51 protein-coding genes, 1 riboswitch and 1 other annotated feature (1 of these 53 cut by a window edge) are annotated in these 57,671 nt (G+C 30.3%); of the genes, 41 read left to right on the top strand and 10 right to left on the bottom strand.

Annotation, left to right across the window (positions count from 1 at the left end):
* Positions 1–214: 214 nt before the first annotated feature.
* Positions 215–640 (bottom strand): hypothetical protein, encoded by a 426-nt coding sequence (locus tag KPL44_RS10110; RefSeq protein ID WP_216249368.1) that lies wholly within the window; start codon positions 638–640, stop codon positions 215–217.
* A 349-nt stretch (positions 641–989) separates the two neighbouring features.
* Between KPL44_RS10110 and clcA the strand changes: the two genes are divergently transcribed.
* From clcA to nhaA, 3 genes are all read left to right on the top strand, one after another.
* Positions 990–2,576 (top strand): H(+)/Cl(-) exchange transporter ClcA, encoded by a 1,587-nt coding sequence (gene clcA, locus KPL44_RS10105; RefSeq protein ID WP_216249367.1) that lies wholly within the window; start codon positions 990–992, stop codon positions 2,574–2,576.
* A gap of 20 nt (positions 2,577–2,596) precedes the next feature.
* Positions 2,597–3,217 carry a GGDEF domain-containing protein gene (locus tag KPL44_RS10100; protein WP_216249364.1) on the top strand — a complete coding sequence of 207 codons (621 nt, stop codon included), beginning with the start codon at positions 2,597–2,599 and terminating at the stop codon, positions 3,215–3,217.
* A 33-nt stretch (positions 3,218–3,250) separates the two neighbouring features.
* Positions 3,251–3,309 (top strand) — a sequence feature (sodium ion sensor (DUF1646 type); this cis-regulatory element may regulate processes involved in with the transportation of sodium ions).
* Positions 3,310–3,507: 198 nt separating this feature from the next.
* The gene (nhaA, locus tag KPL44_RS10095; RefSeq protein ID WP_216249362.1) at positions 3,508–4,701 is read left to right on the top strand and encodes a Na+/H+ antiporter NhaA; all 1,194 of its coding nucleotides are present in this window, start codon (positions 3,508–3,510) and stop codon (positions 4,699–4,701) included.
* Between the two features lie 175 nt (positions 4,702–4,876).
* Here nhaA and KPL44_RS26195 read toward each other — a convergent pair whose 3' ends face one another.
* Positions 4,877–5,041, bottom strand: a complete 165-nt coding sequence (locus KPL44_RS26195; RefSeq protein WP_216249360.1) for a helix-turn-helix domain-containing protein — start codon at positions 5,039–5,041, stop codon at positions 4,877–4,879.
* Here KPL44_RS26195 and KPL44_RS10085 point away from each other — a divergent pair.
* From KPL44_RS10085 to KPL44_RS10055, 7 genes are all read left to right on the top strand, one after another.
* Complete coding sequence (locus KPL44_RS10085) at positions 5,040–5,213, top strand: SulP family inorganic anion transporter (protein WP_216249358.1); 174 nt, start codon at positions 5,040–5,042, stop codon at positions 5,211–5,213. The two genes, KPL44_RS26195 and KPL44_RS10085, sit on opposite strands and share 2 nt — an antisense overlap.
* 160 nt (positions 5,214–5,373) lie before the next feature.
* Entirely contained in the window at positions 5,374–5,649 is a 276-nt protein-coding gene (locus tag KPL44_RS10080) for a multicopper oxidase domain-containing protein (RefSeq protein WP_216249356.1), read from the top strand.
* A gap of 40 nt (positions 5,650–5,689) precedes the next feature.
* On the top strand, positions 5,690–5,869 hold the full coding sequence (locus tag KPL44_RS10075; protein WP_331702042.1) for a YetF domain-containing protein: 180 nt from the start codon (positions 5,690–5,692) through the stop codon (positions 5,867–5,869).
* 240 nt (positions 5,870–6,109) lie between these two features.
* Positions 6,110–6,694, top strand: coding sequence for a hypothetical protein (locus KPL44_RS10070; protein WP_216249353.1), 585 nt, complete (start codon positions 6,110–6,112; stop codon positions 6,692–6,694).
* A 227-nt stretch (positions 6,695–6,921) separates the two neighbouring features.
* Positions 6,922–7,398, top strand: coding sequence for an NADH-quinone oxidoreductase subunit NuoE family protein (locus KPL44_RS10065; RefSeq protein WP_216249351.1), 477 nt, complete (start codon positions 6,922–6,924; stop codon positions 7,396–7,398).
* Between the two features lies 1 nt (position 7,399).
* Positions 7,400–9,274, top strand: coding sequence for an NADH-quinone oxidoreductase subunit NuoF (gene nuoF, locus KPL44_RS10060; RefSeq protein WP_216249348.1), 1,875 nt, complete (start codon positions 7,400–7,402; stop codon positions 9,272–9,274).
* Between the two features lie 4 nt (positions 9,275–9,278).
* On the top strand, positions 9,279–10,958 hold the full coding sequence (locus KPL44_RS10055) for a [FeFe] hydrogenase, group A (RefSeq protein ID WP_407935002.1): 1,680 nt from the start codon (positions 9,279–9,281) through the stop codon (positions 10,956–10,958).
* A gap of 108 nt (positions 10,959–11,066) precedes the next feature.
* On the opposite strand, the gene KPL44_RS10050 is transcribed toward KPL44_RS10055, so the two are convergent.
* Complete coding sequence (locus KPL44_RS10050) at positions 11,067–11,645, bottom strand: NUDIX hydrolase (RefSeq protein ID WP_216249342.1); 579 nt, start codon at positions 11,643–11,645, stop codon at positions 11,067–11,069.
* A gap of 281 nt (positions 11,646–11,926) precedes the next feature.
* Here KPL44_RS10050 and KPL44_RS10045 point away from each other — a divergent pair, with 281 nt between their 5' ends.
* The 4 genes from KPL44_RS10045 (at position 11,927) to KPL44_RS10030 (ending at position 20,078) form a co-directional block, all read left to right on the top strand.
* Positions 11,927–12,319, top strand: a complete 393-nt coding sequence (locus tag KPL44_RS10045; protein ID WP_216249340.1) for a hypothetical protein — start codon at positions 11,927–11,929, stop codon at positions 12,317–12,319.
* A 112-nt stretch (positions 12,320–12,431) separates the two neighbouring features.
* Entirely contained in the window at positions 12,432–13,349 is a 918-nt protein-coding gene (locus KPL44_RS10040) for a vgrg protein (RefSeq protein ID WP_216249337.1), read from the top strand.
* Positions 13,350–13,596: 247 nt separating this feature from the next.
* Positions 13,597–16,734, top strand: a complete 3,138-nt coding sequence (locus tag KPL44_RS10035; protein ID WP_216249336.1) for an insulinase family protein — start codon at positions 13,597–13,599, stop codon at positions 16,732–16,734.
* 92 nt (positions 16,735–16,826) lie between these two features.
* Positions 16,827–20,078: a DEAD/DEAH box helicase gene (locus KPL44_RS10030; protein ID WP_216249333.1), complete on the top strand. Its 3,252-nt coding sequence runs from the start codon at positions 16,827–16,829 to the stop codon at positions 20,076–20,078.
* A 125-nt stretch (positions 20,079–20,203) separates the two neighbouring features.
* Here the strand turns inward: KPL44_RS10030 and KPL44_RS10025 are convergent, their stop codons facing one another.
* Both KPL44_RS10025 and namA read right to left on the bottom strand, forming a co-directional pair.
* Complete coding sequence (locus tag KPL44_RS10025) at positions 20,204–20,911, bottom strand: tetratricopeptide repeat protein (protein ID WP_216249331.1); 708 nt, start codon at positions 20,909–20,911, stop codon at positions 20,204–20,206.
* Between the two features lie 171 nt (positions 20,912–21,082).
* On the bottom strand, positions 21,083–22,126 hold the full coding sequence (gene namA / locus KPL44_RS10020; protein ID WP_216249329.1) for an NADPH dehydrogenase NamA: 1,044 nt from the start codon (positions 22,124–22,126) through the stop codon (positions 21,083–21,085).
* A gap of 257 nt (positions 22,127–22,383) precedes the next feature.
* Between namA and KPL44_RS10015 the strand changes: the two genes are divergently transcribed.
* Positions 22,384–23,490, top strand: a complete 1,107-nt coding sequence (locus KPL44_RS10015) for a DEAD/DEAH box helicase (protein ID WP_216249327.1) — start codon at positions 22,384–22,386, stop codon at positions 23,488–23,490.
* A 72-nt stretch (positions 23,491–23,562) separates the two neighbouring features.
* Here the strand turns inward: KPL44_RS10015 and KPL44_RS10010 are convergent, their stop codons facing one another.
* On the bottom strand, positions 23,563–24,807 hold the full coding sequence (locus KPL44_RS10010; protein ID WP_216249326.1) for an HlyC/CorC family transporter: 1,245 nt from the start codon (positions 24,805–24,807) through the stop codon (positions 23,563–23,565).
* 340 nt (positions 24,808–25,147) lie between these two features.
* Here KPL44_RS10010 and KPL44_RS10005 point away from each other — a divergent pair, with 340 nt between their 5' ends.
* The 3 genes from KPL44_RS10005 (at position 25,148) to KPL44_RS09995 (ending at position 28,123) form a co-directional block, all read left to right on the top strand.
* Positions 25,148–26,056, top strand: a complete 909-nt coding sequence (locus KPL44_RS10005; RefSeq protein ID WP_216249513.1) for a DUF2156 domain-containing protein — start codon at positions 25,148–25,150, stop codon at positions 26,054–26,056.
* Positions 26,057–26,170: 114 nt separating this feature from the next.
* A complete protein-coding gene (locus KPL44_RS10000) occupies positions 26,171–26,713 on the top strand; it encodes a GNAT family N-acetyltransferase (protein WP_216249324.1) in 543 nt (180 codons plus the stop codon).
* Between the two features lie 69 nt (positions 26,714–26,782).
* Entirely contained in the window at positions 26,783–28,123 is a 1,341-nt protein-coding gene (locus tag KPL44_RS09995; RefSeq protein WP_216249321.1) for a GH1 family beta-glucosidase, read from the top strand.
* Between the two features lie 50 nt (positions 28,124–28,173).
* On the opposite strand, the gene KPL44_RS09990 is transcribed toward KPL44_RS09995, so the two are convergent.
* Positions 28,174–28,341 (bottom strand): hypothetical protein, encoded by a 168-nt coding sequence (locus KPL44_RS09990; protein WP_216249317.1) that lies wholly within the window; start codon positions 28,339–28,341, stop codon positions 28,174–28,176.
* A 253-nt stretch (positions 28,342–28,594) separates the two neighbouring features.
* On the opposite strand from KPL44_RS09990, the gene KPL44_RS09985 reads away from it, so the two are divergent.
* Both KPL44_RS09985 and KPL44_RS09980 read left to right on the top strand, forming a co-directional pair.
* Positions 28,595–29,011 (top strand): mannose/fructose/sorbose PTS transporter subunit IIA, encoded by a 417-nt coding sequence (locus KPL44_RS09985; protein WP_216249315.1) that lies wholly within the window; start codon positions 28,595–28,597, stop codon positions 29,009–29,011.
* Positions 29,012–29,146: 135 nt separating this feature from the next.
* On the top strand, positions 29,147–30,589 hold the full coding sequence (locus KPL44_RS09980) for an MDR family MFS transporter (protein WP_216249313.1): 1,443 nt from the start codon (positions 29,147–29,149) through the stop codon (positions 30,587–30,589).
* Positions 30,590–30,652: 63 nt separating this feature from the next.
* Here KPL44_RS09980 and KPL44_RS09975 read toward each other — a convergent pair whose 3' ends face one another.
* Complete coding sequence (locus tag KPL44_RS09975) at positions 30,653–31,747, bottom strand: AI-2E family transporter (protein ID WP_216249311.1); 1,095 nt, start codon at positions 31,745–31,747, stop codon at positions 30,653–30,655.
* A gap of 521 nt (positions 31,748–32,268) precedes the next feature.
* Here KPL44_RS09975 and KPL44_RS09970 point away from each other — a divergent pair.
* Together KPL44_RS09970 and KPL44_RS09965 are read left to right on the top strand one after the other, a co-directional pair.
* Positions 32,269–32,886: a 50S ribosomal protein L25 gene (locus tag KPL44_RS09970; protein WP_216249309.1), complete on the top strand. Its 618-nt coding sequence runs from the start codon at positions 32,269–32,271 to the stop codon at positions 32,884–32,886.
* Between the two features lie 126 nt (positions 32,887–33,012).
* A complete protein-coding gene (locus tag KPL44_RS09965; protein WP_216249307.1) occupies positions 33,013–33,300 on the top strand; it encodes a hypothetical protein in 288 nt (95 codons plus the stop codon).
* A gap of 117 nt (positions 33,301–33,417) precedes the next feature.
* Here the strand turns inward: KPL44_RS09965 and KPL44_RS09960 are convergent, their stop codons facing one another.
* Positions 33,418–33,861, bottom strand: coding sequence for a hypothetical protein (locus tag KPL44_RS09960; RefSeq protein ID WP_253201707.1), 444 nt, complete (start codon positions 33,859–33,861; stop codon positions 33,418–33,420).
* A gap of 401 nt (positions 33,862–34,262) precedes the next feature.
* Here KPL44_RS09960 and glpK point away from each other — a divergent pair, with 401 nt between their 5' ends.
* From glpK to KPL44_RS09925, 7 genes are all read left to right on the top strand, one after another.
* Entirely contained in the window at positions 34,263–35,753 is a 1,491-nt protein-coding gene (gene glpK / locus KPL44_RS09955) for a glycerol kinase GlpK (protein ID WP_216249305.1), read from the top strand.
* Between the two features lie 61 nt (positions 35,754–35,814).
* Positions 35,815–35,925: riboswitch (TPP riboswitch) on the top strand.
* 141 nt (positions 35,926–36,066) lie between these two features.
* On the top strand, positions 36,067–36,561 hold the full coding sequence (thiW, locus tag KPL44_RS09950) for an energy coupling factor transporter S component ThiW (protein ID WP_216249303.1): 495 nt from the start codon (positions 36,067–36,069) through the stop codon (positions 36,559–36,561).
* 26 nt (positions 36,562–36,587) lie between these two features.
* Positions 36,588–37,412 carry a bifunctional hydroxymethylpyrimidine kinase/phosphomethylpyrimidine kinase gene (gene thiD, locus KPL44_RS09945; protein WP_216249301.1) on the top strand — a complete coding sequence of 275 codons (825 nt, stop codon included), beginning with the start codon at positions 36,588–36,590 and terminating at the stop codon, positions 37,410–37,412.
* Positions 37,405–38,616, top strand: coding sequence for a putative hydroxymethylpyrimidine transporter CytX (gene cytX, locus KPL44_RS09940; RefSeq protein WP_216249299.1), 1,212 nt, complete (start codon positions 37,405–37,407; stop codon positions 38,614–38,616). Before thiD ends, cytX begins: the two co-directional genes overlap by 8 nt.
* The gene (gene thiM / locus KPL44_RS09935) at positions 38,598–39,434 is read left to right on the top strand and encodes a hydroxyethylthiazole kinase (protein ID WP_216249297.1); all 837 of its coding nucleotides are present in this window, start codon (positions 38,598–38,600) and stop codon (positions 39,432–39,434) included. The genes cytX and thiM overlap by 19 nt, the downstream gene beginning before the upstream one ends.
* Positions 39,424–40,047 (top strand): thiamine phosphate synthase, encoded by a 624-nt coding sequence (gene thiE, locus KPL44_RS09930; protein WP_216249295.1) that lies wholly within the window; start codon positions 39,424–39,426, stop codon positions 40,045–40,047. Before thiM ends, thiE begins: the two co-directional genes overlap by 11 nt.
* A 232-nt stretch (positions 40,048–40,279) precedes the next feature.
* The gene (locus tag KPL44_RS09925) at positions 40,280–41,503 is read left to right on the top strand and encodes a 6-phosphofructokinase (protein WP_216249293.1); all 1,224 of its coding nucleotides are present in this window, start codon (positions 40,280–40,282) and stop codon (positions 41,501–41,503) included.
* A gap of 106 nt (positions 41,504–41,609) precedes the next feature.
* Here KPL44_RS09925 and KPL44_RS09920 read toward each other — a convergent pair whose 3' ends face one another.
* Complete coding sequence (locus KPL44_RS09920) at positions 41,610–42,827, bottom strand: alanyl-tRNA editing protein (protein WP_216249291.1); 1,218 nt, start codon at positions 42,825–42,827, stop codon at positions 41,610–41,612.
* Between the two features lie 287 nt (positions 42,828–43,114).
* Between KPL44_RS09920 and KPL44_RS09915 the strand changes: the two genes are divergently transcribed.
* The 12 genes from KPL44_RS09915 to KPL44_RS09860 form a co-directional block, all read left to right on the top strand.
* Complete coding sequence (locus KPL44_RS09915) at positions 43,115–44,332, top strand: NAD(P)/FAD-dependent oxidoreductase (protein ID WP_216249285.1); 1,218 nt, start codon at positions 43,115–43,117, stop codon at positions 44,330–44,332.
* Between the two features lie 197 nt (positions 44,333–44,529).
* On the top strand, positions 44,530–46,452 hold the full coding sequence (locus KPL44_RS09910) for a PrkA family serine protein kinase (protein WP_216249282.1): 1,923 nt from the start codon (positions 44,530–44,532) through the stop codon (positions 46,450–46,452).
* Between the two features lie 4 nt (positions 46,453–46,456).
* Positions 46,457–47,629: a sporulation protein YhbH gene (gene yhbH, locus KPL44_RS09905; protein WP_216249279.1), complete on the top strand. Its 1,173-nt coding sequence runs from the start codon at positions 46,457–46,459 to the stop codon at positions 47,627–47,629.
* Positions 47,630–47,631: 2 nt separating this feature from the next.
* Positions 47,632–49,002 carry a SpoVR family protein gene (locus KPL44_RS09900; protein ID WP_216249276.1) on the top strand — a complete coding sequence of 457 codons (1,371 nt, stop codon included), beginning with the start codon at positions 47,632–47,634 and terminating at the stop codon, positions 49,000–49,002.
* A gap of 198 nt (positions 49,003–49,200) precedes the next feature.
* Positions 49,201–50,211: a CPBP family intramembrane glutamic endopeptidase gene (locus KPL44_RS09895; RefSeq protein ID WP_216249273.1), complete on the top strand. Its 1,011-nt coding sequence runs from the start codon at positions 49,201–49,203 to the stop codon at positions 50,209–50,211.
* A 21-nt stretch (positions 50,212–50,232) separates the two neighbouring features.
* Positions 50,233–51,225 (top strand): adenosine deaminase, encoded by a 993-nt coding sequence (add, locus tag KPL44_RS09890; RefSeq protein WP_216249272.1) that lies wholly within the window; start codon positions 50,233–50,235, stop codon positions 51,223–51,225.
* 23 nt (positions 51,226–51,248) lie between these two features.
* Positions 51,249–51,824 carry a rhomboid family intramembrane serine protease gene (locus KPL44_RS09885; protein WP_216249269.1) on the top strand — a complete coding sequence of 192 codons (576 nt, stop codon included), beginning with the start codon at positions 51,249–51,251 and terminating at the stop codon, positions 51,822–51,824.
* A gap of 272 nt (positions 51,825–52,096) precedes the next feature.
* Complete coding sequence (gene uxaC / locus KPL44_RS09880; RefSeq protein WP_216249266.1) at positions 52,097–53,503, top strand: glucuronate isomerase; 1,407 nt, start codon at positions 52,097–52,099, stop codon at positions 53,501–53,503.
* A 197-nt stretch (positions 53,504–53,700) separates the two neighbouring features.
* Positions 53,701–54,702, top strand: coding sequence for a LacI family DNA-binding transcriptional regulator (locus KPL44_RS09875; protein ID WP_216249261.1), 1,002 nt, complete (start codon positions 53,701–53,703; stop codon positions 54,700–54,702).
* Between the two features lie 97 nt (positions 54,703–54,799).
* Complete coding sequence (locus tag KPL44_RS09870; RefSeq protein WP_216249258.1) at positions 54,800–56,416, top strand: mannitol dehydrogenase family protein; 1,617 nt, start codon at positions 54,800–54,802, stop codon at positions 56,414–56,416.
* Between the two features lie 188 nt (positions 56,417–56,604).
* Complete coding sequence (locus tag KPL44_RS09865; protein ID WP_071612067.1) at positions 56,605–57,249, top strand: bifunctional 4-hydroxy-2-oxoglutarate aldolase/2-dehydro-3-deoxy-phosphogluconate aldolase; 645 nt, start codon at positions 56,605–56,607, stop codon at positions 57,247–57,249.
* 107 nt (positions 57,250–57,356) lie between these two features.
* Positions 57,357–57,671, top strand: the beginning of a protein-coding gene (locus tag KPL44_RS09860) for a sugar kinase (RefSeq protein WP_216249256.1). It continues 708 nt past the right edge of the window; 315 of the gene's 1,023 nt are visible here — the first part of the coding sequence; it begins with the start codon at positions 57,357–57,359; its stop codon lies beyond the right edge, outside the window.

Below are 57,671 nucleotides of genomic sequence, written 5' to 3'. Positions count from 1 at the left end.
AAAAAGATCAGTGATTAAAAAAGATAGAAATAAATTTGAAGAAAAGCAAATGAAAATTCAAGAAATATGATATAACAAGTTAAAATAACAATAATAAGGTTATTGATATCTTTTTAAATGATATTCGTTCATAGAAATGAATAAATATTTGGGCATGCTTTTAATAATGATAAAAGGATTATTTCATCATATTAATACGTATAATAAAAATGAATTACAGCTTTATATATGATTTTGTTAAATAGTTGTATTGGGTTCTATTTGTTTTAGTATGATTATCAGATTCTTCATCAATATTTTGTTGATTAAATTCAATTAAAAATTTGTAAAACTTACGTAAAGCTACCTTTTTATATGTTATGGTGTTTTTTTTATACATTTTTATGTATTGCAAATAAAATTCATATTGATTAAAGCTATCTTTACTTAAAATGGAAAACGTGGACATACTTTTTAAAAAATACCAATTAATATATTGTTCCACATCTTTAATATATGCATCAATTGTAAATTTCCTTTTGTATTTTTCTCTTAAAAAGCACTTAAAGTAATAAATAATTAAATAACAATCAGATTTGTTTTGAAAGGAGTCTTTCTCAATTGCATTTAAAATTTTAGTAACATTATACTTAGCAAACATTGAATGTACTTCACCTCTCTTTTTATATTTGTTCTGTCTTATTTTTTTTATTAAAATAGTGATTAGAAAAGAGTGAATAGAACGTAATAAAATTACTCATTAAGAAACAGTGATTTCGACATAAGTTTCTACATGAATGGCTAGTAGCTATATATTCCTAATTAATTACAAATCAGATTAGTACTACAATTGCCATAGCATATATATATATAACAACACATATATATACAATAACATATATATGACGTTATATGTTATTATATATATAACAGCATAATTTAATCACATACTTTATAGAATTTGAAGATATAAATAATAATTGTTTTTATCTAGCAATGGGGGCAGAAAAATGGAATCAAAAAACAAACACAATACCTATAATTCATTGTTCAACTGGCGTAGTCTTAGATTAAAGCTTGTGTTTGAAGGAATAGGGGTAGGTATTATTACCGGTTTATTAATTGTACTGTATCGTTATACACTCGAAAAAGCAGGAATTTTTGTAACTTATGTTTACAAAACTATATCTATAAACCCAGTACTTATTTTACCATGGATTTGTGCTTTAATACTTATAGGATATATTGTAGGACTAATGGTTAAACATGAACCCATGATTACTGGAAGTGGAATCCCTCAAGTGGAAGGAGTTTTACTTAGAAAACTTGATATGACGTGGTGGAGAGTTATAATTGGTAAATTTTTTGGAGGGGTTCTTTCAATAGGATCTGGGCTTTCCTTAGGAAGGGAAGGCCCATCGGTTCAATTAGGTGCAGCCGTTGGTCAAGGGTTTAGTAAGGTCTTTAAAAGAATAAAGATTGAAGAGAAATACCTTATGACAAGTGGAGCTAGTGCAGGACTGTCAGCTGCATTTAATGCGCCACTCGCTGGAGCATTGTTTGCATTAGAAGAGGTTCATAAAAACTTTTCACCTTTAATTTTACTGTCTGCATTATCTGCGGCATTATCAGCTGATTTTGTAGCAAGTAGCTTTTTGGGCTTAAAACCAATTTTCATAATTAAAAATCTATCTATATTGCCACTTAAATTTTATTTTTATTTGATTATATTAGGTGTTATTGTTGGGGTTTTAGGGGTTTTATTTAATAAAATTCTTTTGAAAACTCAGGATATATATGTAGCCCAAACATGGCTCCCAAAAGAAATGAGAATGGTAGTACCATTATTAATTTCAGTTATAATTGGAATTCTATTACCACAAGCATTAGGGGGAGGTCACGAATTAATAACCTCGCTATTTACAGGAAACCCATCTTTAACAATTTTAGTGATTCTAGTTTTTATAAAATTCTTATTTACTATGCTAAGTTTTGGATCTGGCGCACCAGGAGGAATATTTCTTCCACTCCTTGCTATTGGAGCTTTAATAGGAAATGTTTATGGGATAACACTCGTACATTTTGCACATTTTAATAGCATATATATTAATAATTTTATAATACTTGCAATGGCAGGATATTTCACAGCTGTAGTTAGAGCGCCTATAACTGGAATTATTCTACTTACTGAAATGACAGGTTCTTTTAGTCAATTACTTTCTTTATCTGTTGTATCTATTGTTGCATACATTGTGGCTGATATTTTGGCATCAAAACCTATTTATGAATCGTTACTTGAAAAATTTCTACATAATCAAGGAGAAAAGATATCATTTGGTAATAAGAGAAACAAGGCTATACTAGAGTTTGTTGTTTGTATGGGATCAGATTTAGATGGAAAACGAATTAAAGATGTCATATGGCCATCTCATTGCTTATTAGTAACAGTTAAGCGAGGAGAACATGAGATAATTCCAAAAGGATCTACCGTTATTTTTCCCGGCGATTATTTGATTGTACTCACCAATGAGGATAGAGTCGCTAAAATGAATGATGCTTTGACAATAATGACATCAAGTTGTGAGATATTAAAATAAAATTTTAAGGAGAAGTTATGATGGATAAAACACTAATTTCTATAGAGGAAATAACATCAAGAGTTAAAGATTTAATTAAAAATAATGAAGGACCTTTTAGTGTAGTTACATGTGATATTGATAATCTAAATAATATTAATAAAATTCATGGAAATGATATAGGTGATGAAGTAATTAATAAAGTTATTTCTATATTTAGTAATAATTTATCTGATACAGATTTAATAAACAGAAGTGGTGACGAATTTACTTTGTTACTTGTAAAAAAAGGTGCAGAGAGAAGTTTTATGGACTTAGAAGAAATAAGAAGATATTTATCGGATAATACCTTCGATTTAAAAAGTTTAACTAAAACAGAAAATATTAATATTACTCTAAGCTTTGGAGTTGCTAGTTATCCACGCGATTCGAAAAATGTTATAGATCTTCTTAGAGTTGCTGATAGCGGCCTTTTCAGAGCTAAAAAAGAGGGCAGAAATAGAATTTGTCTATCAGAGGCAGAAAGTATGGTACTAAAATCAAGTTATTTTACTAAGACACAACTTGACAGGTTATCGGAACTTTCTAAGGCAAATGATAAAACCGAAGCATTTCTTTTAAGAGAAGCATTGGATGGTTTATTTAAAAAGTATAATAAATAAACATGTGATATACTACAATATATATTTGTTATCGGTTGGACAAACTAATATAAAGTTTGATTCCAAGAAATTTGTTTCTAGGGTGGGAGACTCTTATTTGAGGTTCCCGCTTTTGTTTTTTGATTTTTGTAACACAATAGGCAATAAGCTACAATATGTAGGACATGATAATAATTTTATTTTATACAATATAAAAATATTAAACTAATAGGCAGTTGAAAAAATTACGTGGGAATATTAAATTGTATTTTGACCTAAAATAAGAAATATAAACGGAGAGGAATGCTAATATGAATTTTAAAAAAAACAATAAGATTACTTGTTCAATTATAAGCTTTTTTAAAAATGAATCTGCCAGTGGTATAATTCTGATGATCTGTGCTGTAATTGCATTAATAGTGGCTAATTCTGGAATTGCATCTAGCTATGATAAGTTTCTCCATAGTTACATATCAATCGGATACAAAAATTTTTCATTATCAATGTCCATTCTACATTGGATTAATGATGGATTAATGGCTATATTTTTCTTTGTAGTTGGTATGGAGATAAAAAGGGAACTAGTTGTAGGAGAACTTAAGTCTATTAACAAAACTATATTGCCTGTGGGAGCAGCTATTGGTGGAATGATAATACCAGCTATAATCTATTCAATATTTAATTATAATCAGCCAACTAGTTTAGGTTGGGGAATTCCTATGGCAACAGACATTGCTTTTGCACTTGGAGTGCTTTCTTTAGTAGGAAGCAAGCGAGCACCTAAGGGAATAATTACTTTTCTTACAGCACTCGCCATAGTTGATGATTTAGGCGCTATTATTGTAATTGCTATTTTCTACACTAACCAAATTTCACTTACTGCACTTTTGCTGTCCTTAATAGTTGTAATAATACTTATATTAATGAATAAATTTAAGGTTAAGTATGTATCGCTCTTTATGTTTTTAGGTTTTATACTATGGGCAAGTCTTTTAAAATCAGGCATACATTCTACTATTGCTGGTGTACTACTTGCTATGACTATACCCGTTAAGAAAGATAAATCAGAATTTAAAAGTTCTATGTTATATAAGCTTGAGCATATGATAACACCTTGGTCTAGTTTTGTTATTATGCCTATATTTGCATTAGCAAACGCAGGTGTAGTTTTTAGTTTTGACAGTTTCTCAAAAATTTTAGTAGAACCAGTTGGACTTGGAATTATTTTTGGGCTATTTTTGGGGAAACAAATAGGAATATTTGGGGCATCGTATTTACTAATACATTTTAAAATTGCTAAGCTTCCGTCGAAGGTAACTCTAAAACATATATATGGTGCAAGTTTACTTGGTGGTATCGGATTTACAATGTCATTATTTGTATCTTCATTATCTTTTCCGGGAGGAGAACTATTATCTATGGCTAAAATAAGTGTAATATCTGCCTCAATGATATCAGCAATTGCAGGTGTTTTAGTTTTTAAATCTATAAAAATTCATAATTGAAAATTATCTTATAACATTATTATTGTTGAGATTAGTAATAATTATATATGTTATGTGTTATGAAAAATATTATGAGAATAAAAAATAATCAGTAGTTAACTACTGATTATTTTTAAATAGATCCAAATAATAATATAGTTTATAATGTATGTCTTAGTTTACATTATAAACTATATTAATTTTCTAAATATCTATATAAGGTTGACTTGCTAATTCCGGTTTCATCTTTTATTTTAACCAGAGTATATTTTTTACTTTGATACATTACAATAGCTCGTTTTACATTATCGTCAGGTTTTCTTGGTCGTCCTGGAATGATTTCAGCAGCGACAGTTTCCATGGCATTGTTAATGGTTCCACTGGTAAAAGAATATGGACTAGATTATTTGTTAGTAGCAACAATGTTAACAGGTGTTATCCAAGTGATTTTTGGAGTATGTAAAATAGCAAAAGTAATGAAGTTTATTCCAAGAGCATTGCCTATGTTCTCCATTCCAAATGTCCTGTTTTAATTGTAAAATAAAAAATATATTTATATTTAATTATCCTAATAATAAAGGATGTGCAGGCGTTTTAAAATTATTTATAGATTTTCTTCAGGCTATAAGATGTGTCAATAACGTTATAATTGAATATAATAATATTCAATTAATTTATTTAAGGAGAATACATTTGGTTATTACACCTGATGTTTCAAATCTATATTATAAAATAAAAAATGGTATTAAGTATTTTGAATTGATAGCAGAAAATGTAAAACAAGAGATATTACCAGGCTTATATATAAATGGATTAGGATACAACGGTAATATACCTGGAGCTACAATACAAGTATATCCGGGAGATTATGTAAACCTAAGAGTATATAATAAGCTAGATGAACCAACAAGTATACATTGGCATGGGTTAGACATACCAAATTCAATGGATGGGGTTCCAGGGGTATAGCCATCACCTCAAATATTATCTGGAAGCTGTTTTGATTATAATGATGGTAGATATTATTCTAGATGGAAACATAATATCCTCACACTTATCTTTAATTCAAAAAGATGAGAAGTGGGTAATGTCACAATTAAAAGCAAGAAATATCAATAACATCAAAGATGTGATTTTTGGTGGGGTACAGCCGGATGAGCAATTTTATATTGTTACTAAGTATAGTTAAATAAAAATTTATATATATTCAATTTCATAGAAACTAATCTACTGTTTTATTACTGATTTATACTGTGATCTTTCGAAATACTTACCATGTTATTAGATGCAGAATATTATTTTAAGAATGCTTGTTTTCTATCTATGTTTCGTCCTTTGTGCCAGCTTGTAAGTATATTAGATTTATCACAAGTATCAGTTTAATTCATATAATATTGATGTAGATAAAATTATAAATGAGGTGTATTTATTGAAAAAATATTTAGAAGATCATATGCAGGGCATGCCACAAATGAGTAATATGTGCCAATTTTCACAGACGAATGGGATGTCTGGAATGTTGCAGATGATGTATATGCAGAGTATGTATAATATGATGTGTATGCAAAATATGTATTATATGATGAATATGTATCCTATGATGAATATGGATGGTATGGGTCAAATGATGGGAATGAATATGCAGTTTCCTATTCCGAAGCTAGTAAAATTGGAACAGATTTCATCTACCCAAATTCAAATTACCTACGATAGAGATGTAGATGTTGAACTCGGAATGAAACCAACTAATTACTGGATCAAGGACATAATGAATTCTAGTCCACAAGGTATAGCTACTCTTGGTAGAAATGACAATGTGAATGCTGGAAATTCACTTACGAGTAGTATGGTTAAAATAAATTCAATGAATGGCTCAGCAAAAACATTTATATTAACTTTTAATCAATTAATTCCTAGAGGAGCAGAGTATATGTTAATAATTTGTTATGTAACAGTTAAAGGCGCGCCTCCTTACAGCGGAGATAATGGAATGGCTGCTTTTATTGGTAAATAACAAATAGTTAATTATTATTAAGGATTAAGAGGTATTCTCCATGAATACCTTTTTTGATGTCTAAAAGAAAACAGAAAATCTTTCAATTAGCAAATTTATCAATATATACTCTTATAGGATAAAAAATACAAAAAATAATAATTATGATTGTTGTAATATTGTTAAAGTTATTATAGAATACAGTTAAGATAATAAATTAACAAAGTACCTTAGGAGGAGGAAGAATAATGAATACTCAAATTGATTTTAGTAACTTAGATAAGATACTCCAAAATCATGAAAATAAATCTAGCAATATTATTGCAATATTACAAGACGCCCAGGAAATATATAGGTATTTACCTAAAGAGATATTTGCATATTTCTCAGAAAAGCTTGGAATGAGTATGGCCAAAATATATGGTGTGGCAACTTTTTATGATAACTTCTCTTTAGAACCTAAAGGCACGTATGTTATAAAAATATGTGATGGCACAGCGTGTCATGTAAGAAAGTCTATTCCTATTTTAGACAAAATGCGAGCAGAGTTAGGATTGTCAGAGACGAAGACTACAACGGATGATTTGATGTTTACCGTGGAAACGGTTTCTTGCCTTGGGGCTTGTGGGCTTGCACCTGCTATAACTATTAATGATAAAGTACATGGTGCTATGACTCCACAAAAAGCGATGGAACTTTTAAACACACTTAAGGAGGAAGAATAATATGCTTCTTAGTAGAAATGATTTAATTAATGTTAGAAATGAATATACTGATAGTTTTAATAGGCAACATAAAAAAATTCTTATATGTGCAGGTACTGGTTGCATAGCAGGTGGTGCACTTGAAATTTATGATGAATTTGTAAAGCTTATGGAGGATAAAGGGATAGATTGTGAATTAGGTCTCCAAAAGGAACCACATGATGAGTCTGTTGGAATTAAAAAGAGTGGATGTCATGGATTTTGTGAAATGGGACCGCTTGTAAGGATTGAGCCATGGGGATATTTATATATAAAAGTAAAAGTGGAGGATTGCGCCGAAATACTTGAAAAAACTATTTTAAATAATGAATGTGTTGAGAGGCTTGCATATACTAAAAACGGAAAAATATATAAAAAGCAAGAGGAAATTCCTTTTTATAAGAGTCAAACAAGGTTAGCGCTTGAACATTGTGGACATATTGATGCAACGTCTATAGAAGAATATATTGCTATAGGAGGATATACAGCACTTGAGAAAGCTTTATTTAATATGGATGAAGAAAGTATCATTAAAGAAATAGAGGAATCTAATTTAAGAGGACGTGGAGGCGGTGGATTCCCTACAGGCCGTAAGTGGTCACAGGTAAAAAAACAGAAAACCGATATAAAATATATTGTATGTAATGGTGATGAAGGCGATCCAGGCGCGTTTATGGATAGAAGTCTTATGGAGGGAGATCCACATAGAGTACTTGAAGGAATGATGATTGCGGCTATCGCGTGTGGGTCTCATGAAGGGTATATTTATGTGCGGGCTGAGTATCCTCTTGCTGTAAATAGACTTAAAAATGCTATTATTCAGGCAAGAAGTTATGGTATTTTAGGTGATAATATTCTTGGTACAAGCTTTAGCTTTAACATAAAAATAAACAAAGGGGCCGGTGCTTTTGTTTGTGGAGAGGGGAGTGCTCTTACAGCTTCAATTGAAGGGAAAAGAGGCATGCCAAGAGTAAAACCTCCAAGGACAGTTGAGCAAGGACTTTTTGCTAAACCAACAGTACTTAATAATGTAGAAACATTTGCTAATGTTCCTTTAATTATTAATAAAGGTGCAAAATGGTATAAATCTATAGGACCTGAAAATAGTCCTGGTACAAAGGCTTTTGCTTTAACTGGAAATATAGAAAACACGGGGCTTATTGAGGTTCCGATGGGATCAACATTAAGAGAAATAATATTTGGAATAGGTGGAGGAATTAAAGGTGGCAAGAAATTTAAGGCTGTCCAGATAGGTGGTCCATCAGGAGGATGTCTTATAACATCAGATCTTGATTTAAGACTTGATTTTGATTCATTAAAAAAAGTGGGAGCAATGATAGGCTCAGGTGGACTTGTGGTTATGGATGAGGATACATGCATGGTTGAGGTTGCAAAATTTTTTATGACATTCACTCAAAATGAATCTTGTGGAAAATGTATTCCTTGTCGTGAGGGTACTAAAAGAATGCTTGAAATTCTTCAGGGAATTACTTCAGGCAAGGGTAAACCATCAGATGTTGACATGTTACTCGAACTCGCAGACACCATATCACAAACTGCATTATGTGGCCTTGGAAAAACAGCTGCATTACCAGTTGTTAGTACTATTAAAAATTTCAGATCTGAGTATGAAACACACATAAATCAAAAGAAATGTCCATCAAAAACTTGTGTTGGGCTTAAGACTATATTTATTGATAAAGAACTTTGCAGGGGTTGTTCAAAATGCTCAAGGATTTGCCCAGTTAATGCAATTTCAGGAAAAGTAAAGTCAACCTATACAATTGACAAAGATAAGTGCATTAAGTGTGGCGCCTGTATTGAAGCTTGCACATTTAAAGCTATAAAGGAGGATTAAGATGATGACTGGTCAATTTATGCTTATAGATGATATTCCTGTAGAGATAAATGGAGAAAAGAATATTCTTGAGTTAGTTAGGAAAGCAGGCATTGATTTGCCCACCTTATGTTATTATTCGGAACTCTCAGTGTATGGTGCCTGTCGTATGTGCATGGTAGAAAACAAATGGGGAGGAATGGAAGCTGCCTGCTCTACTCCTCCAAAGGCTAATATGGAGATTTATACAAATACACCTAAACTTCGTAAATATAAAAAAATGATACTTGAATTATTATTAGCGGCGCATTGTAGAGATTGTACTACATGTGAGAAAAGTGGTCAGTGCAAATTGCAAGAACTTGCTAAACAGTTTGGGATAACAAAAGTAAGATTCAGTAACACTTCCGTGAAGAGCGAAATAGATGACTCTTCAGTATGCATAGTGCGTGATAAAAGTAAGTGTATTTTATGTGGTGATTGTGTACGTATGTGTGAGGAAGTGCAAAATGTTGGAGCTATTGATTTTGTTAATAGAGGTTCGAAAATGACTGTAGGGACGGCTTTTGATGTACCACTTGCCGAGACCAATTGCGTTGGGTGCGGACAGTGCGCAGCAGTGTGTCCGACTGGCGCAATTATCGTGAAAAATGATACGCAGAGGCTTTGGAAAGATATTAGTGATATAGAAACATTAGTCGTGGTTCAGATTGCACCTGCAGTACGTGTAGGAATTAGTGAGGAGTTAGGTATAAAAAATGATGCAAATGTTATGGGCAAAATTGTAAGTAGTCTTAGGAAAATGGGTGTTGATGAAGTTTTTGATACATCGACCGGAGCTGATCTTACAGTACTTGAGGAGACAAAAGAATTCCTTTCAAGACTTGAAAGGAATGAAAAATTACCATTATTTACATCGTGTTGTCCTGCTTGGGTAAATTATGTTGAAAATAATTATCCTAGCTTAATTAAAAATGTTTCTACATGTCGTTCACCTATGCAGATGTTTGCATCTGTAATTAAAGAGCAGTATAAGGAATCTAATAAGAAAATTGTACATGTGGCAATAATGCCTTGCACAGCAAAAAAATTTGAATCACAAAGAGATGAATTTATAGAGAATGGGGTTAATAATGTAGATTATGTAATAACTACGCAAGAGCTTATTAAAATGATAAAAGAGTCAGGTATTGTTTTTTCTGAGGTATTGCCAGAAGCAGTTGATATGCCATTTGGTGTTAGTAGTGGAGCTGGCGTTATATTTGGAGTAACAGGTGGGGTAACTGAGGCTGTTATACGTCGCGTAATAGAGGATAAATCACCTTCTGCATTACGTGCTATTACTTTCGCTAGAGTAAGGGGGATGGATGGAGTTAAAGAAACAAGTATTACAGTTGGTGGGCGTTTAATAAATGTAGCTGTTGTAAGTGGACTTAAAAATGCTGATGAACTTGTGAAAAAAATACAGGCAGGCGAGGCACAATATGATTTTGTTGAAGTTATGGCGTGTCCCGGCGGATGTATCGGTGGTGCAGGACAACCATTTGTAAAATCAAAGGGAAAATTAAAACGTGGTGCTTTATTATATGAAGCTGACAGAATGAATGTTATAAGGCGATCAGAGGAAAATCCTCTGATGGATACATTGTATAAAGGTTTGTTAAAAGATAAGGTTCACAAGTTATTACATGTAGAATATAAATAAAAAACAAATCCATCAGAATAAATAATGTTCTGGTGGATTTGTTTTATTATAAATATAAAGCTTTATAAACACTTCACGAGGAAAGAATAAATTGTACTTTAGATCCAACTAAGCGATAAAGTTTTGTATTGAAAGAAAAGCCTTAATGTCTATTTTCTTATCAGAATCAATTAAAATTTTAGCTTCTGCCTTGGATAAAAGCACAACTTCAATATCTTCATCAGGTTCTAGATAATCTTTTGATACTTTACCTTGGCAAGTACAATACACGAGTGCAGCGGATTCATCTGTCATACCAGTTGAAATGTAAGCCTGTGATTTTGTTTTAGAATAATCAATTTGGATCAAATCAAGTCCAGTTTCTTCCTTTAGTTCTCGAGCAACAGTAGTTTTAAAATCCTCACCAGGATCAATAAGCCCAGCGGGAATTTCATAAACATAATCATTAAGAGGGACTCTAAATTGTTTTATAATTACTAATTTATTTTCAACGGTGTGAGTTGCTATTATTATTACGGCGTCTATAGCGCACTTTGCTTTATTAAAATAGATATTTTTTAATGTATCTATGTTTTTTCTAGAAGCTATTGACCAATTTTTGCATTCTCCATTTTTGTTAATATATTCTGCATCGTAGAGTTTTAAATATTGTGTATCTGCTAGTGTTGTAATATTTTTCATACTCATTATTTCATATCCTATCATGTTTTATTTTATGAATAAGTATCTATAGATTTTATTAATGTTAAGTTCTTATTCATATGTATACATAAATTAATAGTAGCACTTTAAAATGGAAATAACAATGGAACAAAAATGAGAAATGATGTTATAAAAGTGAAATTGTTTATTTAATGGCTTTAATAATTAATAGAAAATAAAATGGACATTTGTTATAATGTTTACGGAAAATAAAATTATAATGAATAATATAAAAGTATATATAAAAGTTGTGGAGGGAAAATAATATGTTTTATTTTGTTGGAGATGTAGAAGAAAATGTAATGAATGTAAATTGTCTTAACGAGGTGCCATTTTTAGAAGAAGCTATATATAATATGTCATTAGAAAAAATGATTAATGAATACGAAAACATAAAAAAGTGGTTCATGATTAATAAGATGGCTAATAATTTTAAAAGCAAAGGTGTTGCGGGAGAAGAATTGGAGATTTTTCTTATAGATAATATTCCTTATGAAGAGTTGGATTATACTCATGATATTCTAAATAATAGAATCAAAGAAAAAATGGGGTTACAATTTGAAGAATATGAGTATTTTTTAAAATTAAAATTAAGCGGGACATGCTCTAGAATTTTGTTCGATATTAAGGTGGAAAATATTTTAAAAGAATGGAGTTAGATTAAAGAATTTATATTATTATTCTAAAATATTTAATTGTAAGAATAAAGTTTAATTTAAAGTATACGATAATAAACATATAGAAAAAATTTATTTAAAATGGGTGATAGTCATGGCATTATCTTCGGATATTATTTTTAATAGGATGTTGAACCAATATAAAGCACAAACGAAAACCAATATTATAAGTTCGGATACAAGCACAAGTAGTATTAATAAGGAAATAGAGAATCAGAAAATTATGTTTCAAACAATGCTTATTCAAATGATGGATAGTTCGGGAACTTCGATGATGACACAACTAATGTCTAGTGCTATATCAAATCAAAATTCTTACAACGTTGATGATTCATTAAATTCACTGAGTGATTTTAATGCTAAAATGAGAGATGCCTCCAAATCATTACCAAATGATAATAATTCTAATGGATTGGGGCTTACATCGGCTAAATATGAATCTAATCTTAATCCAGCAGCAATAAGCAATACATTAGGTGATTATGGTGGGAAATCTTATGGAGCATGGCAATTTTCATCGAAGACTGGTTCTTTAGATTCATTTATAAGTTCACTAAAAATAAAAGATAAAGAGATTTATTCGAGGTTAACAGAAGCAAAAGCCAAAGATGGTAACGAATTTGGGAAGAACTTTGATGAAACATGGACAAGTATTGCATTATGTAATAAAGATAAATTTTTAAAATTGCAGCAAAACAGTATAAAAGGAAATTATTACGATGTAGCAGCATCAGAATTAAAGCAAAAGTATGGTTTTGATATAAGCAAGAAAAGTGATGCTTTAAAAGAAAGTCTACTGTCTACAGTGGTTCAACATGGTGTTACAGGTACTTTATCAGTGTTCTCAAAACTTAATTTGAAAAATAGTGATAAGAATATTATAAATGATTTATATAACGAGCGCCAAAAGGTTGATGTTTATTTTAGAGATAGTTCACAAGCTGTAAAGCAAAGTGTATACAATAGATTTACAAGAGAAAAGCAGGATATGCTTAATATGTTAAATGCATAATTTACTTAATAAGTTTTGAGTGAGTAAAAATATAAGAAAATCTAGCAGATGTTAAGAGCTGCTAGATTTTTTTGTTCTATAAAATTATTCGAAAAAATATCTATAAAAACAAATCAAAAAAACCTATCAATATCAATAATATAGTATATATACTAATTATTGTCTCGAATATAAAAATACAAATAAAACATACTATTTATAACATTAGAATCGTTTTATTAAAATTTTATATTTGAGGGGGAACAAATTGAGAATAAAAAAATTTACGAAAAAAGTATCTATATTGCTTGCAACAGCATTATTTATCAATATATTTAGTAATGTTCTAGGGATACATGGCGCTCGATTTGCACAAGTCATGCCAGGAGCACAAACCGCATTAGGAGCACAAATTGTACAAGATGCACTGGGGCCACAGTTAAAGATTGGTAATACTAAGCCTATTATTAGTGAGAAGAGAGAAATCGAAGTCGGTGATAATATATCAGGGTTTACTCTTGAATCAAAAAAATGGCTTTCAGATATACAGTCTACATCTATGATATTTAAGCATAATAAAAGTGGAGCTAAATTAATTTATTTACAAAATGAAGATGAAAATAAGGTATTCTCCATAAGCTTTAGAACACCAGTTAATGATAATACTGGTGTTAATCACATTATTGAACATTCGGTTTTATGTGGTTCAAAGGATTATCCCGTTAAAGATCCATTTTTAATTATGACTAAACAATCACTAAGCACATTTTTAAATGCTTTTACAGGTACGGATTTTACAATGTATCCAGTAGCTAGTAAGAATGAAAAAGATTTTAATAATTTAATGAGTGTATATCTAGATGCAGTGTTTTCTCCTAATATAACTAAGGATCCTAAAATACTTAAACAAGAAGGATGGCATTATGAGGTTAATAGCAAGACTGGTGATTTAAATTATAATGGAATTGTATATAATGAGATGAAAGGTAGTTATTCTTCACCACAGGTATTATTATCAAATACTATTAATCAATCGCTTTTTAATCATAATTCATATAAATTTGAATCAGGTGGTAATCCGGATAATATACCTGATTTAACTTATGAAAAATTTATAAAGACTTATAAAAAATATTATGTTCCATCAAACAGCTCTATATATTTATACGGAAAATTGGATATTTATAATTCATTAAAATTTATGAATGATAAGTATCTTAGTAAAGCAAAAATGGTAAATGTAGATAGTAAAATTAAATTAGAAAATAAATATGAAAAAAAAGTTGAAAAAACAGCATTATATCCAGTGGCGAAGACTGCAAGTACATCAAATATGACTTATTTATCAGCTAACTATGTGATTGACAAAACCCCGAGTGCACAGGATATCTTAGGATTTCAAATACTGCAAGAAATACTTTTAAATACTAAATCATCCTCTCTTAGGAAAACACTGCACGATAACGGCATTGGAACAAATGTTTATGCAAGTTTTAATCCATCAACACTGCAACCAACTTTCAGCATAATTGCCACTAATGCAAACGAATCACAAAAGCATCAATTTGAAAATTTAGTGGATGATGCATTAAAGCAAGTTGTGAAAGAGGGGTTTGATAAAGAAACTGTAAATTCGGTATTAAGTGCTTTAGAATTAAGTTTGCGCACTCAAAATTCAGATGCAAATAGAGGAATGAATTACATGTTAACTGCTTTAAATTCCTGGAATTATGATATTAATCCAACAGAGTATTTGGAAATTACACCTTCTCTAAAAAGAATAAAAACCCAATTATCAGATAAGTATTTTGAAAAACTAGTACAAAAATATTTATTAGATAATGAACATAATTCATTGGTTGTGTTAAAGCCATCAAATGGATTAAATGAGATCAAAGAAGAAGCACTAAAGAAGAAGTTAGCTGTCTACAAAAAATCACTATCACAAAACCAATTGACATCAATTAAAAAAGATACAGAGGAATTAAAAAAGTGGCAGGGGACAGCGGATTCAAAAGAAAATTTATCAAAACTACCAACGCTGACCCGCAAAGATATAAAACTAAAAGAAGAAGAAATTCCAATGATAGAAAAAATAGAGCAAGGTACAAAAGTATTAAGCCATCCAATGTTTACTAATGGCATAACTTATTATAATTTATATTTTGATAGCTCAAATGTGCCTCAAAATAAGGTGTTATATTTAAAATTACTCGCTAGTATTTTAGGAAATGTTAATACACAAAAATACAATCCTATGCAGATATCAAATAGAATGATGAAGTATACTGGTGGCATGGTCTTTAATTCAACATCATTTAAGAGTAATACTAATAGTGATGAATATGTCCCAAAAATTAGTATTTGCGCAAACTCGCTTAATAGTACATTGCCAGAAGCTTTGGATCTTTTAAGTGAGATAATGAATCATAGTGTGTTTAACGATAAACCACGTATGAAAGCTTTAATTAAAACATTGAGAGTAAATTATGAGTCGATGTTTGTTAATCAAGGAAACACTCTGGCAATAAATCGTACATTGTCTTATTTATCTAATAGTGGTAAATATAAAGATTTGAATAGTATTCCATATTATGATTTTATTTGTGATTTAGATGATAACTATGAATCACGGTTTGATGAAATGACAACAAATTTAAGTGATGTTAGTAATATTGTATTTAATAAGAAAGGATTAGTTGTAAGTTACACAGGAGACGAGAAGAATTATGAAAAATTCATTTGTAATTTTAATAAATTTAAAGAAACAATTAAGGATAAGAAATTTACTAAGCAAATCTACAAATTTGATTTTTCAAATAAAAACGAAGCCTTTGTAATTCCATCTCAAGTTCAATATGTGGTTAAGGCTGGAGATTTTACAAAATCAGGGTACACTTATAATGGACATATGAAGGTTCTTGAAAATATTTTAAATAGTGATTATTTATGGAAGGAACTTAGAGTAAAAGGTGGTGCTTATGGTGGCTCCATTAATTTTACGAAAGATGAGGTATTGTTTTATTCTTATCGTGACCCAAACTTGAAGGAGACATTAGATACTTTTGATGGGGTAGTAAAATTTTTAAAAGAATTTAATGCAGATGATAAGGAAATGACTAATTATATAATAGGAACTATAGGAAATATGGATTATTTGAAAGGCCCTTATGCTAAAGGCATATTAGGTGATAATATGTATTTCTCAGGAACTACTCAAAAGGACATTCAAAAAATACGCGACGAGGTTTTAGCAACGACGGCCAGCGATATAAGAGATTTAGCTGGTCTTCTAGATGTAGTAATAAAACAGGATTTACATTGCGTTGTAGGAAGTGAAACTAAAATAAATAGTAATAAAAACTTATTTGATAAAATCATAGTTCCTATTAAAAAAACTAAGTAGTCCTTTAGAAAAGAACATAGAATGAAGATTTTATGTTCTTTTCGAATTTATGGTATAATTAGAGGATTATAAAATTTATTTAGGGAGAAAATATGTTGAATGAAGATATGATTTTACAAATATTCAATGAAGGAACAAGTGGTAAAAATGGATCTAAAGGGCAAAGGGTCCTTAGTAATGATTTAGTTTCTTCGATAGATATTACAAACGAAGATAAACTAATATGTATCGATGGTAATGTGATTTCAGAGAAACTTTTTAATGAATATCACACAAAAATCGAAATGGATGCAGGCCGAAGAAGTATATTTTCTACTTTCTGTAGCTGCGCTGATTTTGAAAATAATGAGTTTAAAAAAGAAAATTATTGTTGTAAACATTTGGTTGCAACATTTTATAAAGCATTAGATGATTTATCAAGGCACCCTCTTTTAAGAGAAGATGATGTAGAGAAACCAAGTATATATAAGAGTAAAAGTAATATATTATCTATGCTTTTAGGGGATGAAAAACAAAAGGATGAGACTAAAATAGAAGTATATATAAATAAAAATCAGTGGACAGGCGACCTTACCGCGGAATTTAAGATAGGGTTAAGTTCTATGACTTCAAGTAATCTTTATGTTTTAAAGGACGTTAATCACTTTATATTAGCATGTTATAATAATATTCCTATAAGCTATAGTAAAAATTTCACCTTTAATGTTAAAAATCAAAAATTAAGTACTAAGGATAAAAGGCTTATTGATTTTATTGAAATGTTAAAGACTATAGAGGGTGAACAAAGAAGTGCACGTAGAAATGAAGAAAGATATGTAGATGGAAAAAACATAAAAATACCTCAGTATTTAACAAGAGAATTTTTTGAAGTTATAACTAAACATAGGGTTTATTTAAATGATGGTTTTTTTTATAGACCTGTTGATACAGAAATTTTATATGAATCTCCACCATTAGATTTTGATTTAAAATTAATTAAAGATACTTATGTACTAAAGTCATCAAGTGGAATGCCAGTTCCTTTAGGATCCAAAAATGATGTTTTTTTGTATGGAAGCATTATATATCTTCCAGATTATGAATTTTGTTATAAAATAAATCCATATCTACAAATTTTTAATGAGGCAAAGGTTGTAACTATGGAGAGTGCTCAGGAAGAGACAATATTAAGACGGTTAATTCCAAATCTAAATTCTTTATCACCTAGTGTTGTTTTATCGAAAGCTATTAAAGATAAAATAATAATGGCCAAATGTCAAATTAGTTTCTATTTTGATCAGGTAGGAAAAGATATTACCCTAACATTAAGGGTTAAGTATGGAACATTTGAGTTTAATATTTTTGAGGATTGTGATGAAAAGATAATATACAGGGATTCTAAAAAAGAGGCTCAGGTTATAACTGTTTTAAAGAACTTGGGATTTGAGGAAATTAAGAAAAGATTTTATTTCTTAAAAGGAGAAGACTATATATTCAAATTTTTCAAGAGTGATATAGGTGTACTTCAAGAAATAGGTGAAGTATATTATTCTCAAAATTTTAAGGGTATAAAATCATTAGGGACTAAAGCGATAAGTGGAAATATTAAAAGTGGGAAGTATAACTACTTCGAAATGGATTTTAAAATAGGCGATATAGAGCCAAAAGAAACTACTAATATATTACGTGCATTTAGAAATAACATTAAGTATTATAAACTCAAAAATGGTGAGTATCTTGATTTGGAGGAATTAGAACTTAATAAATTTTTAAAGCTTTTAGATGTTATTACGCCACCTAATAGCTTTGACAATCATATTGAAATATCAAAAGGTAAAGGTGTCTTTTTAGATAGTTATTTAGAAGATAATAATATTAGATATATAAAAGGTAAAAAAGAGCTAGAAGAGGTACATGACAAACTTAAGAATATTGAAAAACTAAGTTTCAAAGAGCCAGATGATTTAAAAGGTACATTAAGAAAATACCAAAAGATTGGGTACAATTGGTTTAAAACATTAGATTATTTAGGATTTGGTGGAATACTCGGAGATGAAATGGGCCTTGGTAAAACTATTCAAGCGATTACTTTTATATTATCAAGTAAGGGAAGTAAGAGTTTAATTGTAGCGCCAACCTCGCTTATATACAATTGGATAAGTGAGTTTGAAAAATTTGCACCTACATTAAAGGTGGCTGCAATTAGTGGACCTAAGGATGAGAGAGTAGAGGTAATAAAAAATATAGAAAAATTTGATGTATTTATAACCACATATAATTTATTAAAAAGGGATTTAGAAGATTACGCGCCATTAGAGTTCGATTATTGCATAATAGATGAAGCACAAAATATTAAGAACCCACATTCTCAAAATGCGATAGCAATTAAGGAGATAGTGGCAAAGACAAAATTTGCACTATCGGGTACGCCAATAGAGAATTCAGTTATGGATTTGTGGTCTATATTTGATTTTATAATGCCAGGATACTTATACGATGAAAAAATGTTTAGTGTAAGATATCATAAGAAACTTAAGGCAAATCCAGAGGTGTTAGAGGACTTAAATAGGCTTATAAAACCTTTTATTTTAAGAAGACGAAAAAAAGATGTTTTGAAGGAATTACCTGATAAAATAGAAAAAACATTAATGGTTAATTTAGAGCATCAGCAGAAAAAAGTCTATAAGACATATGCAAATCATGCAATGGAGCTTATTAAAAACAAGGTGAAAAACGACGAGTTTAAAAATAGCAAAATAGAGATACTCTCGTATATCACAAAGTTAAGACAATTATGTTTAGATCCAGCTGTATTATTAAATGATTATAGTGGAGGTAGCGCAAAAATAGAAGCTCTTGTAGAACATCTTCATAAGTGTGTAGATGAGCAGCATAAAGTACTTGTTTTTTCTCAATTTACATCTGTACTTAAGAATATACAAAAGAGGCTTAGGGTAGAGGGAATTACTTTTAGCTATTTGGATGGTTCTGTGCCGTCTAAAAAGAGAATGGATTTGGTGAAAACATTTAATGATGGAGAAGATCCCGTATTCTTAATAAGTTTAAAGGCTGGAGGAACGGGACTAAATTTAACTTCAGCAGATGTAGTAATTCATTTTGATCCTTGGTGGAACCCAGCTGTGGAAGAACAAGCTACTGATAGAGCTCATAGAATAGGACAAAAAAATGTAGTGAGTGTTATAAAGATTATAGCCAAAGGGACAATTGAGGAAAAAATTCTGTTACTTCAAGAAGAAAAGAAAAAACTTATATCTGAACTTATGGGAGATGAAATGGCCAGCGGTGAAGGGTTCGCAACGCTAAGTGATGATGAAATATATGGTTTATTTGAGATTAAAGAGTAAATATAAATATATTGTATAATGAAATAAAGTAATGCTCACAATAAACTGAGGTGAGATTATGGTTGTAAATAATGATATAAAAGAAATGAACGAATTGCTCCTGCTTATTAAGTAGGAGCAATTTGTTATTTAATATCTAAATACATATTTTTCAATACGGTATAATGACATTTATACCATTCATTTTTGGGTTCTATTTCATATGCTTTTTCTGCAAATAATAAAGCACTTTCATTATTTTCCATAACTACGCACACTTCAGAAGCCCCAAAATAGGCAATGCTCTTAGTATTGTCAAGGAAGATGGCCCTATTATACAGTTTAAGGGCCTCTTCTTTATTGGATAGTGAGAAAAGTACGCTAGCTTTACCACATATAGCATCATAAAAATCAGGGCTTAATTTAAGGCAAATATTAAAGCAATCTAATGCTTCTTTTAAACTATTGAGAATAGTTAAGAACTCTCCTTTTTTTAAATAGATGAGAGCATTTTGATTATCGCCTTCAAGAAGTTTTTCACAATAGTAAACGCATTTATCAAAGTCTCCTGTTAAATCGTTTATATCAATTAATTTCCAGTAAGCGTTTGGGTCACTCGGAACTAATTTAAGATATTCTTTTATACATTTTTCAGCCTCATCAGCTTCATATAGTTCTAGAAAAGCGTCAGCTTTAACAAAATACGCTAGAGAATATTTATTATTTAGTAAAATTGCCTTATTATAATTTCTAAATGCTTTCTCAATCTCTCCATCATTAAATAGACCTTTGCCTTTTTCTATATATTGTTTAACTAAAGTTTCATCACTTATTAATTTAATAATACTTTTCATTAAAATGCTCCTTTCAATTGTAATATCACATTATAATTATTGACACAAAAAAAAATGGTATACATAAACATTGTTCATCTATTAATAAAATAAAATATTTTAAAACGTAAAAGTCCAGTAGAATAAATTATTCTACTGGACTTTGTACTAAACTTATTTATAGACATTATCTTAAAAACCATTTTTATTTACTTTATTACTACGTTCATATTGGACAGGCCACTCGATATTATCCCCTAATTGATTGGCTGCTGCAAATGCCCAATAAGGATTTCTTAAAAGTTCTCTTCCTAAATACACCAAATCTGATCTTTTATTGTTTAATATTTCTTCTGCCATTAAAGGTGAAGTGATAAGGCCACCAGCTATAGTTGGAATATTGCATTGTTTTCTAATTATTTCAGAATAACAAATTTGATATCCCGGGTAGGTAGATATTTTTGCAGGTACAGTTCCACCAGAACTAACATTTACTATATCTATGCCCATAGCTTTTATAAGATTTATAAGTGAGGATGTTTCCTCTGAACTGTTTCCGCCTTTTGCATAGTCAACAGCTGATACTCTTAATTGTAATGGTTTAGTTTCGGGCCAAACTGTTTTTACAGCCTGTATAATTTCCTTTAAGAATCTTACTCTATTTTCATTTGTACCTCCGTATTCATCTTCTCTTTTATTGGTAAGGGGTGATAAAAATTCCCCTATTAAATACCCATGGGCACCATGTAATTCTAATAAATCAAAACCTGCAGTTAATGCTCTTTTAGCAGCAGATTTAAATAAATCTATAGTAGTAACAATATCTTCTTTTGTCATTTCAATTGGAAGTCTATAATCAGCATTAAAAGCTATAGGGCTTGGAGCTATAATTGGATAGGAAAGAGTCTCAGATTTTCTTCCAGCATGATTAATTTGAATACCTATTTTTGATCCGTATTTATGACATTCGTCAACTATATTTGAAAGGTTTTTAATATGTTCATCAGACCATATACCTAAATCATTATCAGTTATACGACCGCCAGGCTGAATTCCTGTTGACTCTAAAATAATAAGACCAACTCCACCAATAGCTCTAGTTGAGTAATGTATAAAATGCCAGTTATTTGCAAAACCATCTTTGTCATTACAAGAATCCATGCACATTGGAGCCATAACTATTCTATTTTTTAAATCCATATCTTTTATTTTAAAATTACTAAATAATTTTGACATTATTAATCGCCTCTTTCGTTATATTCTAAATATATTATTTGTAAACTTAAAGTGAAATAGCAGCTAGTTATCGACTATTTGTCATAAGTATATCATTATATAAAAAATAGTAAAGTATGTGCTTTACTATTTGAATAATTGTAAAAAAGAAATGCATTTTTATAAAATACTTTTTATTATAATTAATGTCTGTTATAATTAAATGGTTTGTATAAAAAAACAATAAAAATAATTTTGAAATAGAAAGGTAAATAAAAATGATAAAGTTTAAAAAATTAGGGCTTAACGATGATATTTTAAGTGCGATAAAAATTCAAGGAATAACTGAGCCAACTCCTATTCAAGAGAAGAGTATTCAATTAATAAAGGATGGCAAGGATGTTATAGCAGAGGCACAAACAGGAACGGGAAAGACACTTGCATTTTTGCTACCAATGTTTGATAATATGTCAGCGGATATTGATACAATACAAGGATTAATAGTTACACCTACAAGGGAACTTGCTATTCAGATAACTGGGGAAGCGAAGAAGATTGCCGGAGCTAAAAATTTAAATATTTTAGCAGCTTATGGTGGTAAAGATATTGGTGCGCAACTCAAAAAACTAAAGGGGAATATTCATCTTGTCATTGCAACACCAGGAAGGTTACTCGATCACCTTAGACGTGGTACTGTGAATCTTGATAAACTTAAGACAGTAGTGTTAGATGAGGCAGATCAAATGCTTCTTATGGGGTTTAAAAATGACATTGAGAACATTTTAATGGTGACACCTAAAAATAGGCAGACTTTATGTTTCTCAGCAACTATGAGCTCAGATGTTAAAAAAATGGCATATAAATATATGAATGATCCTATAGAAGTAATTATTAAAAAAGAAGAGGCGACGCTTAAGAATATTAAGCAATTTTTAATAGAGACTACAGACAGAAAAAAACAAGAAGATTTATGTAAGGTAATAGACGAGGATAATCCGTTTATGGCTATCATATTCTGTAGAACGAAAAGAAGAGTTGATGATCTTGAGGTAGCACTTTATAAAAAAGGGTATAATTGCAAGAAGCTTCATTCTGATATAACACAAGCAAAGAGAGAAAAAATAATGAGAGACTTTAAAAAATGCGATATACAATATTTGATTGCCACAGATGTTGCGGCTAGAGGCCTTGATATAAATGGAGTAGATCATGTGTATAATTATGATATGCCAGAAACTGCTGAGAGTTATATCCACCGCATTGGTAGAACTGGTAGAGCTGGCGAGGATGGATATACATATTTATTTTCAGCACCAAAAGACAAATTTCTTTTAGATGCAATAGAAAGAAAATTAAAAAGTCCAATTCCTAGAAAAATATTGTAGTATGTAATTAAAAAGTAAAGAATATAATAAAGCACTTAAAGCCAATTCAATAATTAGCTTTAGGTGCTTTGTTTAAGTTATAACTTTTAATTTTACTATACGATTTTTACTTATATCTTGTACAATAAATTTTGTATCATTATAATTTATTGTTTCACCTGTGTTTGGAAGCCGGCCAAGTAATCCAGTAACGAAACCTCCTATTGAGTCAAAATCATCAGATTCAATATTTAAACCTATCATTTCATTAACCATACTTATTTTAGTATCACCAGCTACAATAAATTCATCTTCTTTGATAACTTGTATTTTATCTATATCATCATCGTATTCGTCATCTATATCTCCAACAATTTCTTCTACCAAATCTTCAAATGTAACAAGTCCAGCAGTACCACCATATTCATCGAGTATTATTGATATAGGAATTCGTTTTAAACGCATGTCTGCAAATAAATCAGCAGTTCTTTTGAATTCATAGGTAAAGTAGGGTGTGCGCATATGTTTCTCTATTTTAAAATCTTCTTTCCCATCTTCAAAGAAAATCAAATCCTTAATATATAAAATTCCGATAATATTATCAATAGTATCTTTATATATAGGAAGCCTTGAGAATTGTTCTTCTCTGAAAATATTTATAAGTTCTGCGTAAGTTGAGTTAGAGTTAGCCACAATCATATCGGTTCTTGGGGTCATAACATCGTTTGCTTGTGAATCTCTAAAGTCGAATACGTTATAAATCATTTGTTTTTCTTCGCCTTCAAGCATGCCTTCTTCATGACTTACACTAACCATAGTTTTTAACTCTTCTTCAGTAATAAAGGGCCTACTTTTGTTAACCTCGCCACCGAGCATTTTGATTATTGTATTTGTTATATAAATTAAGACTGTAATAAGTGGATTTAGAATGAATGTAATTAGACTTAAGGGCTTAGCGATTTTTAAAGCAATTTTTTCGGAATTTTGTGCAGCTAATGATTTTGGTGTTATTTCAGCAAAAATTAATACAAGAATTGTCATTGTAAAAGTTGCAATAGCAACTCCGGAGTCTTTAAAATGTGTAATTGCCAGAGATGTTGCTAGCGCAGAAGCTCCAATATTTGCTATGTTATTTCCTACTAGAATACCACCTAAAAGTTTACTTGGGTTTTGAAGCAATTTATTAATAATGTTAGCACCTTTGATTTTTGATTCTACCATATTCCTTAACCTTATTTTACTTAAGGTCATTAATGCAGTTTCAGAAGCAGAGAAAAAGGCTGAACATAATAATAAAATTATTAAACATATAATTTGCAATGTACCATCAGGGACCATAATATATTTCACTCTCCTTAAAATTTAGCATAAAAAAATCACATCATAAACTAAAGAAAATAAAAAAGGTTATGTTTTCTATGTATCAATATGCTATCATATCATTATACTATATATCAGTATACTATATATTTATGGAATAAACATAAAAGGAATGGCAAATTATGTTTTAATAAGTAGTTAATATATATACAAAGATATATTACAAACAAAGGTATGGTTTTGGGAACTAAAGTTCTTAAAAGTATCTACTTGCAAAAAATGAGTTTACAGTCTAAAATGATATAAGAATAGATTAAGATGATAACATTTATGATTTACATTAAGTAGAAAGGTTGAGATTATGATTTTTAAAAGACTTACGATTGAAGATAAGGAAATATTTGAAAAATATATATATCCATATAAATTTTTGAGCTGTGAATATTCTTTTACAACTTTATATATATGGAGAGAGGCTTGCGATATTTGTTTTACTGTTTATAAAGATGCTTTAATAATAAAAAAAATGGATTTTGAGGGAAGATATTATTTTATGCAACCTTTGGGATATAATAAAGAAAATCTTAAAGAGTTAATAGATGCGTTAATGGATTATAAAAAAGAAAATAATATGGAATTTGTATTTAAAGATCTTGATGAAAGTTTTATGGAAGAGATAAAAAATATATATGGGGATGCACAGGGCATCTGTATTAAAGAGGATAGAGATAACTTTGATTATTTATATGAAGCAGAAAAACTTATAAAACTTTCTGGTAAGAAACTTCATGGGAAAAAAAATCATTACAATTCGTTTATAAAAAATTACAATTATGAAGTTAAAGATATTAAAGATTCACAGGTAATAAAAGATGTTGTCGTGGCTGCGGAAAAATGGTATGAGGCGAATAACAATGATCGTATGCTTAATTTTGAACTTCAAGGAATAAAGGACATTCTAGAAAACATTGAAATTGTAGACACAAAGGGTATAGCTGTTTATGTAGATGAGAAAATTGTAGCTTTTAGTTTAGGAGAAAAATTGAATGATGATCTAGCTGTAATTCATATAGAAAAAGCAGATACTAGTTATAGTGGTGTGTACAGCTTTATTAACAAGGCATTTGTTGATAGAAGTTTTAGTGATGTAAAAATAATAAATAGAGAACAGGATCTTGGAATTGAAGGTCTTAGAAAATCTAAATTATCATATCATCCATTTAAATTAGAAAAAAAATATATTCTTAGTTCTAGTAATGTTTTATAGATTTAAATAGAATGCTTTAATAATTATTTTAAAATAGGCTAGCGCTTAGCTAGTCTATTTTTTTGAATAAGTCTTATGTTTATAATTAAAATAAAGTGAAGGCAAGGTGAAATAATGAAAAATTTGTTGATGGGAAAAAAAGTAAATCTTACGTCTATAAACGAGGAAGACATGCTAGAAGTTCAAAAATGGCACAATGATGTATCATTCATGCGTAATTATGATGTAGTAAGTGCAACGCCTAAAAATTTTGAAGATGTATTAGAGACAATTAATGATGTAAGGAAAAGTAATACAGCTTATATTTTTGCTGTTAAAATACTTGAAAAGCAAAAAATCATTGGAGTTACAGGATTTGAAAATATATCTTGGAATAATGGTACTGCTTTAATATACATAGGACTTGGTGAGAGTGGAAATAGAGGACAGGGGTACGGAAAAGAAGCTCTTAAATTAACTATAGAGTTTGGGTTTGAGGAATTAAATTTTCATCGAATATATCTTACGGTACTTGAATATAATGAACCTGCAATAAAACTATATGAGAAATTAGGATTTAAAAGAGAAGGGGTTTATAGGGAGTTTATTCACAGAGATGGTAGACGATATGATATGTACTTATATGGGTTATTAAGACCTGAGTGGGAAGAGTCATAAAGAGAAGAGCAGATATAAAAACACAGTAGAGAAGATAATGCAAGAAATATTTGATTAGGGGGTATTGAAATGAATAAATTCAAAGATGATTTTATACTTGGAACGGCTACGGCAGCATACCAAATAGAGGGAGGGGTTAATGAAGGTGGAAGAATGCCATCGATTTGGGATACCTTTTCAAAGAAAGAAGAGAATGTTTTTATGGGTCATACTGGAGATATAGCTTGTGACCATTACCATAGGGTTAAGGAGGATGTGAAGATTTTAGAGAATATAGGAGTGGATTCATATAGATTTTCTATTTCTTGGTCTAGGATATTTCCGCGTAAGGATGAGTTTAACCCCGAGGGAGTAAAATTTTATAAAAATTTAATCCAGGAATTAAAAGATAAAAAAATCACTCCGGCAATTACATTATATCATTGGGATTTACCACAATGGGCCCAGGATTTAGGGGGTTGGGAAAATAGGGAGTGCATATATTGGTTTGAAGATTATTGCACAAAAATATTTGAGGAATTTGGACAGGATGTATCTATGTGGATAACGCATAATGAACCCTTTTGTGCATCTATACTTGGAAACTATTTAGGAATACATGCACCGGGAAATAAAGATTTAAAAAAGGCATTAATAGTTGCGCATCATTTATTACTATCTCATGGTATTGTAGCAAGGGCATTTGAAAAGTTTAAATTTGAAAATAGTAGCATAGGAATCACTTTGAATTTATCACCAACATATGCAGTATCAAAGAAGAGGGAAGATGTGATAGCTGCAAAAATTAGTGATGGATACACTAATAGATGGTTCTTAGATCCATTACTTAAGGGTCATTATCCAAAGGACATGGTTGATTTATATGAGAAAGAGGTTGGAGCACTAGATTTCATTCTAGAGGGAGATTTAAATATTATATCTACTGATATAGATTTTTTAGGAATAAATTATTATACTAGAAGTATAGTAGAATATGATGAACATTCGCAGTTGAAATTTAGAGGAGTAGATGGTGAAAAAGAAAAAACTTCGATGGGATGGGAGAATAGCCCAGAGTCAATGCATGATTTACTTACAAGAATTAAGCAAGAATATACAAAATTGCCACTCTACATTACTGAAAATGGTGCTGCATATGATGATGTAGTAACAGGAGATAATAAGATTCACGATATAGATAGAATAAATTTTATTAAAGTACATCTTCAAGTGATGCAAGAATTCATTAAGGAAGGTGGAAATCTAAAAGGTTATTATTTATGGTCTTTTATGGATAATTTTGAATGGGCATATGGATATTCAAAACGTTTTGGAATGGTGTACGTAAATTATAATACGCAGGAAAGAATCATGAAAGATAGTTCAATTTGGTATAAAAAACTTATCAAGACCCGTAGGTTAGAAGTTTAGTCTATAATAATTAAGACAGGCAAACACGCCTGTCTTAATTATTATGAAAATTATTTTCTCTTTTTTATTTCTTCCTCAGGAATATTGCTATTAATATTGACCATGTTAGGTATAATAGGTATGTTTATCAAACTACTATTTATAGGGAAATTTGAAAAATTATTACCATCTAATTGATTGTTCAATTTCTTTTTGTTTTTATTATTATTTTTACTCATAAACACCAACCTTTCAAATTAAAAACTATGTTTAAAGTACGTTACATTTAGGTTGCCCATTTTAGTGTAAAATATGAATAATAATTGCATTAACTAGTGAATTTTATTATTTGTCTTTAATATTAATACGTCATTGAATAGTGTATTAATAAAAGAGTATTATAATAAGTAGTGATTTGTCTTAAGAAATGGATTTTGCTATATAAATATATATAAGAGAAAGTATTAAATACTTGAATTGGAGGGCTAATTGATGATAGCTATAATAATTGCAACCCATGGTAAGGTTTCCGAAGAAATATTAAAATTGACAGAATTGATTTTAGGAAAGCAGGAAAACGTTGCTACAATAACTTACTTGCCAGGAGAAGGCGCAGATGACTTGATGAAAAAATATGAGTATGTTATAAAGTCTTTGCGGTGCGAAGCAGGTGTTCTTTTTATGGTAGATTTGTTTGGTGGTAGCCCTTTCAATGCAGCTAGTAGGATAGCAGCAAAAGGAGGAAATATGGATATTATAACTGGAGCAAATATTCCTATGTTGCTTGGGGTATTTTCAGCTAGAGAAGATTCAACTGTAGATGAACTTGCTGCAATAGCGATAAGTGCTGGTAAGCTCGGAATAAAATCGTTAAAAGAAACTTTGAAAAATAGCAAAGAGAATGAATAATTTAAAATTTTATATAAGGTGTTTAAATTTGGGTACAAATATTCATGTTTTGATGGTAAAATGGTATTTGTCTTCTATTATTGTTTAGATCAAATATTGAAGATAATTATCATATTAAGGGAAGTGACATAAGGAATGAAATCTAAAAACAGAGGTATAGTAATTGCATTAATGGTGGCGATGTTTCTTGCAGCTGTAGAGGGTACAGTTGTAACTACTGCAATACCCACTATAGTAAAAGATTTAAATGGGTTTGAACTTATAAGTTGGGTTTTTTCTGCTTATTTATTGACATCTGCAATTTCTACACCAATTTATGGAAAATTATCTGACTTGTATGGAAGAAAAAATGTTCTATCGATTGGAATTGTAATTTTTATAGTCGGAAGCTGTCTTTGTGGAATATCACAAAGTATGTATCAGCTTATAGCGTCTCGTAGCGTTCAAGGACTTGGAGCAGGAGCGATATTTACTATTACTTATACTATAGTTGGTGATATTTTCACTGCTAAAGAAAGTACAAGGATTCAAGGAGGTATAAGTACAGTATGGGGAATAGCAAGTTTAGCTGGACCTTTTTTAGGAGGGTTTTTGATAGAAAATATTTCTTGGAACTGGATTTTTTTTATAAATTTACCTTTTGGGATAATATCTATAGTACTTTTGCAAAAGAATTTAATTGAAACCGTTGAAAGGAAGAAACACAAAATAGATTATGTAGGTACATTATTATTTTCATTCGCAATTATAACTTTTTTACTGGGGGGGTTATCTGGTGGTAAAATGAAAACAGTAATAGCAATAGCTGTTACAATTGTGTTGTTAGTTTTATTCTATTATGTGGAAAAAAAGGCGGAAGAACCTATTATACCTTTTGATATTTTTACAAAGACTAGCAATATAGTAAATGCTATAAGTTTTTTAGCATCAGGTGTTTTAATAGGCGCTGAGGTTTATATGCCTTTATATATGCAAAATGTTTTGGGATTTGGACCTACAATTTCTGGAATATCTATGGCGCCGATGTCTATATCATGGCTCTTATCATCATTTGTTTTGAGCAAAGCTATTCCTAAGTATGGTAAGAAAATAGTGGTTGGGACAGCTAATCTTATTTTAATTATTAGTTGTGTGTTTTTATCTACCTTAAATATTGAATCTCCATTACAATTAGTTGTAGTCTATGGTTTTATCATGGGATTTGGTTTTGGAGGGGCATTTACTACATTAACAATAGTGGTGCAGGAGTCTGTAGGATATAATAAAAGAGGGGCAGCGACAGCAGTGAATTCGCTAGTGCGAACATTAGGACAAACTATTGCAGTAAGTGTTTTTGGAACCATATTAAATATGTATATAGTTAAATATTTTAACAATCTAGGCATAAGTGGTATAAAGCCAAGCAATTTATATTCTAGTTCAATTTCGAGTAACAGTCTAAGTATGATTCAAGTAAAATTATCTTTAAAATCAGGGCTTCATGAAGTATTTGTATCAATGATCATAATCGCGATAGTGTCACTTGCGCTTTCTTTTATGTTTGATGCAAAATCAAAAAAAAATTTATGTAAGTTATAAGATAAATAATAAGACACTTGCGAGGTGATTTACTTTGCAAGTGTCTTATTATACTTAGTGTATTTATTTGTTTTCAACTTGTTTATTCATGAAGTTTTCTAGTAGGGTCTTAATTAATGCAATAGCTGGAACACCGAGTAACATTCCTATAATTCCGAATAACCCTCCGCCAAGAACTATCCCAAGGATTATAAGTAGAGGACTAATACCGACCTTATCACCAATAATTTTTGGTGAAATGAACCAACCATCGATATTACTAAGGGTTACAATAAATAATATTATTTCTACAGATTTAACTGGATTAAAGAATAGTGTTATTATAACAGCAGGAGCCATTCCTATAATGTTTCCAAAGTATGGAATCATATTTGTTATTCCAATTACTAAACTAAAAGGCAAAGCATAAGGAATACCTAATATAATAAATCCAATAAATGATATAATCCCAAAAATAATAGAGTCAATTGTTTTACCAACGAAATACTTTTTAAATATAGTATTAACTATTTTCAAAAAATCAATTATGGTAATAGCGATATGTTCACTTGAAATAGAATAAATAAATTTTTGAAGATATAAAATAATAGATTCTTTATCTATTAGAAAATAAACGGATATTACTATACCAGACACTAATTTCATAAATAAAGAACTTAAACCAACTAGATTATCAAGAACAAGTTGTAACCCCGGGGCAAAATATTTTGATATATCGTTATTAAAAGTATTAAGGTACTTATTCAAGTAAGATGTAATATCAAATTTGTTTAATAACTGGTTTTGAGATATAAAAAGAGTAGACCATTTATATGATTTATCTGCAAATTTAGGGATATTATTAAATAAATCTACGGCACTGCCAATAATATTCGGGGCAAGTAGAGTTGTTATTAAAATTATAATGCCCACCAATAGTGTATAAATTATTCCTATACTATAGAGTCTTTTTATCTTAACTTTTTTCTCAAGGTACACCATAAGTGGATTGAGTAAATAAGCTATAACGAACCCCCAGATAAAATAGCTCATTAATGAAAAAATCTTATGAAGTATTGAACCTACATTTTCAATATTATTTACTATTCTGTAAAGAAGAAAAGTAATTATAATGATAGGAACAAACTCTATATAAGGTATTTTTTTATATTTAATCACTGTAATTCCTCCAATCAATATTTATATATACAAGTATAACAGTAAATAATGAACATATGGATATATTATGTGTTTTAACAATTAAAACTAAGAAGTTAACCTATTTAATTATACCAGTTTTAAATTGATTTATTAAGAAAATTAGTTTACAATGACATTAAAAAAGATGATATGGTGACGGACAACTTCTGTTGCTAATATATGATATAATGTGCTATAATATAATTATGTTTTAATTACTAATGTTACCTTTTGGGTAATGATGCTGGTTTTTTTTATTTATTAGTATAAATGATATGTACAATATAGAAATTCAACAAATGTATTTACGAAGGCAGCAGAGTATTTATGTTGTCTTTTAATGTTTACAATTACATAGATTAAATTTTTACGTACTGTTAATTAAAAAAATCACGTCATTTTGAAGTTTAACACAAATACTATTGGAAATTATTATTGGTAACATATGTATATAAAATAATAAACAGAAAGGCTTTATAAGCCAAGAGGAGCGAATTATTATGGAACAGGTTATTTTGAATGCACTTGAAAGAACTACAAGCAATAAAAAATTTAATGAAGATGGTTTTATAGCAGGAGTAATGTATGGAGATGGTTCTACAGAAGCAACTTCTGTAAAATTTGAATTAGTACCACTAAGAAAAATTCTTGTAAAACATGGTTCTAATGCAAAAGTTGTAGTTAAATACGGAGAAGAAGAAAAAACTGGATTTATAAAAGAAATTCAAAGACATCCAGTAACTGCTAAAATCACACACATAGACGTGCAACTTGTATCTAAAGATCATGAAATTAAAATGCAATTGCCTATTTCTTATAAGGGTGAAGAGAATTTAAGTTCACAACGTCTTCAATTACAAGTTCAAAAATCAGAAATAGATGTTTTTGGTAAGATGGCTATAATGCCAGATGCACTAAGTGTTGATGTATCACAAATGGCACTTGGAGATTCAATTACAATAAAGAATTTTGATTTAAATAAAGAAATAAGAGTTACTGATAAGGAAGATGAAGTTTACGCATCTATAACACAAATGAAGGAAGAGGTTGAAGAAGAAGTTGAAGAAGTAGTTGCAACTCCTGAAGCAGCAGCTGCTGAACCAGAAGTTAAGGCATAATAAAATAGAAGTTATTTAAACATAAAAGGATGAACCATAAAGGTTCATCCTTTTATGTTATTGTGGATAAATTCAGTGTAAAACAAAAGAAAATTTTAAGAGAAGTGATAGGTAGGAGGCGAAAGAATGGCAAATATATTGAGATATTCAAAAAAACAATTAGATAAAACACTAAAAGAATTTGGAAAGAAAGAAAATGTAGGATCCAATGACACAGCCGAGTGGATAAGACTAATTAATGATTTTATATATGAATTTGAACTTGAATCTGAGGTTCATGAAGAAGACAAACTTTCAATAACAACTAATAAAGAAGAACAAATTATTATTGAAAAAATGATGTATGCACTAGAAGGTACAAAAACTTCTTTGACTTACATTTTCGATGGTAATATTACTTACATAGAAGAATAAAGCTTTTTGATGAAAAAAGTAAGGGAAGCCAAAATAAATTTGACTCCCCTAAAAGTGGTGAATATTATTCATATTTATTCTAAATATATTTTAATAACTAATAAAGAAAATGCTTTATTAGTTACTAGTTCCTTTATTCGAAGCTGATTGAGCGTTTAATTTCTTTGTTTCTTCTAAAACAGAATCACTAGTACTACTAGACATATTAGATGCGTCTGACATGTTAGACATACCTGACATACTAGAACTTGAAGCATCGCTAGTACCTTTATTTGAAACTGATTGAGCATTTAGTTTTTTTGTTTCCTCTAAAGCTGAATCATTAGTGCTACTAGACATATTAGAAGCACCTGACATGTTAGACATACCTGACATACTAGAATTTGATGCACTACTAGTGCCCTTGTTAGAAGCTGATTGATTATTTAATTGTATTGTCTCTTGTAAATTAGCATCGCTAGAACTGTTAGTCATACCAGCATTTGATGAAGCATTTGAACCTCCGTTTGTAGCTGATTGATTATTTAATTTTTTAGTCTCTTCTAAACTATATTTATTCATAAAAATCTCCTTTCAAATATAAAAATTACACTGTGCATATTCAGTGCATTATATAGGTTACCCACTTTATTATAAAATATAGTAGCAATTATTTACAAAAATAATGGCTGTTTTTTCTTATTATGAATAAAAAACACATTAGTGTAATGAATTTAGACCATTAGTAGTATGTAATACTATAAATAGCGAAAAAAGGTAAAAAAACAAAGAAAAATTGTGAAAATTATAACTAATATTGCAAAAGCTATAATAATAAGTTATACTTTAATTAATGATATATGATATTTGGCAGAGATAATGAGCCGCGTTATTATAAAGTATTATGCTTTATTTTGGCGCTTTTTTTGTGTATTAATTTGTAAACGATTCAATAAAACTAATAAAAAAGGAGTTTTGCTAACATGCCTAAATATATAATGGCACTTGATCAAGGAACAACAAGTTCAAGATGTATACTATTCAATGAAAAGGGGCTTATTGTAACGTCGGCTCAAAAGGAATTTACTCAGATATTTCCAAAAGCAGCTTGGGTAGAACATGATCCAATGGAAATATGGTCAAGTCAAATTAGTGTTGCAACTGAGGCAATGGCTAAAGTTAATGCAAGTGCCGTAGATATTGCAGCAATAGGTATTACAAATCAAAGAGAAACTACTGTAGTTTGGGATAAGAGGACGGGAGTTCCAGTATATAATGCGATTGTATGGCAATGTAGAAGGACAGCGCAGTATTGTGATGAATTAACGGAAAAAGGCTTTGATAAAGTAGTTAGAGCTAAGACCGGATTAATTTTGGATGCATATTTTTCTGGAACAAAAATTAAATGGATATTAGACAATGTGAAAGGTGCTAGAGCAAAAGCCGAAGCTGGTAATTTATTATTTGGTAACATAGATACATGGTTAATTTGGAATTTAACTGGAGGAAAGACATATGTAACAGATTATTCCAATGCATCAAGAACAATGCTATTTAACATTCATGAATTAAAGTGGGATGATGAATTACTAGAAACATTAAATATACCAAAATCAATGCTTCCAGAAGTTAAACCATCTAGTTATGTTTATGGACATACGGATAGTTCATTGTTTGGTGGTGAAATTCCTATAGCTGGAGCTGCTGGCGACCAACAGGCAGCACTGTTCGGACAAACTTGTTATAATTCAGGAACAGCAAAAAATACATATGGTACTGGATGCTTTATGCTTATGAATACTGGGGATAAAGCAATTGAATCTAAACAGGGACTACTTACAACTATTGCTTGGGGAATAGATGGAAAAGTAGAGTATGCACTTGAAGGTAGTGTATTTATAGCAGGAGCAGCTATACAATGGTTAAGAGATGAACTTCAAATGATTGATAATGCTTCTGATTGCGAAGAATATGCAATGTCCGTAGAGGATACAAATGGAGTATATGTAGTGCCAGCTTTTGTTGGACTTGGTGCACCATACTGGGATCCTTATGCAAGAGGAACAATTGTAGGACTTACAAGAGGATCAAAAAAAGCACATTTAATAAGAGCAACTCTTGAAGCACTTGCATACCAAACCCATGATGTTTTAAAAGCTATGCAACAAGATTCTGGAATTAGACTCACTGAACTTAAAGTTGATGGAGGAGCTTGTAATAATAATTTCTTAATGCAGTTTCAATCAGATATTTTAAATGTTCAAGTAGATAGACCAGAAGTTACTGAAACTACAGCACTTGGTGCAGCTTATCTTGCTGGGCTTGCAGTAGGATATTGGAAAAGTAAGGAAGAAGTTGCAAAGCATTGGGCAATTTCAAGAAGTTTCAAACCTAGTATGACAGAGGAACATAGGAAAGAATTACTTCATGGATGGCATATAGCTGTTAAGAGATCGGGAATAAGACTAGAATAGAAATTTAATTGTGTATAATAATTTGTTATGTTATTATTAGAGACATGAAATAAAAAAGAATAAAATAGCACAGGGGAGTTGGATATGCCAACTGAGAACAAGAATCGAAATTCTTTGACCCTATGACCTGAACTGGATAATGCCAGCGTAGGAAGTTGTTTATTGGTGTATTATATATGAATTATTATATATCACGTTAATTTAACACAAATCCTTTGGATTTGTGTTTTTTTAGTTATGTAGCATACTATTTACGCTAGTTTATTTAGAGTTTATTCCTTTTTAAGTATATAAGAGAAGGGAGTGTAAATGCATGAAGACTAAAAAGTTAACTATTTCATCACTTTTAATAGCTATTGGCGTAATAGCTGGTAATATCATATTTATCCCGGTGGGAGTAGCAAAATGCTTTCCAGTGCAGGCTACAATTAATGTTATATCAGCTGTATTATTAGGCCCTGGATATGGTGTAGCGATAGCCTTTTGTATATCTTTACTAAGAAATATTTTAGGAACAGGTTCACTTTTGGCATTCCCTGGAAGTGTGATCGGAGTACTTTTAGCTGGAATATTATATAAGAAAACTAAAATGAATCTACTTGCAGTAGTCGGAGAGATATTTGGAACAGGAATCATTGGAGGAATATTAGCATTTCCTATTGCTAATATTATAATGGGCAAAAAAGTGGGTGCATTATTCTTTGTAGCACCATTTTTAATAAGTACTATTGGAGGAAGTCTAATTGCATTTTTTATTCTTAGAGTAATAGATTTAAAAAAACTTGTTAATTTAAATAAAGAAGTTTAAAAAGGATAAAATAGGAGGAAAATAATATGAAAAAAGTTTTAACTATAGCAGGATCTGACAGCTGTGGAGGTGCAGGAGTGCAGGCAGATATAAAAAGCTTAAGCGCAAACGGCGTATATGCAATGAGCGTAATTACAGCTATAACGGCACAGAATACTATGGGCGTTTTTGAAGTTCGGGATCTAGATGCAGAAATCATCAAGGCGCAAATTGATGCTATTTTTACAGATATAATTGTAGATGCAGTTAAAATTGGTATGGTGTCTAAAATTTCTACTATTGATGCAATAAGTGAAAGGCTGGAATTATACAAACCTAAAAACATTGTACTTGATCCTGTAATGATATCAAAAAGTGGTTATTCACTGCTAAAGCCAGAGTCGAAATCAGCTTTAATTAAGAAACTTATACCACTGGCATCACTTATTACACCAAATGTACCAGAAGCTGAAGAAATACTTCGCGAAGAAAATCTGAAATTTCCAGACATAGAAACTATAGAAGATATGGAAAAAGCAGCTAAAGAAATCTATAAGCTGGGATGCAAAAATATACTTTTAAAAGGTGGACATATGAAGGGTAAAGCGATAGATGTATTTTATGATGGAGAGGAAATTACGCGTTTTACGTCTGAAAGAATAAACACAAAAAATACTCATGGCACGGGATGTACTTTGTCATCTGCTATTGCTGCAAATTTATCACTGGGTTTTAGCATGAAGGAATCAATAAAAAAATCAAAACAATATATAACAACCGCTATAGAACACTCTTTGGATATTGGGCATGGAGTTGGACCAACAAACCATTTCTATGAACTATATAAAAAAGCGGGGATGGCAAATGATTAAGGATAAAGAAAAATTAGGATTTTGGACCTTTGTATTTTTGTGGTTTGGGGCTGCAGTATCTATTGCTGAAATAATGACAGGTGGATTAATTGCACCTTTAGGATTTAAAGTTGGAATAATAGTAATACTTCTAGGTCACTTGATTGGAACAGGAATATTAATACTCGGTGGGATCATCGGGTCTCGTGAAAAAGTGCCTGCAATGACTTCAACTAATATTTCTTTTGGAGTATATAGTACCTATTTATTTTCAATTTTAAATATACTTCAGCTAATAGGTTGGACTGCAATTATGATTAAGGTAGCAGCGAGCTCTGTAAACTTAATATCACAAAGCTTATGGAACGTAAGTAATGTTTTAGTATTTATAGTTCTTATAGGTGTACTTACAATATTGTGGCTCTATTTTGGAAATGCAGGCATGAAAAAATTGAATATTACAGCGGTATCATTACTTTTTATACTTACATTGGTGCTTGGATCAATAATATTTAAAGATAAAACACTTCTAACAAAAGCAGCTACTGGTGGAATTTCTTTTGGAGGAGCATTAGAACTTAGTATAGTTATGCCTCTTTCATGGCTACCTTTAATTGCAGATTACACTAGATTTGCAAAGAGTGAAAAGGGAGGAGCCTATGGAAGCTTTATAGGTTATTTTATTGGAAGTTCATGGATGTTTATTATAGGACTTGGGGCTGCCATTGTTTCAAATAATTCAGATCCTTCGGTTATGATGCTTGCAGCTAATTTAGGAATAGCAGCTCTTGGAATAGTAGTGTTATCCACAGTAACTACTACATTTTTAGATGTGTACTCGGCAGGAGTTTCATTTCTAAACATAGTTCCAAAACTTGGTGAAAAAAAGATTGGTATCATTATGACGGTTATTGGAACGCTTATGGCAATTATAATTCCTATGGAAAACTATGAAAACTTTTTATACGCTATAGGGTCAGTATTTGCACCATTATTTGCAGTTTTAATTACAGATTATTTTATAATAAAGAAAAATACAAAAATTAAATCTGATGTACTTATAAATTGGGGAGCAATTTTTGTGTGGATTATAGGAATAATACTTTATTATTGGTTTATAAAACTTGATTTTGTACTAGGAGCTACAATGCCTGATATGGTTATTACAGGATTTATATATTTAATAAGTTGGAGGATGATGTCAAAATGGAAATTAACAATATAATAATTAAATTATTAGATGATTTAAGAGAAAAGACACCTTTAGTTCACCAGATAACGAATTATGTTACTGTTAATGATTGTGCTAATATTACACTGGCTATTGGTGGGTCTCCTGTTATGGCAGATGATATTAATGAAGTTCTTGAGATGGTATCACTTTCATCTTCACTTGTTATAAATATAGGAACGCTAAATAGTAGAAGTGTAGAGTCTATGATAAAGGCAGGAAAAAGGGCAAATGAGTTAAAGATCCCTGTTATCCTAGATCCTGTTGGAGCAGGGGCAACATCTTATAGAACAGAAGTCTGTAAAAGGATTATAAGCGAGGTCAAACTAGCAGTAATAAGAGGGAATTTGTCTGAAATAAAAATAATATATGGTATTGATACTGTGACAAGAGGTGTGGATGCTTCTGAGAGCTTTGATGTAAGCAGTAACGAATTTACAAAAACGAAGGAAATGGCAAGAAAATTTGCTATTAAATTTGGAACAGTTGTAGCTATAACAGGCGAGGTAGACATTATAACCGATGGTAAAACTCTTTACACCACATCAAATGGTCATAAAATGATGTCGAGGGTTACAGGTACTGGGTGTATGTGTACTGCAGTTATTGGTTGTTATTTAGGGGCAGGAGGAAATAATTTAATAGCTGCGCTTGCAGGAGTCGTTTCAATGGGGATAGCAGGTGAAACAGCATACGAAAGGTTAGATAAAAGGATCGAAGGTCCAGGAACTTTTAGGGTGAAAATGATAGATGTTATGTACAATTTATGCGATATAGAAATAAATAAAAGGAGCAAGATAAATGAAGAATAAAATAAATTACAGTCTTTATCTTCTTACAGATAGAGAAATGCTTGTGGATACAGATATATATACTGCAGTAGAAGAGTCAATAAAAGGTGGAGCTACATTAGTTCAACTTAGAGAAAAGGATATAAGTACTTTAGAATTTTATAATATTGCATCAAAGGTTAAAAAAGTTACTGACAAATATAATGTACCACTGATTATAAATGATAGAATAGATATTGCTTTAGCTATAGATGCTGCAGGGGTTCATTTGGGGCAAAGCGATATGCCAGCAAGCATTGCACGAAGTATAATAGGAAATGATAAGATAATTGGAATTTCTACATCAACAGTTGAGGAAGCGCGAGAGGCAGAAAAAGAAGGGGCAGATTATGTTGGTGTTGGTGCAATGTTTCCTACAACTACTAAAGATGATGCAAGTGCTGTTTCTGTGCACTGCTTAAAAGAAATAAAAGATAATATATCAATTCCTGTAGTTGCTATTGGTGGAATTACAAATAAAAATGTTAATTTATTAAAGAGAGCAAATATTGATGGAGTAGCTGTGATTTCAGATATTCTTGCGAAAAAATGTATAAAAGAAGCAACAGAGAAATTAGTAGCGGTAATGAAATAAAGGTAAAGAAAATTAAATAGGGGATCAAAATATATAAAGCCTAATATGATAAATAATCTATTAGGCTTTTATATTGCGTTTATATATATGATTAATGTAATAAAATACAAATGTACTATAATATATATATATTGTAACAAGTAAAATATATTAATGTAATTTAAAATAACAATATATAGTAGAATAATTTTAAAAGAGTACTGGCATGAAATTATAAGGGGGAGCTATAAATATGATAATTGAAGGTAAAGTTTTAATTGCACAAGGTGGTGGACCAACTGCTGTTATTAATCAATCTCTAGTTGGTGCGGTTTTAGAAGCAAGAAAATTTGCGCAGGTAACAAAAGTCTATGGTGCTATAAATGGAGTAAATGGGATAGTTAATGAAAATCTCCATGATCTTAGCCGTGAGACTACTCATAATTTAGAGCAGGTTGCAATGACTCCATCATCTGCACTTTTGTCTACAAGAGATAAACCAGATGAGGAATATTGTAAGGAAATATTTAAGGTCCTTAAAGCTCATGAAATAAGATATTTTTTTTATATTGGAGGAAATGACTCATCAGATGCAGTTAGAATAGTAAATCAGCAAGCTATAATTTCAAATTATGAACTTCGAGCAATTCATATACCAAAAACTATAGACAATGATCTCATGATTAATGACCATACTCCTGGATATGGATCTGCAGCTAAATATATTACCAATGCATTTATTGGAGCTAATCTTGATAATAGAGCGTTACCAGGAATTTATATAGGAGTAGTAATGGGACGTCATGCAGGTTTTTTGACGGCCGCCGCAGCCCTTGCTAAAAAGTACGAAGATGACGGACCGCATTTAATATATGTACCTGAAAGAGTTTTTAAGATAGAACAATTTTTAACGGATGTAAAAAATGTTTATGATAAATATGGAAGATGTGTAATTGCTGTTTCAGAAGGTATTCAGGATGAAAAAGGAGTACCAATAATCGCAAATCTCATGGAAAGAGTAGAAAAAGATGATCATGGAAATATCCAACTTTCAGGAACAGGAGCATTAGGTGATCTTTTAGGTAAGTACATTAGGAAAAATTTAAATATTAAAAGAGTTAGATCAGATACATTCGGATATCCTCAAAGATGTTTTATGGGATGTGTCTCCGATGTAGATAGAAACGAAGCCCGAGAAGTAGGAGAAAAAGCTGCACAGTATGCACTTTGGGATAATGTTGGTGGTTCAATTACTATTCATAGAACAGGACATTATTCTGTAGATTATAGACTTACTCCACTAGACCTAGTAGCAGGCAAGACAAAGGTAATGCCTGATAATTTTATTAATAGCGCATGCAATAATGTGACTGAAGCATTTATAAATTATGCTAGGCCATTATTAGGATCAGAAATGCATTATGCACACAGACTTCGAGCATCTAAAGTACCAAAAATTCTAAATAAAAAAGAGTAGGGTGTAGCAATTGATGGTAAAACTTAAATTGAAGGATTATATGGAGTTAGAGATTTTATTATCAAGGACTAACTCTAAATAATCTACTCACAAAACAAATTAATATCTAATTTTTTGAACTAGACATTATATTTTCTTTAATTTTACTTAAGGCATAATCAAGCGTGGAATCCAAATTGTTATTATTTTTTCCGCCACCTTGTGCAGAAAATTCACTTCCACCACCCTTGCCATCTATAAGAGTTATTGCATCTTTTAAAAGGGAATCCATTCTTATAATTTTTAAATCTTTCGAACACATGAACAAGAGGTTTGCTTTATCTTGAAGTTTTACCCCAAATAAAACTATAACTTTTGGCGAGGTTACTAATTTTGTTGCTAACATGGTAGCATATTTTAGGTCCATTTTATCATAAATGAATTTAAGTATCCTAACATCATCTATTTTTTCAGCTTCTTTTAACATATTTTGAACTTCATATGTAGCAACTGTTGCACTTAGTACTCTACTCGTAGTAAGTGCCTTATTAAGCTCATCAGTAAGATTCTCAACTTTAGATATAACCGTAGCATTATTGCAAGATAGGAGTTTAGACATTCTCTCAATGGCTTCAAATTTTGAAATATAATCAGAAACTGCTCTTTGTCCACATATAAATTCAATTCTTACCCCAGTTTTATATTTTTCAAATTTTATAATTTTAATTAATTGGACTTCTATAGTAGAATTTGGATATATATCTTGGGATGGGAAAATATCAATATCAGCGATTTTCACAACCCTAATTTTTTCACCAGGTTTTACTGGAACCTTTTTTAGTGATAATTTTTTTAGTTCTGAGTTTGTTAAATTTAGGGTCTCTATTTTAATGTTTTTATTAACTATATCATTAGCCTTTTTCTCGCAATCTTTAATTTCTTGGGCACAAATACCTTTATCAAGATCAATAGTTGAAGAAGTTAAACCAAGGTTAAAACCAATAGTAGTTAGATTAAATAAATTAGAAATACAGGCCGTGAGGATATGTTGACCTAAATGTTGCTGCATATAATCATATCGTAAATCAAAGTTTATATTACATTTAACCTTATGAATTTTTAAAGGTTTCACTTCTAATATGTGATATATTTTATTGTTTTCTTCGTATACGCTTATAACTAAAGACCCATTTATATGTCCTGTATCGCTTGGCTGGCCAGTACCTTTTGGGTAAAAATATGTTCCATTTAATTCAACATGATATTTGCTATTTTTTTCAATTATATCTACTATTTCAGCTGTGAATTCTGTTCTATATTGATCTTCATAGTACAACTTTTTCAAACCTAAACATCTCCTTTTGTCATCTATATAAAAGAGCTATGATAATATAAAATAAAAAGTAAATCTTATTTGCATTTTATATTTTTAGGCACTTTAATTTATATTGTAACATAAAAAAATTATGGTATACAAAATAACAAATAGGATATTTAAATCTTAATATTTATTATATGCATATAGGAATATTGATTAAGAAACACTATATTCAAAGTTAATAAGTGGATTGCATTATTAAATTAGAGTCAATTCGGATAGTTTATAAAATATAATTAGTTAGGTGGTATACAATGAATTTACAATATGTACAAGGAGAACCTATATTCACGAAAACAAATAAAGTACCAAAGCAGTATGAATATTTAACAGAAAATATTGAAACCGATGTGATAATAGTAGGAGGTGGAGTTACAGGAAGTATTTTAGGATATTACTTTTCAAAAGCAAATATCAAAAGTGTCATACTCGAGAAAAATAGAATAGGTTATTGTAGTACAGGCGTGACAACATCATTACTTCAGTACGAACTAGATGATAACCTCAATGATTTAATGGAAGCTACAACCAAAAACAATGTAATAAGATCCTATGAATTGGGATTAAAAGCTTTAAATGAGATAGATAATATTATAAATCAATATGGAAATAAATGTGATTATAGAAGAAAAGACACGTTATTATATACTTCTAAAAAATTAGAAATTAATGAGATTTACGAAGAATATAGAATTAGAAAAGAAAATGGATTTGATGTGGATTTTATTGATGAAACTAGTAATCCTTTTAGTTTTGATTTGAAAGCTGGAGTTTATAGTAATAATGGTGGTGCACAATTTGATTCATATAAGTATACGCATGAACTTATTGATATAAGCCTAAAAAAAGGAGTTAGAATTTATGAGAACACAGAGGTCACAGCTGTGAATTACGAAAATAGTGGCGTGCTCGCTTATACTACTTATGGTTATAAAGTAAAGGGAAAGATAATTATAGTAGCTACTGGGTACAATACAGGATTGTTTAGTAAAAGGAATTTTGGAACTAAAACTACTACTTTTAATTTGGCGACAAAACCTGTTAGCGACTTTTCAGGTTGGTACAAAAGAGCACTTATCCGTGATAACAATTCACCATATAATTATTATAGAACCACTGAGGATAATAGAATAATTATAGGTGGAGAGGATATAAGATTTGTACCAGATATATTTAATGAAAAAGCTGCAAAGGACAAATATGATATATTGGAGCAAAGGTTAAAATTCATGTTTAACGATATTAAAGGTATAGAAGTAGAATATAAATATTGTGGTGCATTTGCATCTACAAAAGATAATTTGGGGTTTATAGGAAAAGACCCAGATAATCATAAGTTGTGGTATTGTTTGGGGTATGGTGCAAATGGAATATTATTTTCAATGCTCGGCGGAAGAATGCTTAGTGATTTATATTTAGGTAAATACAATGAGGATTTAAAGCTATTTCAAGTTGATAGATTTGATAATTAAAAATGCGAGCTCACATTTACAGTGGGCTTGTGTTTTTTTTGATTGTATATTTATTGAAGGATTATAAAATTTTAAAAAGTTTATTCTATAGTGGTATTTTAAAATTTTCATAAGTTTTTTATTTTTAATCATTTTGGGGGTATGCTCTTGCATATATTTAATATTATTAAAAATAATTTTATCTTAGGGGGTATTAAATGGATTTTAAAAACATAATAGAAAATGATAGAGGAAACAAGGCCAAAGATAAATTTGAAGGAACTTTTTTAGAATATTTAGATATTATTAAAGCAGATCCTGATAAGGCTAAGTTATCGCATAAGAGGATGTATGACACAATAATAAAAGGTGGATATGAAACATTAAAACCAGAAGAAAATCCAAGAATAAGAAAAATATATGGTAATGATATTATAAAAAGATATGCATTTTTTAAAGATGACTTTTTTGGAATTGACAAAGTATTAATGAAACTGGTTAGTTACTTTTATTCTGCATCCATGAAGGGAGAGGAATCTAGGCAAGTATTGTATTTAGCGGGACCAGTAGGTGCTGGAAAGTCATCACTTGTGGAAGCTTTAAAGAATGCTTTTGAAAATACGGATCCAGTATATGTTTTAAAGGGATGCCCTATGAATGAAGAGCCACTTCATTTAATACCAAAACATCTCAGAGGCAAAATTGGAGAAATGCTCAATGTGAAAATTGAAGGGGATCTTTGCCCAGCATGTAAATATAAATTAATTAATGAATACAATGGAGAATATGAAAAGTTCCCTGTTACCACTACATCATTTTCAGTAAGATCAAGAAAGGGCATAGGTGTTGTCCCACCGGTTGATCCTAATAATCAAGATACTTCAATTTTAACAGGCTCAGTTGATATATCCAAAATGGATATGTATTCAGAGGATGACCCAAGAGTTTTTTCTCTTAATGGAGCATTTAATGTTGGTAATAGAGGAATGGTAGAATTTATAGAAGTATTTAAAAATGATGTTGAATATCTTCATACAATAATAACCGCAACTCAAGAAAAATCGATACCATCACCAGGAAAGGGTTCCATGATTTACTTTGATGGTATAATTATTGCCCATTCTAATGAAGCAGAATGGAATAGATTTAAATCTGATCATACGAATGAAGCTATTTTAGATAGAATTGTAAAGGTCGAGGTTCCTTATTGCCTTGAGCTAAATGAAGAAATTAAAATATACGATAAGATACTTAAAAAGAGTAATTTTAAACCTCACATAGCACCACATACCATTGAAATTGCTGCAATGTTCGCATTGCTCTCAAGGTTTAAACCATCCAATAAGGTAGATCCTATAACAAAGCTTAAGATATATAACGGTGAAGAAATAGTAGAAAATGGAACTACTCAGAAAATAGATATTAGTGAATTAAGAGAAGAAGCGGGCCTGGACGAGGGTATGCATGGAATTTCTACAAGATTTATAGTAAAGGCTATTGATAATGCTATTTCGGATTCAGATTCGGATTGTATAAATCCACTAAGTATTATGGAAAGTATAATTAAGTCTGTTAGGGAAATGGATATAGCTGAAGATGAGAAGAAGAAGTATATGGGCTTTATTCAAGATAGTATTAGAAAAGAATATAACAAAATATTAGAGAAAGAAGTAACTAAGGCTTTTATACACAGCTACAAGGAACAAGCCGAAAGTTTATTTGATAACTATATAGATAATGCAGAAGCTTTTGTGAATAAGGCGAAATTAAAGGATAAAGCTACTGGTGAGGAACTTAAGGCTGATGAATCATTTATGAGGTCAATAGAAGAACAAATTGGAATATCTGTGAGCTCATCTAAGGGTTTTAGAAGTGATGTAACTTCATATATGTTTTATGTAGTTAGAAATGGTGGGAAAATTAAATATGAATCTTATGAGCCTTTGAAGGAAGCAATAGAAAAGAAACTAACAAGTTCAGTAAAAGAATTATCAAGAATTATAACTAGGTCTAGAGTTCGAGATAAAGATCAAGATGAAAAATATAATGTAATGGTTGAGCAAATGAAGGCTAATGGGTATTGTGATCATTGTTGTGATGTAATACTAAAATATGCAGCTAACAATTTATGGAAGGATTAGAATCATGGCAATATTTAGAGACTATAATGTAACTCCTATAGAGCACGATAGAGCTTCGGAGGACAGACGAAGGCACCGTCAGCTTGTTGAAAAATCTATTAAAGAAAATCTGGGAGATATATTGTCAGAGGAGAGTATTATTGGGCAAAGTAAGGATAAAAAAATTAAAATACCAATAAAAGGATTGAAGGAATATGAATTTATTTTTGGTAAAAATAAGGGGGGAGTTGCAAGCGGTGACGGCACGGAAAAAAGAGATCAAGTAATAGGAAAAGAAAAAGCACAGGGGGAAGGAAAAGGAGGAGGTAAAGCAGGAGACAAAGAAGGTGAAGATATCTATGAAACTGAAATAACCCTTGAAGATGCACTGAATTATCTCTTAGAGGATTTAGAACTTCCTGAAATGGATAAGAAGAAATTTTCAGAGGTTCTAACGGAGAATGGTCTAAAAAGAGCGGGTTATCAAAAACATGGTATTAATCCACGTCTTGCTAAAAAAAGAACAGTAGCCGAAAAGATTAAAAGGCAGCAGGCGAAAAATAAAGCTTTAATGGAAGAAGATAAGGGCAATAAAATTGAAAGATTGCCCTTCAAAAATGATGATTTAAGATATCATAGAGTTGAAAAAGTTTTGAAGAGAGAATCAAATGCAGTTATTCTATGTGTAATGGATGTATCGGGATCAATGGATACAACAAAAAAATATTTAGCACGTTCATTCTTTTTTATTTTATCTCAATTTATTCAATCAAAATACTCAAATGTAGAGGTTAGTTTTATTGCACATACAACTGTTGCAAAGGAAGTAAATGAAGTTGATTTTTTTCATAAAGTTGAATCAGGAGGTACGTATATTTCTAGTGGACTAAATAAAGCTTTAGAAATAATTGATAAAAGATATAATCCTGATAATTGGAATGTGTATGTTTTTTACGTAAGTGATGGAGATAATTGGGAAGAAGACAATGAAAAAGCTATAAAGGCTGCAAAAAACATTTGTGACGTAAGTAATTTATTTGGTTATGCGGAGCTTATGAATAGTTATTATTCTGCTTCTATGAAAGATGTGTTTTCGAAGGCGGTAACTAATGAAAATTTTCTTTCAATCGAAATAAAGCAAAAACAAGATTTATGGGAAGGTCTTAAATATATGTTGAAAAAGGATGGGGTGAGGTAAGTTTGTACTATACCTTAAAAGATTTAGAAGATTGGAATAAAAAAATTGAGGATATAGTAAAACAAACAAGGCTTAATTACTATCCTCAAGAATTCGAAATTATTGGATATAAAGATATGTTAGCTTACGAATCTTATTTTGGGATGCCTTCAAGTTATCCACATTGGAGTTTTGGTAAATCATATGAAAAAAATAGTACAACATATAAATATAATTTAAGTGGATTACCATATGAGATGGTAATAAATTCTGATCCTTGCATTGCATACTTAATGAAGGAAAATACGCTTTTATTACAGATATTAACTATAGCTCATGTTTATGGGCATAATGATTTCTTTAAAAACAATAGGCTTTTTAAGGAGGGAACCAGAGCTGCATCTACTGTTGAAATGTTTAAGTTTCATGCGGATAAGGTAAGAAGTTTTATAAATGACCCAAGTATAGGATATGAAAAGGTAGAGAGAATACTAGATGCAGCCCATGCCATAAAGTTTCAGACGAATAGAGTTGTTGGGGCAAAGAGAATAACTGATGAAGTTTTAAAGCAAAGAATTTTGGATGATTATAAAAGGAACAATAAAGTTCATGATAATTTAGATAAATATGCAAAATTAGAATTTCCCGAGATAAATAAAATACCATTAGAACCTGAGGAAGATCTTTTATATTTTATAATAAAATATGGTGATATAGAGGAATGGGAAAAAAGTTTACTCGAAATTGTAAGGCAAGAAACTGCGTATTTTATTCCTCAAATAGAAACAAAAATAATGAATGAAGGATGGGCTAGTTTTTGGCATTATAATTTAGTGAAGCAGCTTAAATTAACAGAGGGACTTCATTTAGAATTTATTAAACGTCAGAATGATGTTATAGCTCCTGGGCAAGGAACTATAAATCCATATTTCATAGGTTTTAAAATATTTGAAGATATTTTAAAAAGATATGGAATGGATAAAATATTTGAAGTTAGAGAAATAGAGAGAGATGAATCCTTTTTAAGAAAGTATTTAACAAAGGAATTATGTGAAGAACTTAATCTATTTGAATATGCGGCTACCAATGGAAATTATGTAGTTAAAGAAGTTGCTGACGATAATGGCTTTAAAAGTATTAGAAATACTTTAGCTAGTTCTTGTGGAGCAGGTGGGATCCCTATTATTAGAGTAACGGAAATGTCTCAAAAGGACAAAACGCTAATACTCGAGCATGTTTATGATGGTAGAGAATTAAACAGCACTTATGCAGAGGCTACTCTAAGGTATATATATGAGTTGTGGGGGCACACTGTAACATTAAAAACAACACGCGTAGGAAATCAAATTAAACTTATATGTGATGACGAGAAAGTAGTTATAAAAATAGTATAGATTAAAATTATAGACTGTACTGTAAAAAGTACGGTTTTTTTTATATAACTCATAGATTACATTTTAATATGGGGATAGAAATTTTTGTTAGTTATAATTTGATTATTATTGGTGATTGGCATATCATATATATTGGAGTAATAAAATTATAGATAAGGGTATTAATATTAAGAAAATTATAGAGCTAAGGAGAATCTTATGAAAAACAAAAAAATATTTTTAGCTAATTGCTTATTAGTATTAGCATTATTGTTATTTATTCTAGTGCCATTTTGGGTTAGTAAATTATTTGGATTAGTTCGTCCTATAAGCGAAAATGTTTCATTACTTCTTTCAGGTAGTGCTAGTGTTATAGTTTTTGGAGGAATTGCTTTATTATACTGTATAATTACTAAAAGAAAGTTTAAAAATGTAATGGTAATAAAGAAAATATCTATAAAGCAGATCTATCTAACTATATTTGTAGCGTTTGGTACTTACATTTTTGCTATGGGTATTAATTCTATAAGTTTCAAGTTATTTCCATTTGCAATAAAGGATGGTACGCAAATATCAAATTTATTAAGTGGAAGTACAATGTTACTCGGATTATTAGTTGTAGTTTTACTTCCAGCATTTTTTGAGGAAATATTCTTTCGAGGGATTTTTTTAGATGCTTATGATGGAGTAAATAAAAAAATAAAATATTTTATAATAACATCAATATTTGCAGCTTTCCATGGTAATGTAATGCAAATTATTTACGTGATGTTTTTAGGATTTATTTTATTAATGGTTAGGGAGTATACAGGATCAATAGTTGGTAGTATGACACTTCATGCAGCGAATAACGCAATATCATTTATTTTAAGTAAGGTATTAATGAATTATATGAACAATGGGATTGAGAGTAGTGCGTTAAAATCAGCACAGGAAGCTAATGTTAGCATCGCTTCAGTGTTACTTCAAGCCTCAATATTATTTTTGATGGGTGGCGCTATAATATATACAAACCTAAGAAAACTTAAAGAGTATAAAGATACTGATAGTAGAGTTAGAAGCGTAGAGCAAGAAGAAAATAATGATACTTTAAAATACGTAGTAAGAGATGGAAATTACATGGTAACAGATGGAGAAATAAGAGATGGGAAAGCCTCAAATTTAACAAAATATATACCACTAGCCATATACTTTGTTTCTATGGTTGTGCTTGTTGTAAATAAATATTAGATGATTAAGAAAGGGGATAATATGAAATATAAAGATTTACCAAAAATTGATTTGCATTGTCATTTAGATGGCAGTGTTAGGCCGGAAACGATAATTGACATAGCAAGAAGAGAGGATATAAAAATTCCGTATTATGATGTTTATAATATCACAAAAGAATTGACTGCTCCAGAGGAATGCAAGTCCCTCGATGAATATTTAAAAAGGTTTGTAATTCCTAATTTAGTAATGCAATCAAAAGAAAGCCTGAGAAGAATTACATTTGAACTTCTTGAGGATTGTGTTAAAGAAAATGTAAAATATATTGAAGTTAGGTTTGCACCATTACTTCATGTAAATAAGGGATTAACTATAAGTGATGTAATAGAGAGTGTAATATCTGGAATTAAAGACGCAGAAGAGAGATATGATATAAAGGGAAATGTAATACTTTGTTGCATGAGATTTATGTCTGCAGACAAAGCAGTTGAAGTTGTGGAGGCTGGTGCAAAATATATATCCAAAGGTGTAGTTGCTATAGATTTGTGTGGAGCTGAAGATTATGAATTTTGCAAAAAATTCATAGAGCCTATAAGACTCGCTAGAAAATATGGGTATAGAATAACTATTCATGCGGGTGAAACAGGAATAGGTAAAAATGTGCTTGAAGCAGTGGAACTTTTGGGAGCAGAAAGAATTGGTCATGGAGTATTTATTAAAGATTGTATTGAGGCTTATAATATTGTAAAAGACAAAAAAATAACTCTTGAAATGTGTCTAACAAGTAATATTCAAACTAAGGCTGTTGAGGAAGTATGTAACCACCCAATTTATAATTTTTATAATGATGGAATAAAAATCACAATAAACACTGACAATAGGACTGTATCAAACACAAATATGACTAAGGAATGCAAAGTTTTATTTACTGAATTTAACATTACTTTTAATGATTATAAACAAATATACCTTAATAGTGTAAATGCAGCTTTTGTTGACTTAGAAACAAAGGAAGTCTTAAGAAGTTATATTTAAGTATGAAAAATGGAGGATAAAAAATGCTTGCGAAACTAAAGAAAATACAGTATAATTCGCCAGTCATACTAACGTTTACGGGGTTAGCGCTTATAAGCTATTTATTAAGTTATTTAACAAATGGAATGCTTAATAAAATAATATTTTCAAACTACAGAACTTCTTTTTTGGATCCAATGCAATATATAAGACTGTTTTCCTATATATTGGGTCATGCTAATTGGGATCACTTTTCTGGTAATTTTATAATAATCCTAATAATAGGACCAATGCTCGAAGAAAAGTATGGTTCAAAAGTTTTGGTGCAGTTAATACTCGTAACAGCTTTAGTTACAGGTTTAATAAATACGATTTTCTCAAATGATGCACTTCTGGGGGCGAGTGGTATTGTTTATATGTTTATTATTTTAAGTTCATTTACCAATGCACAGAAGGGGAAAATTCCATTAACTTTAATTATTGTGTTTTTTGTATTCATCGGTAGAGAGATTTTTGCAGGAGCTTTTTCTCAGGATAATATATCTCAATTTGCACATATTATAGGTGGAATATGTGGAGCACTATTTGCATTTAAAATTGAGCATAAAAAACAAGTATAAAATAAAGGAAATAATATAGTTCATTAGATATTATCTATAATTATAGATAATATCTAATGCTGTTTTATGGAAAGAATTTAATTAGAGCACATAAAGGTACAATATCATATTAAAAAAATGCTAAAGATTAAATTATAATAAAGAGTTATTAAAAAAAAGATAACGATTTCACTATTGCATTATGAAAAAAATTAGATTATAATAAAGTCAGAAGGTTCGTTATTGTTAACGTGAACAAAAAATAAAATTTAATTGAGGAAAAGGTGAAGTATATGAAAAAATTTATGGATGAAAACTTTTTATTATCTAATGACACAGCGATAAGTTTGTATAATGATTATGCAAAAGATATGCCTATTATTGATTACCATTGTCATCTAAGTCCAAAAGAAATATATGATAACAAAAGATTTAAAAATATAACTGAAGCTTGGCTATACGGAGATCATTATAAATGGAGAGCTATGAGAAGTAATGGTATAGATGAAAAATACATTACTGGAAATGGTAGCGATCTTGAAAAATTTATGGCATGGGCTCAAACATTACCAATGGCTATAGGTAATCCCCTTTACCACTGGACACACTTAGAACTTCAAAGATATTTTGGAATACATGAGGTCCTAAACGAAAAAACAGCTCCAGCTATTTGGGAAAAGGTAAATATATTACTTAATGGAGAAGGATTTGGCGCAAGAGATTTGATCGAAAAGTCAAATGTTAAAGCTTTATGTACAACTGATGATCCAATAGATTCACTAGAGTATCATATAAAACTTAAAGAGGATACAAAATTTACTGTAAAGGTTTTACCAGCATTTAGACCTGATAAGGGACTTCAAATAAATAAAGATGCCTTCCTTCCATGGGTAAAAAAACTTGAAGAAGTATCTAAAATAAACATTAAAAATTATGGTGAATTCTTAAAAGCTCTAGAATCAAGAGTGAGATTTTTTAATGAAGTCGGATGTAGAATATCAGATCATGCAATGGATAGCATAACATATATGGAAGCTTCAAAAGAAGAAGTATCTGATATATTTGCGAAAATATTAAAGGGTGAGACTGCAAGTCCTGATGAAGAAAGTAAATACAGAACATTTACTCTACAATTTTTAGGTAAATTATATTCGCAGCTTAAATGGACAATGCAGCTTCATCTTGCAGCGCAAAGAAATAATAATACAAAAATGCTTAAACAGCTAGGACCAGATACTGGATTTGATTCTATTAACGATGAGCAAGTTGCTTATCCTTTATCAAGATTATTAGATTCATTAGAAAGCAGTAACTCATTGCCTAAGACAATACTATATACCTTAAATCCTAAAGACAATTATGTTTTAAGTACAATGCTTGGAAATTTCCAAGGAACTGAAGTTCCAGGAAAAATACAATTTGGCGCAGCTTGGTGGTTCTTAGATAATAAAGAGGGCATGATAGAACAAATGAAAGTGCTTGCTAATACTGGATTATTAAGCCGTTTTGTAGGAATGTTAACTGATTCAAGAAGTTTCTTATCTTATACAAGACATGAATACTTTAGAAGAATATTATGTAATTTAATTGGTGAATGGGTTGAAAATGGAGAATTCCCAGATGATAGAGAACTTTTAGGAAATATTGTTCAAGGAATATGTTATAACAATGCAAAACAATACTTTGGAATAGATTGTTAATTCAAATATAACATTGTTCTCTGTTAGCTATTTTTTAAACAAAAAGACTACAGGGGTATTTGACATAAGGTTAGTGCAACTTATATACTTTGAATATGGGAAGCGTTATAAACAATTAAGTAAATAATAAATGTTGAGTTAAATCGTTTCCTATATTCTTTTTAATAAGTATATATAGGTGCATAGGGGTGTTAATAATGGAAGTTACAATAAAAGACATAGCTAAAATTGCCAATGTTTCACATACTACTGTTTCAAGAGCGTTAAATAACAGTCCGTTTATAAGTGATCTGACTAAGGCTAAAATAATGACAATAGCAAAAGAACTTAATTATGTACCCAATTATAGTGCTAAAAGTTTGGTTTTAAATAGATCCTATAATATAGGACTTATTTTTACAACCATTAGTGAAGCAACTTCATCAAGGTTTTTTTATGAAACTATAAGTGGTGTTAATAGTGCTATAAAAGAAAGTTATAATCTAGTCGTTAGAGGAATTGATGATTATAAAGATTTCACTTCTGTTAACGGCAAAAGATTTGACGGTATAATACTTATGAGTCAAAGTAATAGCGATAATTCTTTTATATACTATTTAATGGAGAAAAAAATACCATTAGTAGTGCTTAACAGGTATATAGATGAAAGTTCTATAGTGAATATATTATCATCAGACAAAAAAGGTGTATATGAAGCTGTAAACTATCTAATACAAAATGGACATAAAGATATAGCTATAATTGAAGGTAAAAAGGGATTTAATTCTACTACAGAAAGAAAAAATGGATTTTTAGATGCATTAATTGAAAATAAAATACAAATAAATAGCAAATATATAGTTGAAGGAAATTATACTATTGGAAGTGGATATACGGCCATGAAAAAGTTACTCTGTTTAAGTGAAATTCCAACAGCGGTATTTTGCTCAAATGATGAAATGGCAATTGGGGCAATGAAGGCTACAGCTGAAGCGGGCCTTAATGTTCCAAATGATATTTCAATTATGGGGTTTGATGGAATGCAGCTAGGTGATTATTTAACACCAGCGTTAACTACTGTTAGAAGACCTATTATTGAAATAAGTAAGAGAGGTGCAGAAAAACTTTTATCTATTATAGAAAATAATACTGACGATGGTGAAAAAATATACATTAGTACAGAGCTTATTAAAAGGGATTCTGTTGCTAAATTAACATAGTACTCCTTTAAGCTGCAATTGAATTTAATATATGTTGCTAGCTATCATAAACAAATGTTACTCTAAAATGACTTAGTAGATATGAGGAGGTAACAAATTGAAACTTGAGCAAAATGAATTAAAGAATTTTGAGTTTTGGGAAGAAAATGATTTTGAATTACCTAAGTACGACATAGGTAAGATGATAAAACATACTAAAGAAAAGCCTGAATGGTTACATTTTGGAGCAGGAAATATATTTCGTGCTTTCCCGGCTGTCATTTGTCAAGAATTATTGAATAAAGGTATATTAAATACCGGTATAATAGTTGCTGAAGGATATGATTATGAAATAATTGAAAAAAGTTATAAAAAATTCGAGAATTTAAGTATCTTAGTAACTTTAAAAGCCGATGGAACATTAGAAAAAAAAGTAATTGGAAGTATTGCAGAATCATTATGTGTAGATAGAAACAATTTACACGATTTTAATAGATTAAAAGAAATATTTAAAGCTAAGACCTTAAAAATGGTTTCATTTACAATTACAGAAAAAGGATATAGCTTAAAAAATGGTAATGGAGAATTTTTAAAAGATGTTGATAACGATTTTGAAAATGAACCCACAAAAGCTACGAGCTATATTGGAAAGCTTACAGCATTATGTTACGAAAGATTTAAGAATGGAAGGTTGCCATTGACATTAGCAAGCATGGATAATTGTTCGCATAATGGTACAAAACTTGAAAATGCTATAATTACATTTGCAAAAAAATGGACAGAAAACAAGATTGTGGAATCTGGATTTTTAACTTATGTAACACAGAATTTATCTTATCCGTGGAGCATGATAGATAAAATAACCCCAAGACCTGCAGAGTCAGTTATAAAAATGCTGAGTGAGATTGGGATTGAGGATACAGAAGTAATTATGACTTCGAAAAATACATATATAGCGCCATTTGTTAATGCAGAGCAGCCACAGTATTTAGTTATCGAAGATAATTTTAAAAATGGTCGTCTTCCACTTGATAAAGCTGGCGTTATCTATGCAGATAAAGAAACTGTTGATAAAGTAGAAAAAATGAAAGTTTGTACTTGCTTAAATCCTCTTCATACGGCGCTTGCTATTTATGGATGTTTATTATCTTATAATAAAATATCAGATGAGATGAAAGATAATGAACTTGTAACATTAATAGAGAATATAGGATACGTGGAAGGATTGCCAGTTGTTGTGGACCCAGGTATTATGTCTCCTAAAGACTTTATAGATGAGGTGATGAAGGTACGGCTTCCAAATCCATTTATGCCAGATACACCACAAAGAATTGTTTGTGATACTTCTCAAAAATTAGGTATACGTTTTGGTGAGACCATTAAGGCTTATATTAATAATCCTGATTTAGATGCTAAAAATCTAACATTTATACCACTTGCTATAGCAGGATGGTGTCGTTATTTAATGGCTATAGATGACGCAGGAAATAGTTTTGAATTAAGTCCTGATCCTATGCTAAAATCATTAACAAATATAATAAAAAACATTAAAATGAGTGAAACTAAAAATGTTCATGAGTACCTACCATTGATTTTATCTAATGAATCAATTTTTGGTGTTAATTTATATGAAGTAGGACTAGGAGCAAAAATTGAAGATTACTTTAAAGAATTGAGTAGTGGTAAAGGTGCTGTTCGCCTTACATTAAAAAAATATTGTAACTCCAAAATATAGAATATTAAGTATGAGTTATAGTTGGTTTAAAAATGGAAAGCTCGAAAGTGAGCTGAAATAAATCTGTTGAGATACTGCATAAGATAGATTTAATTAAAGAATATTAGAATTTTTAAGAAAAATTGCTTGAGGTGTGTTATAATATGGTGAGATAGTATATTCAAAATATAAAATAAGAGGTGTAAATTATGGAAAGAATAAAAATAGTACAAAAATTAACAGAATATGGAATAGTAGCAGTTATTAGAGCAAACTCTAAAGAAGAAGGCGTAAAAATTGTAGATGCTGTTACAAAAGGCGGAATTAATGCAATTGAAGTTACAATGACAGTACCAGGTGCAATAGACGTAATAAAAGAATTAACTGAAATATATAAAGATAATGCAGAAGTACTTATTGGAGCAGGAACAGTACTAGATCCTGAAACTGCAAGAGCATGTATTTTAGCTGGAGCAAAATATATAGTAAGCCCAAGCTTAAATCCAGAAACTATAAAATTGTGTAATAGATATAGAGTTGCTGTTATGCCAGGAATTATGACAGTAAAAGAAGCTATCGAAGCACTAGAACTTGGAGTTGAAATAGTAAAAGTATTCCCAGGAAATGTTTTTGGACCACAAATAATAAGTTCTTTAAAGGGACCATTACCACAAGCTAACTTTATGCCAACAGGTGGAGTATCACTTGATAATGTTAAAGATTGGATAAAAGCAGGCGCAGTAGCAGTAGGAACTGGTGGAGATTTAACTCGTGGAGCTAAAACAGGAGATTACAAATTAGTAACTGAAACTGCTGTTAAATTTGTTGAAGCAGTTAAAAAAGCAAGAGCGTAGAAATAATTAGGTTACATATGAATAAACAAAATATAGATAGTAAATAAATATGATATTAACTACATGGCATACCTAGGGTATGCCATGAATTTATAGGAGGCAATAACATGGGAAAATTTATAACATTCGGGGAAATAATGCTTAGACTTGCACCAGCTGGTTTTGAAAGATTTGCACAAGCAAAAGAATTTGGAGCAGTTTATGGTGGTGGAGAAGCAAATGTTGCTGTTTCACTTGCAAACTACGGTAAGGATGCATACTTTGTAACAAAATTACCAAAACATGAAATAGGTCAAGCAGCAGTAAATGAACTTAGAAAATATGGCGTAAGTTCTAGTATGATTGTACGAGGTGGGGATAGAGTAGGTATTTATTATTGTGAAAAAGGAGCATCACAAAGACCTTCTAAAGTAATTTATGAT

This window comes from Clostridium sp. DSM 17811, from assembly GCF_018861905.1.
Taxonomy (GTDB): Bacteria; Bacillota; Clostridia; order Clostridiales; family Clostridiaceae; genus Clostridium_AD; species Clostridium_AD frigoriphilum.
Note: the sequence above shows the minus strand (reverse complement) of the source record. Positions and strands in the feature narration are given on the sequence as shown.

What these genes read in the sequence shown, in the direction of transcription:
- KPL44_RS10110 (WP_216249368.1), bottom strand. Translation starts at nt 640, where the DNA reads ATGTTTGCTAAGTATAATGTTACTAAAATTTTAAATGCAATTGAGAAA.
- clcA (WP_216249367.1), top strand. Translation starts at nt 990, where the DNA reads ATGGAATCAAAAAACAAACACAATACCTATAATTCATTGTTCAACTGG.
- KPL44_RS10100 (WP_216249364.1), top strand. Translation starts at nt 2,597, where the DNA reads ATGGATAAAACACTAATTTCTATAGAGGAAATAACATCAAGAGTTAAA.
- nhaA (WP_216249362.1), top strand. Translation starts at nt 3,508, where the DNA reads ATGAATTTTAAAAAAAACAATAAGATTACTTGTTCAATTATAAGCTTT.
- KPL44_RS10085 (WP_216249358.1), top strand. Translation starts at nt 5,040, where the DNA reads ATGGCATTGTTAATGGTTCCACTGGTAAAAGAATATGGACTAGATTAT.
- KPL44_RS26195 (WP_216249360.1), bottom strand. Translation starts at nt 5,041, where the DNA reads ATGGAAACTGTCGCTGCTGAAATCATTCCAGGACGACCAAGAAAACCT.
- KPL44_RS10075 (WP_331702042.1), top strand. Translation starts at nt 5,690, where the DNA reads ATGATGGTAGATATTATTCTAGATGGAAACATAATATCCTCACACTTA.
- KPL44_RS10065 (WP_216249351.1), top strand. Translation starts at nt 6,922, where the DNA reads ATGAATACTCAAATTGATTTTAGTAACTTAGATAAGATACTCCAAAAT.
- nuoF (WP_216249348.1), top strand. Translation starts at nt 7,400, where the DNA reads ATGCTTCTTAGTAGAAATGATTTAATTAATGTTAGAAATGAATATACT.
- KPL44_RS10055 (WP_407935002.1), top strand. Translation starts at nt 9,279, where the DNA reads ATGACTGGTCAATTTATGCTTATAGATGATATTCCTGTAGAGATAAAT.
- KPL44_RS10050 (WP_216249342.1), bottom strand. Translation starts at nt 11,645, where the DNA reads ATGAGTATGAAAAATATTACAACACTAGCAGATACACAATATTTAAAA.
- KPL44_RS10045 (WP_216249340.1), top strand. Translation starts at nt 11,927, where the DNA reads ATGTTTTATTTTGTTGGAGATGTAGAAGAAAATGTAATGAATGTAAAT.
- KPL44_RS10040 (WP_216249337.1), top strand. Translation starts at nt 12,432, where the DNA reads ATGGCATTATCTTCGGATATTATTTTTAATAGGATGTTGAACCAATAT.
- KPL44_RS10030 (WP_216249333.1), top strand. Translation starts at nt 16,827, where the DNA reads ATGTTGAATGAAGATATGATTTTACAAATATTCAATGAAGGAACAAGT.
- KPL44_RS10025 (WP_216249331.1), bottom strand. Translation starts at nt 20,911, where the DNA reads ATGAAAAGTATTATTAAATTAATAAGTGATGAAACTTTAGTTAAACAA.
- namA (WP_216249329.1), bottom strand. Translation starts at nt 22,126, where the DNA reads ATGTCAAAATTATTTAGTAATTTTAAAATAAAAGATATGGATTTAAAA.
- KPL44_RS10015 (WP_216249327.1), top strand. Translation starts at nt 22,384, where the DNA reads ATGATAAAGTTTAAAAAATTAGGGCTTAACGATGATATTTTAAGTGCG.
- KPL44_RS10010 (WP_216249326.1), bottom strand. Translation starts at nt 24,807, where the DNA reads ATGGTCCCTGATGGTACATTGCAAATTATATGTTTAATAATTTTATTA.
- KPL44_RS10000 (WP_216249324.1), top strand. Translation starts at nt 26,171, where the DNA reads ATGAAAAATTTGTTGATGGGAAAAAAAGTAAATCTTACGTCTATAAAC.
- KPL44_RS09995 (WP_216249321.1), top strand. Translation starts at nt 26,783, where the DNA reads ATGAATAAATTCAAAGATGATTTTATACTTGGAACGGCTACGGCAGCA.
- KPL44_RS09990 (WP_216249317.1), bottom strand. Translation starts at nt 28,341, where the DNA reads ATGAGTAAAAATAATAATAAAAACAAAAAGAAATTGAACAATCAATTA.
- KPL44_RS09985 (WP_216249315.1), top strand. Translation starts at nt 28,595, where the DNA reads ATGATAGCTATAATAATTGCAACCCATGGTAAGGTTTCCGAAGAAATA.
- KPL44_RS09980 (WP_216249313.1), top strand. Translation starts at nt 29,147, where the DNA reads ATGAAATCTAAAAACAGAGGTATAGTAATTGCATTAATGGTGGCGATG.
- KPL44_RS09970 (WP_216249309.1), top strand. Translation starts at nt 32,269, where the DNA reads ATGGAACAGGTTATTTTGAATGCACTTGAAAGAACTACAAGCAATAAA.
- KPL44_RS09965 (WP_216249307.1), top strand. Translation starts at nt 33,013, where the DNA reads ATGGCAAATATATTGAGATATTCAAAAAAACAATTAGATAAAACACTA.
- KPL44_RS09960 (WP_253201707.1), bottom strand. Translation starts at nt 33,861, where the DNA reads ATGAATAAATATAGTTTAGAAGAGACTAAAAAATTAAATAATCAATCA.
- glpK (WP_216249305.1), top strand. Translation starts at nt 34,263, where the DNA reads ATGCCTAAATATATAATGGCACTTGATCAAGGAACAACAAGTTCAAGA.
- thiW (WP_216249303.1), top strand. Translation starts at nt 36,067, where the DNA reads ATGAAGACTAAAAAGTTAACTATTTCATCACTTTTAATAGCTATTGGC.
- thiD (WP_216249301.1), top strand. Translation starts at nt 36,588, where the DNA reads ATGAAAAAAGTTTTAACTATAGCAGGATCTGACAGCTGTGGAGGTGCA.
- cytX (WP_216249299.1), top strand. Translation starts at nt 37,405, where the DNA reads ATGATTAAGGATAAAGAAAAATTAGGATTTTGGACCTTTGTATTTTTG.
- thiM (WP_216249297.1), top strand. Translation starts at nt 38,598, where the DNA reads ATGGAAATTAACAATATAATAATTAAATTATTAGATGATTTAAGAGAA.
- thiE (WP_216249295.1), top strand. Translation starts at nt 39,424, where the DNA reads ATGAAGAATAAAATAAATTACAGTCTTTATCTTCTTACAGATAGAGAA.
- KPL44_RS09925 (WP_216249293.1), top strand. Translation starts at nt 40,280, where the DNA reads ATGATAATTGAAGGTAAAGTTTTAATTGCACAAGGTGGTGGACCAACT.
- KPL44_RS09915 (WP_216249285.1), top strand. Translation starts at nt 43,115, where the DNA reads ATGAATTTACAATATGTACAAGGAGAACCTATATTCACGAAAACAAAT.
- KPL44_RS09910 (WP_216249282.1), top strand. Translation starts at nt 44,530, where the DNA reads ATGGATTTTAAAAACATAATAGAAAATGATAGAGGAAACAAGGCCAAA.
- yhbH (WP_216249279.1), top strand. Translation starts at nt 46,457, where the DNA reads ATGGCAATATTTAGAGACTATAATGTAACTCCTATAGAGCACGATAGA.
- KPL44_RS09895 (WP_216249273.1), top strand. Translation starts at nt 49,201, where the DNA reads ATGAAAAACAAAAAAATATTTTTAGCTAATTGCTTATTAGTATTAGCA.
- add (WP_216249272.1), top strand. Translation starts at nt 50,233, where the DNA reads ATGAAATATAAAGATTTACCAAAAATTGATTTGCATTGTCATTTAGAT.
- KPL44_RS09885 (WP_216249269.1), top strand. Translation starts at nt 51,249, where the DNA reads ATGCTTGCGAAACTAAAGAAAATACAGTATAATTCGCCAGTCATACTA.
- uxaC (WP_216249266.1), top strand. Translation starts at nt 52,097, where the DNA reads ATGAAAAAATTTATGGATGAAAACTTTTTATTATCTAATGACACAGCG.
- KPL44_RS09875 (WP_216249261.1), top strand. Translation starts at nt 53,701, where the DNA reads ATGGAAGTTACAATAAAAGACATAGCTAAAATTGCCAATGTTTCACAT.
- KPL44_RS09865 (WP_071612067.1), top strand. Translation starts at nt 56,605, where the DNA reads ATGGAAAGAATAAAAATAGTACAAAAATTAACAGAATATGGAATAGTA.